This is a genomic window from Beduini sp. (assembly GCF_047239305.1).
Lineage (GTDB): Bacteria > Bacillota_I > Bacilli_A > Erysipelotrichales > Coprobacillaceae > Beduini.
This window is the reverse complement of sequence record NZ_JBKTEM010000007.1, coordinates 1-57671: the sequence shown is the minus strand read 5'-3', so window position 1 is coordinate 57671 and position 57671 is coordinate 1. Positions and strand designations below refer to the sequence as shown.

The 57671-nt window shown below is 36.9% G+C and carries 50 protein-coding genes (1 of these 50 running past the window's edge); 46 read left to right on the top strand and 4 right to left on the bottom strand.

Translation table 11 applies throughout. The annotated features are described in order from the left end of the window. Positions 1-166: the end of a VOC family protein gene (locus ACLRVU_RS10535; protein ID WP_412891834.1), read on the top strand. 194 nt of this gene lie to the left of the window's left edge; only the last 166 of its 360 coding nucleotides appear in the window; the start codon falls outside the window, past its left edge; its stop codon occupies positions 164-166. 12 nt (positions 167-178) lie between these two features. Here ACLRVU_RS10535 and ytaF read toward each other — a convergent pair whose 3' ends face one another. After that, positions 179-814, bottom strand: coding sequence for a sporulation membrane protein YtaF (gene ytaF / locus ACLRVU_RS10530; protein ID WP_412891833.1), 636 nt, complete (start codon positions 812-814; stop codon positions 179-181). Between the two features lie 132 nt (positions 815-946). Here ytaF and ACLRVU_RS10525 point away from each other — a divergent pair, with 132 nt between their 5' ends. From ACLRVU_RS10525 to rbr, 5 genes are all read left to right on the top strand, one after another. Next, positions 947-4030 (top strand): PD-(D/E)XK nuclease family protein, encoded by a 3084-nt coding sequence (locus ACLRVU_RS10525; RefSeq protein ID WP_412891832.1) that lies wholly within the window; start codon positions 947-949, stop codon positions 4028-4030. Further along, the gene (locus ACLRVU_RS10520) at positions 4023-7745 is read left to right on the top strand and encodes a UvrD-helicase domain-containing protein (protein WP_412891831.1); all 3723 of its coding nucleotides are present in this window, start codon (positions 4023-4025) and stop codon (positions 7743-7745) included. The genes ACLRVU_RS10525 and ACLRVU_RS10520 overlap by 8 nt, the downstream gene beginning before the upstream one ends. A gap of 40 nt (positions 7746-7785) precedes the next feature. After that, on the top strand, positions 7786-8712 hold the full coding sequence (locus ACLRVU_RS10515; RefSeq protein WP_412891830.1) for a hypothetical protein: 927 nt from the start codon (positions 7786-7788) through the stop codon (positions 8710-8712). A gap of 207 nt (positions 8713-8919) precedes the next feature. Beyond that, positions 8920-9810 carry a radical SAM protein gene (locus tag ACLRVU_RS10510; protein WP_412891829.1) on the top strand — a complete coding sequence of 297 codons (891 nt, stop codon included), beginning with the start codon at positions 8920-8922 and terminating at the stop codon, positions 9808-9810. A 116-nt stretch (positions 9811-9926) separates the two neighbouring features. After that, on the top strand, positions 9927-11963 hold the full coding sequence (gene rbr, locus ACLRVU_RS10505; RefSeq protein WP_412891828.1) for a rubrerythrin: 2037 nt from the start codon (positions 9927-9929) through the stop codon (positions 11961-11963). Positions 11964-12004: 41 nt separating this feature from the next. On the opposite strand, the gene ACLRVU_RS10500 is transcribed toward rbr, so the two are convergent. Beyond that, positions 12005-13576 carry a chloride channel protein gene (locus ACLRVU_RS10500; RefSeq protein ID WP_412891827.1) on the bottom strand — a complete coding sequence of 524 codons (1572 nt, stop codon included), beginning with the start codon at positions 13574-13576 and terminating at the stop codon, positions 12005-12007. Positions 13577-13737: 161 nt separating this feature from the next. Here ACLRVU_RS10500 and ACLRVU_RS10495 point away from each other — a divergent pair, with 161 nt between their 5' ends. The 37 genes from ACLRVU_RS10495 to ACLRVU_RS10315 all read left to right on the top strand — a co-directional run bounded on the left by ACLRVU_RS10495 (position 13738) and on the right by ACLRVU_RS10315 (position 54359). Next, positions 13738-14862: a DEAD/DEAH box helicase gene (locus tag ACLRVU_RS10495; protein ID WP_412891826.1), complete on the top strand. Its 1125-nt coding sequence runs from the start codon at positions 13738-13740 to the stop codon at positions 14860-14862. A gap of 89 nt (positions 14863-14951) precedes the next feature. Further along, positions 14952-15482 (top strand): ComF family protein, encoded by a 531-nt coding sequence (locus tag ACLRVU_RS10490; protein WP_412891825.1) that lies wholly within the window; start codon positions 14952-14954, stop codon positions 15480-15482. 51 nt (positions 15483-15533) lie between these two features. Then, positions 15534-15731 carry a cold shock domain-containing protein gene (locus ACLRVU_RS10485; RefSeq protein WP_041137822.1) on the top strand — a complete coding sequence of 66 codons (198 nt, stop codon included), beginning with the start codon at positions 15534-15536 and terminating at the stop codon, positions 15729-15731. 149 nt (positions 15732-15880) lie between these two features. Further along, positions 15881-17311: an NlpC/P60 family protein gene (locus tag ACLRVU_RS10480; RefSeq protein ID WP_412891824.1), complete on the top strand. Its 1431-nt coding sequence runs from the start codon at positions 15881-15883 to the stop codon at positions 17309-17311. A 103-nt stretch (positions 17312-17414) separates the two neighbouring features. Continuing rightward, positions 17415-20021, top strand: a complete 2607-nt coding sequence (gene secA / locus ACLRVU_RS10475; RefSeq protein ID WP_412891823.1) for a preprotein translocase subunit SecA — start codon at positions 17415-17417, stop codon at positions 20019-20021. A gap of 2 nt (positions 20022-20023) precedes the next feature. After that, on the top strand, positions 20024-21121 hold the full coding sequence (prfB, locus tag ACLRVU_RS10470) for a peptide chain release factor 2 (protein ID WP_412891822.1): 1098 nt from the start codon (positions 20024-20026) through the stop codon (positions 21119-21121). 208 nt (positions 21122-21329) lie between these two features. Beyond that, on the top strand, positions 21330-22025 hold the full coding sequence (gene ftsE, locus ACLRVU_RS10465; protein WP_412891821.1) for a cell division ATP-binding protein FtsE: 696 nt from the start codon (positions 21330-21332) through the stop codon (positions 22023-22025). Next, a complete protein-coding gene (gene ftsX, locus ACLRVU_RS10460; protein ID WP_412891820.1) occupies positions 22012-22926 on the top strand; it encodes a permease-like cell division protein FtsX in 915 nt (304 codons plus the stop codon). The genes ftsE and ftsX overlap by 14 nt, the downstream gene beginning before the upstream one ends. After that, positions 22926-24347 (top strand): NlpC/P60 family protein, encoded by a 1422-nt coding sequence (locus ACLRVU_RS10455; RefSeq protein ID WP_412891819.1) that lies wholly within the window; start codon positions 22926-22928, stop codon positions 24345-24347. The genes ftsX and ACLRVU_RS10455 overlap by 1 nt, the downstream gene beginning before the upstream one ends. Positions 24348-24374: 27 nt before the next feature. After that, a complete protein-coding gene (locus tag ACLRVU_RS10450) occupies positions 24375-25571 on the top strand; it encodes an NlpC/P60 family protein (protein ID WP_412891818.1) in 1197 nt (398 codons plus the stop codon). 187 nt (positions 25572-25758) lie between these two features. Next, complete coding sequence (locus tag ACLRVU_RS10445; RefSeq protein ID WP_412891817.1) at positions 25759-27186, top strand: S41 family peptidase; 1428 nt, start codon at positions 25759-25761, stop codon at positions 27184-27186. A gap of 11 nt (positions 27187-27197) precedes the next feature. Next, positions 27198-29174 carry an excinuclease ABC subunit UvrB gene (gene uvrB / locus ACLRVU_RS10440; protein ID WP_412891816.1) on the top strand — a complete coding sequence of 659 codons (1977 nt, stop codon included), beginning with the start codon at positions 27198-27200 and terminating at the stop codon, positions 29172-29174. After that, positions 29174-30532 carry a CCA tRNA nucleotidyltransferase gene (locus ACLRVU_RS10435; RefSeq protein ID WP_412891815.1) on the top strand — a complete coding sequence of 453 codons (1359 nt, stop codon included), beginning with the start codon at positions 29174-29176 and terminating at the stop codon, positions 30530-30532. The genes uvrB and ACLRVU_RS10435 overlap by 1 nt, the downstream gene beginning before the upstream one ends. Positions 30533-30536: 4 nt before the next feature. Next, positions 30537-33374, top strand: coding sequence for an excinuclease ABC subunit UvrA (gene uvrA / locus ACLRVU_RS10430; protein ID WP_412891814.1), 2838 nt, complete (start codon positions 30537-30539; stop codon positions 33372-33374). Continuing rightward, positions 33358-33774, top strand: coding sequence for a hypothetical protein (locus ACLRVU_RS10425; protein WP_412891813.1), 417 nt, complete (start codon positions 33358-33360; stop codon positions 33772-33774). The genes uvrA and ACLRVU_RS10425 overlap by 17 nt, the downstream gene beginning before the upstream one ends. Next, a complete protein-coding gene (gene hprK, locus ACLRVU_RS10420) occupies positions 33753-34703 on the top strand; it encodes an HPr(Ser) kinase/phosphatase (RefSeq protein WP_412891812.1) in 951 nt (316 codons plus the stop codon). The genes ACLRVU_RS10425 and hprK overlap by 22 nt, the downstream gene beginning before the upstream one ends. Beyond that, complete coding sequence (gene lgt, locus ACLRVU_RS10415) at positions 34703-35500, top strand: prolipoprotein diacylglyceryl transferase (protein ID WP_412891811.1); 798 nt, start codon at positions 34703-34705, stop codon at positions 35498-35500. Before hprK ends, lgt begins: the two co-directional genes overlap by 1 nt. Positions 35501-35514: 14 nt before the next feature. Continuing rightward, on the top strand, positions 35515-36429 hold the full coding sequence (trxB, locus tag ACLRVU_RS10410) for a thioredoxin-disulfide reductase (RefSeq protein ID WP_147551516.1): 915 nt from the start codon (positions 35515-35517) through the stop codon (positions 36427-36429). An 84-nt stretch (positions 36430-36513) separates the two neighbouring features. Further along, complete coding sequence (locus ACLRVU_RS10405) at positions 36514-37188, top strand: YhfC family glutamic-type intramembrane protease (protein WP_412891810.1); 675 nt, start codon at positions 36514-36516, stop codon at positions 37186-37188. After that, complete coding sequence (locus ACLRVU_RS10400) at positions 37172-37561, top strand: DUF3887 domain-containing protein (RefSeq protein WP_412891809.1); 390 nt, start codon at positions 37172-37174, stop codon at positions 37559-37561. The genes ACLRVU_RS10405 and ACLRVU_RS10400 overlap by 17 nt, the downstream gene beginning before the upstream one ends. A 110-nt stretch (positions 37562-37671) precedes the next feature. Continuing rightward, positions 37672-38520 (top strand): RNase adapter RapZ, encoded by an 849-nt coding sequence (gene rapZ, locus ACLRVU_RS10395; protein ID WP_412891808.1) that lies wholly within the window; start codon positions 37672-37674, stop codon positions 38518-38520. Positions 38521-38532: 12 nt separating this feature from the next. Next, positions 38533-39477: a DNA-binding protein WhiA gene (gene whiA, locus ACLRVU_RS10390; RefSeq protein WP_147551523.1), complete on the top strand. Its 945-nt coding sequence runs from the start codon at positions 38533-38535 to the stop codon at positions 39475-39477. Then, positions 39477-39695, top strand: coding sequence for a helix-turn-helix domain-containing protein (locus ACLRVU_RS10385; protein ID WP_412891807.1), 219 nt, complete (start codon positions 39477-39479; stop codon positions 39693-39695). The genes whiA and ACLRVU_RS10385 overlap by 1 nt, the downstream gene beginning before the upstream one ends. 43 nt (positions 39696-39738) lie before the next feature. Further along, positions 39739-40044, top strand: a complete 306-nt coding sequence (locus ACLRVU_RS10380; RefSeq protein ID WP_412891806.1) for a hypothetical protein — start codon at positions 39739-39741, stop codon at positions 40042-40044. A gap of 29 nt (positions 40045-40073) precedes the next feature. Next, complete coding sequence (locus tag ACLRVU_RS10375) at positions 40074-41273, top strand: C39 family peptidase (protein ID WP_412891805.1); 1200 nt, start codon at positions 40074-40076, stop codon at positions 41271-41273. Positions 41274-41386: 113 nt separating this feature from the next. Next, positions 41387-42187: a MurR/RpiR family transcriptional regulator gene (locus tag ACLRVU_RS10370; protein ID WP_412891804.1), complete on the top strand. Its 801-nt coding sequence runs from the start codon at positions 41387-41389 to the stop codon at positions 42185-42187. Between the two features lie 37 nt (positions 42188-42224). Next, positions 42225-43070, top strand: coding sequence for a fumarate hydratase (locus ACLRVU_RS10365; RefSeq protein ID WP_412891803.1), 846 nt, complete (start codon positions 42225-42227; stop codon positions 43068-43070). Further along, the gene (locus ACLRVU_RS10360; RefSeq protein ID WP_412891802.1) at positions 43067-43621 is read left to right on the top strand and encodes a Fe-S-containing hydro-lyase; all 555 of its coding nucleotides are present in this window, start codon (positions 43067-43069) and stop codon (positions 43619-43621) included. Before ACLRVU_RS10365 ends, ACLRVU_RS10360 begins: the two co-directional genes overlap by 4 nt. Before the next feature lie 72 nt (positions 43622-43693). Beyond that, positions 43694-45529, top strand: a complete 1836-nt coding sequence (locus ACLRVU_RS10355) for an LTA synthase family protein (RefSeq protein ID WP_412891801.1) — start codon at positions 43694-43696, stop codon at positions 45527-45529. A 6-nt stretch (positions 45530-45535) separates the two neighbouring features. Continuing rightward, positions 45536-46759 carry a D-alanyl-D-alanine carboxypeptidase family protein gene (locus tag ACLRVU_RS10350; RefSeq protein WP_412891800.1) on the top strand — a complete coding sequence of 408 codons (1224 nt, stop codon included), beginning with the start codon at positions 45536-45538 and terminating at the stop codon, positions 46757-46759. Positions 46760-46839: 80 nt separating this feature from the next. Further along, positions 46840-48531 (top strand): DUF4080 domain-containing protein, encoded by a 1692-nt coding sequence (locus ACLRVU_RS10345; protein ID WP_412891799.1) that lies wholly within the window; start codon positions 46840-46842, stop codon positions 48529-48531. Between the two features lie 59 nt (positions 48532-48590). Continuing rightward, positions 48591-48869, top strand: coding sequence for a hypothetical protein (locus ACLRVU_RS10340; RefSeq protein ID WP_412891798.1), 279 nt, complete (start codon positions 48591-48593; stop codon positions 48867-48869). A gap of 46 nt (positions 48870-48915) precedes the next feature. Further along, on the top strand, positions 48916-50511 hold the full coding sequence (locus tag ACLRVU_RS10335) for a diguanylate cyclase domain-containing protein (protein ID WP_412891797.1): 1596 nt from the start codon (positions 48916-48918) through the stop codon (positions 50509-50511). Then, complete coding sequence (locus ACLRVU_RS10330) at positions 50496-51038, top strand: EAL domain-containing protein (protein WP_412891861.1); 543 nt, start codon at positions 50496-50498, stop codon at positions 51036-51038. Before ACLRVU_RS10335 ends, ACLRVU_RS10330 begins: the two co-directional genes overlap by 16 nt. A 60-nt stretch (positions 51039-51098) precedes the next feature. After that, positions 51099-53351 (top strand): glycoside hydrolase family 3 N-terminal domain-containing protein, encoded by a 2253-nt coding sequence (locus ACLRVU_RS10325; protein WP_412891796.1) that lies wholly within the window; start codon positions 51099-51101, stop codon positions 53349-53351. A 137-nt stretch (positions 53352-53488) separates the two neighbouring features. Next, positions 53489-53806, top strand: a complete 318-nt coding sequence (locus ACLRVU_RS10320) for a PadR family transcriptional regulator (RefSeq protein WP_412891795.1) — start codon at positions 53489-53491, stop codon at positions 53804-53806. Between the two features lie 4 nt (positions 53807-53810). Next, positions 53811-54359 carry a DUF2812 domain-containing protein gene (locus tag ACLRVU_RS10315; protein ID WP_412891794.1) on the top strand — a complete coding sequence of 183 codons (549 nt, stop codon included), beginning with the start codon at positions 53811-53813 and terminating at the stop codon, positions 54357-54359. Between the two features lie 51 nt (positions 54360-54410). Here ACLRVU_RS10315 and ACLRVU_RS10310 read toward each other — a convergent pair whose 3' ends face one another. Then, positions 54411-54725: a PTS sugar transporter subunit IIB gene (locus ACLRVU_RS10310; protein ID WP_147551557.1), complete on the bottom strand. Its 315-nt coding sequence runs from the start codon at positions 54723-54725 to the stop codon at positions 54411-54413. 169 nt (positions 54726-54894) lie between these two features. Next, positions 54895-55632, bottom strand: a complete 738-nt coding sequence (gene chbG / locus ACLRVU_RS10305; protein WP_412891793.1) for a chitin disaccharide deacetylase — start codon at positions 55630-55632, stop codon at positions 54895-54897. Positions 55633-55775: 143 nt separating this feature from the next. Between chbG and ACLRVU_RS10300 the strand changes: the two genes are divergently transcribed. Genes ACLRVU_RS10300 through ACLRVU_RS10290 form a run of 3 tightly spaced genes read left to right on the top strand, consistent with a single transcriptional unit; the run spans position 55776 to position 57534 of the window. Then, positions 55776-56363 carry an XTP/dITP diphosphatase gene (locus ACLRVU_RS10300; protein WP_412891792.1) on the top strand — a complete coding sequence of 196 codons (588 nt, stop codon included), beginning with the start codon at positions 55776-55778 and terminating at the stop codon, positions 56361-56363. Positions 56364-56372: 9 nt separating this feature from the next. Beyond that, positions 56373-56882 carry a tRNA (cytidine(34)-2'-O)-methyltransferase gene (locus tag ACLRVU_RS10295; protein ID WP_147551564.1) on the top strand — a complete coding sequence of 170 codons (510 nt, stop codon included), beginning with the start codon at positions 56373-56375 and terminating at the stop codon, positions 56880-56882. Continuing rightward, a complete protein-coding gene (locus tag ACLRVU_RS10290; protein WP_412891791.1) occupies positions 56875-57534 on the top strand; it encodes a TIGR01906 family membrane protein in 660 nt (219 codons plus the stop codon). Before ACLRVU_RS10295 ends, ACLRVU_RS10290 begins: the two co-directional genes overlap by 8 nt. Positions 57535-57671: the final 137 nt, after the last annotated feature.

Here is a 57671-nt window from a genome sequence, read left to right as displayed (position 1 = left end):
TAATTTAAAGGATCAAAAAGAAGTAGATGATTATTATGCTAAGCTTAAAGGACTGAATGTAGATGGATTGATTCCGCCCAAAAAGCATGATCAGTTTGATGTCTATTCATTCTTTATGAGAGATCCCAATGGCTATCAGATTGAATTTCAAAAAATTAAAAAATAGTGTAGCTTTAAGTTACACTATTTTTAAAACAGCCAGTATAATCAATAATACTCCGGACAGCCAGGAAAGATCCAAATCCAATCGTTCGGATAGCTTTTTGCCTAAATAACTTCCAAGTGCGATGACGATTAAGTTAACAATTAACGCACATAAAAGAATTTCTACCGGATGGATGATACTTAATCCCACGCCCAGTCCTGCAGCTAGGCTGTCAAGTGATAGGGCAACGGCAAGGGAAAGTGCTTCCTTTGGCGAAAGGATATGAGAACGATCGTAGTCTGCTTTGGTTGGGGTAGCATAGACTTGCAGGATCAATGTTAATTGTTTGGTAGTAATAGATATAGGTTTATCAGAACCTCTTTTAATTAAGGCTTTCATGGAGCTGTCATAAAGTTTGATGACTCCAAGAATAAAGAGTAAAGTAAAGCAGAATAAAGAGGTGACAGGTGGTGGGATGATTGTTTTAATCATTGCCCCTAAGCCAAGGGATATCCCTAAAAATGTACACCCGATAACACTGATGATGGCAGCAGAAGAAACTGGAATCTTGATTTTACTGCTACCATAGGCAAAACTAGCCACAAAAGAATCGAGAGATAAAGCTACGACAAGTAGCAGAATTTCACTGAGATATTGTAGAACTGCCAAGAAAATCCCCTCCTAAATTAAGATATGTTTAAAAAGAAGAAGAGGTTGGGAATTTGTCTTTATTGATGGGCAAAAGTGGTTAATAATACGCAAAAGAAAGCAAATCATGTATAATGATTGATAGGTGATAATATGGAAATCGTAATTGGAAAACAATGGAAAGAAAAAACAGACTATTATATTAAAGAAAGCTTATCAAAACCATCTGTTTGGCTGGTTGATGCTGCGGTTAAGGAAGAATATGAAAAGATGCTGCTGGAAGCCAGTGAAAATAAAGCGATCCTGCTGCAAAGTGTAATGACTTTTGATGAGTTTTATAATGATTTGCTTTTTTCACAGCAGTTTTTTAAACGTCAGGTTATAAGTCCTATTCAGTCGTTATTAGTGATTTATGAGATTTTATCGGATTATGATGGAGAGATTATTCAGTGCATGGATAATGGCATTTTACAGCAGCTGCATCATGTGTTTTCTTGCTTCAAGCGCTATAAAAGCAATTTAGAGTTATTGAAGGAGGTAGAACTGCCGGCTTTCTCGAAGAAAAAATTGGAAGAATGCGGACAATTATATCAAAGATATTTGGCGAAACTGGAAGCATATGGTTGGCGGATGAAGGAAGATTATGAATCGGACCCAGTTGAAATAGATGATACGATTCATTTTTATATTGATCAGATCGAAGAAGTGGATGAGCAGATGATGAGTCTGATTCATAAGATGACACATTGCACGCTTTTATTGACTTGTGATGATCAGGAGGATGCGTATACGCATTTTATAAAAAAAGAATTGAAGAGGTGGAATACAAAAATTACTTTATTTGATGGAACTGTAAGTCCGTTTAAAGAATATCTGATACAGAGTTATCAAAATTTGAAAGCACCGGATTATTCTTTAGATTATCCTTTGATGGGGATAAAGGCGGTTAATCAGCATGCGGAGATTTGGCAGCTAGCCGTTGATATCTATCATTTGATTGCCAGTGGTCAGGCTCAGTATTCTGATTTTGCAGTATACTGTACAAGTCAGGATTATTTTGAAAAAATAGAGGCTGTCTTTAAGCTGCATCGGCTTCCTTGTTTTATTGCAAAGACAATACCGATTTATCAAAGCCGAATTGCCATGCTTGTTAAAAGCTTATGGCTGTATGCGAAAACTGCCGATGAAATGCACTTAATAACTTTATTTAGAAGTCATCTTTTTAAAGGAGTCTTTTTGGATTCTAGAATTGATCTTTTTGAAAAGCAGCTTAAAACAATGCGTTCCTGCACTTTAGAAGATTATCAAGAAGCAAAAGCGAACATCGATTGGCTGACAGCAGAAATGAATTCTAAAGATTATGTCGATCAAAAAGTCGGTTGTTTAATTCTTTGGCTGGAAGAAATGGAGGTGGAAAAAGGGGCAATTGATGAATTAGAACGTGCCTGCTTATCTCAAACGTTGGAATATTTAAAAGAGTTTGAAATGCATATCAAAATGGACCAAAATGATTTTTTCGATATGTTGTTAGCATACTATACATTGCACGCTCCAAAAATAGAGAAAACAATGGATATGATCACAGTTGTCATGAACGATGCAGTAGTGACATCGGCAAAACGCATTTATATCTTAGGCTGCAATGAGAATAGTTTTCCAACCGTTGAGAGTGACAATGAATTGATTTTAAATGATGAGTGTGCTGCTTGTGAAGAAGCAGGAATCCATTTAGGATTAAATTTGTTTGAGCGGATCGAGGTGCAATACCTGCAATGGTTTAAATTATTTTATTTAGAAAAGAAAGTGACTCTTTCTTATATTACTGGCTCATTAGGAGGCGATGACTTTTTACCTTCTAGTCTTTATTTAAATGTAATGAAACAATTTAAAGGTAAAGAAAAAATTATTGGACAGACACGACGCTTGAGTGATGTGACTACCCCAGAGGCATCCTTAGATATCGCTCTTCATTATGGAGATACTACGGAGTCTATTCAATCCGTCCGTACTTTAGTGGATCAATATCAACATAATAAAAATCAGCCGACACCAATCGATGTGGCATTGCTTGAACAGCTGATCGATAAAAATGGACAAAAAGCTATTTCACCAAGTGAATTAGAGACTTACAATGGCTGTCCATTCAAATATTATATCCGTTATGGGTTAGGTATTTATCCTTGGCAGGATCACACATTAAAAGCAAATGATTTTGGTACTATTGTCCATGATGCTTTGGATGTTTTAAGTGATCTTTATGATGGCAAGAAAACAATCGAAGATTATTTGACAGAATACCGGATTGCAGATGTGCATAATACCTACGAAGAAAATATTTATCCTTTTATTTGTGAAAGTGATGTCTTAAACGAACACGATCAAGGATTATTTTTAATAATTCATCATATTGCGAATGAAAAAATCGATCAGAGTCAGCTGACAGCCAGCCAGCAGTATCTGTTTTATAAACTACAGCATGACTTATTCAATACGGTTAAAATTTTGATATATCAAATGTCAATCAGTGATTTTTCTATTACTGATCATGAACAATGGATAGAAAAAAATAATGGAGAATTTCTGCTTCATGGACGTATTGACCGTGTTGAACAGTATCAGCAGTATATAAAGGTAGTAGATTATAAATCTTCTCAGAAAGCTTTGGATCTTTGCTTAGCGACACTAGGGTTTAATATTCAAATGCTGCTTTATTTAGATATGGTATGTCAGGATAAGGCGCTGGAAAAAGGTGGAGTGCTTTATTTTAATACAAAACAGCGGGTAGTAAAGATGGATGAATATCTCTATGAGGATGGACTGGATTTCGAAGAAATTGTAAAGCTGTATAAAATGGAAGGCTATATCAACAGTGAAGAAACATTGATTAAGGCAATGGACCGTCACTATGATCCTAGTGTTATAGCGAATGTTAAATTTGTTAAAAGTAAAGGGACATATACAGGGAATTTATTGGATCGGGAAAGTTTTGATTGCTTATTGGAGAAAGTTAATCTGCATGTAGAAGCATTACTGGATCGCATTTATCATCAAGGAGATATCCGTATTTTCCCTAGCCATCATGATGCACCTAAGATTAACATGCTGGTGAATCCATGTACATACTGTGATTATGATAGTGTATGTCTGAAGGATGTCTTCTATAATGAAAATAATGAAATTGAATATACAGATCCAAAAACCATGCTGAAAATTTTAGGAGGGGAACAACATGATTAGTCCGTTTAATGATGAACAGGCACAGTCCATTGCAGCACGAGGTGTAAGCATTCTTGTATCAGCACCGGCAGGAAGCGGTAAAACAAAGATTTTGGTCAGCCGTATCATGTCTTTGCTGATGGAAGATGGTTATCATGTTGATGAATTTTTAGTGTTAACCTTTACTCAGGCTGCTGCCGCAGAAATGAAACAGCGTTTATTGTTTGCGATAGAAGATGAACTAAAGAAGGATTTGGAGCCTTCAGTATATACTCATTTATTAAAACAAAAGGAAAAGATTCCGTATGCTTATATCACGAATTTTCATGGCTTTTGTTCACAGTTATTAAAAAAATACGGTTATTTAATTCAAATTGAAGCAGGTTTTGATATTTTAAGCGAGTCGGCTTTATTGAAACATCAGGTATTGGATGCGTGCATTGAAGAATGGTGTCAGGAAAAGGAATTCACTGATTTTATTTCATTATATTTTAATGATATGCGTTTTGATGGTTTTAAATCTATTGTTTTAGAGTTGTATGAGATGATGCATTCAATTGATAATATCGATCGTTTTGTACAGTATATTAAAGAGCAAATTTATGAAAATTATATGGATAGTGATCAAGATTTAACAACTTGGCAGATTTTTCCGGAAATAAAGCGTCAGCTTAAAAACGCTGCAATCAGTGGTTATAATAATCTTATTGATCTTGCCAAGTTTGCAGAAGAGAAAGGAATTTCCGATTTCTTTATTCGTCCCGAAGAACAAAGTAAAAATAATGCAGCTTTACCGGTGCCGTTTGAGACGATGCAAGACTATTTCAAAGAACGCTTTCAACTGCTGAATCAGGATTATTTTGCCTATGATCATTTCCGTCAGGTATCTTTAAAGAATTCGGATAAAGCGTATACAATGAAGTGGGATGAGGATATCAAACCTTATCAAAAGGAATTTAATAGTAAAAAAATTGGTGTCACTAAGCCTTACTTGGAAAAGGCTAAGGTTTACTTGCCGGAAAATGAGAGCGCATTTAAGATGATTTTAAAAGAATCTTATTATGTTATCGAAATGCTTCTAGGAAAACAGGGACTTGTTCAGCGGTTTAAAATAGCTTATCAAAAAGAAAAGAAGGCACAGCATATTTTGGACTTTAATGATTTAGAGCAGTTCACGATTCAATTGCTGCAGCCACAGTATCATATTTCCGAACTGCTTTATCATAAATTAAAAGAAATTATGATTGATGAATATCAAGATACGAATCAAATTCAAGAAACAATTATTGGATTGATCAAAGATTACCAGACACCCTCTATTGTTGCATTTAGAGTTGGCGACATGAAACAGTCGATTTACCGTTTTCGCCAGGCTGATCCTCAGCTTTTTAAAGAAAAGTATGATCGATACAGCTTGAGCCTTGAGGAGGCAAATTTGACAGGAGAATTGCGAATAGATCTGCGTTTTAACTATCGTTCTAATAAGATTGTGTTGGACAGCGTTAATTATATCTTTAATCAGATCATGGATAATCAGGTAGGCGGATTAGAATATCTTCATGATGCTTCCAGCCATTTAAACTATGACTATCTGCGTAAAGAACGTTGTCCCTCTCTAGAGCAATTACCGGATGTTATCCGTAAGTGTGATGAGCGTTATCAGGCTGAAACTCGTTTTGACAGTGAGGTGTTATTAGTAGATGATACTCAGACGGGAGAATTGAAAGCGGCAGAATATGAAGCTCACATGGTGGCTCAGCGTATTCAAAAATTAATCAGTGAGGAAACCGTGGACGGCTATGATGGTAAACCAAGAAATATTAATTATCAGGATATTGTTGTTTTAATGCGTTCTACTTCTCTGTTTTTAACGTTTAAAAAGGTGTTCGATCAATATCAGATTCCTAATCATATTGTTTTGTCTCAAGGATATTTAAACGCTGTAGAGATTATTAGTGCAATTACACTTTTAAAAGCACTCATCAATCAGTATGACGATGTGAGTTTGCTGTCAATGCTAAGAGGAAACTACTTATTTAGTCATTTTGATGAAGATCTGATTATGAAAGTGCGTTTGATGAATAAAGAAAAGCCCTTAATGGATAACTTAAAGCAATATATTGAATCGCAAAGGGAAGGCAGTCAGCAACTGATGGATTTTAAAAATCAATATGATCAGCTGCGTGAACGTATGTTAGAATTAAAGCCAAGTGCTTTTTTAAAAGAAACACTGACAGTCAGCGGATATCGATTGTTTGTTAGTCAGTTGATTAACGGAGAACAACGTGTCGCTAATTTAGATTTATTAGTTGAGGAATTTGCTCAGCTTGAAAATAAAGAGGATATTTTTGCCATTGTAAAACGTTATGAACAAATGATGGAAAAACAAACGGCTTCATCTCCGGCACAAATGATTTCCGGTAGTGACAATGTAGTCCAATTTATGACGATTCATAAATCCAAAGGTTTAGAATTTCCGATTGTTTTCGTCAGCAATATAGATAAAGGATTTAATAAACAAGACAGTACAAAGCGTATTTTAATCGACAAACAGTTGGGGATTGCGGTAAAGCCACGAACAAAAAAGAGTGTTGAAATACACAATGGGAAATGGGTGGATCAGATTATTGAATATGAAAATCCTTATCGCCGATTACTCGCTGCAAGACAGACAGAGGAGGCAATCAATGAGGAAATGCGTATCTTCTATGTGGCATTGACGCGTGCTTCTCAAAAGTTGATTATGAGTGGAGTGGGGCGTTTAGAAACACTGGTAGAATGGCAGCAAAAAATTCTATTGAACGAAGACCCTGATATTTATGATGGAAAAGAAAATGAACACTTGCTGCTTTACTATAATGCGCGTAAAGCAAATTCATATTTAGATTGGATTGGACTTTCACTGATGCGTCATCCACAAATTATTAAACAATATAAGCATCTTGATTTAGAGGATTATCCGATCATTAAAACTAACTTTGAAAAGATCGAACAATTATCTTCTACACGTCGCTATTGCTTTGACAATACGAAGGCGTCTAAATTTACGATTCACTTTTTAAGTCCGGCAGAAATAGAAGCAACGATGGAAAAGCAAATGCCGAAACGTATCTTTAAAGAGGAAAATCAGCCGATCCATTATTTACCGCTGCCGGAAGTATCAGAAATAACGGTTACGACCAGTGCTACTAAACTGCAAAAAGAAGCTGATAACCATGATTATGGCTACACGCCGATCATAAATGTCCATAAAGAAATGAGCGCAGCGGATAAAGGGACATTAGTTCATTCCTTTTTTGAATATCTGCCTATGGATGGAACTTCTGTATCGTCAATGATTAGTCAGTTGTATGAAAAAGGACTGTATGATGAAAATGAAAAATCAGTTTTGATTTCTTATCAAGATAAGATCGAAACTTTTATGCAAAGTGATTGTTTCAAAAGAATGAAAGAAGCAAAACAACTGTATAAGGAAAAAGCATTTAGTCTGTTAGATGATCAGACGCATCAGATTGTACATGGAATTTTTGATGTTCTTTGTATTGAGGATGATCGAATCACTGTTATTGATTATAAAACAGATCGTGTTAAACCGGACACTAAGGAACACTATCTGATTGAAAATCATCGTGTTCAAATGGAATATTATAAATTGATTTTAAAAAGAATGTATCCGCACTGCCAGATCGAGGCGATGGTCTATTATTTGGAAATCGGGCGATATGTCATTTTGTAAAAAAGTATGATATAATGCTTTAAAAGATAGGGGATGAAGTATGGATAAACAGTATGACATAAAAGAAGTAAGAGAACGTTTTAACCGCTATAATCGTTTGGAGAAACTAATTCAGGAAAAGGGAAGACAGTTGGCTGTACAAAGAGATCGATTGAGTGATTTATATCGCCAATTGGAAAAAGAAAATCGTGATGTAGAGGAATTGGAACGTGCTTCATTTTCGTCTCTGCTAGCTCGAATTACCGGTCAAATGGAACAAAAGATGGAAAAGGAAGTTCAGGAGGCAAGAATTGTTGAACTGCGTTTTAATGATGCGAAACGTGTAGAAAAAGAATTGCTGGAGGAACTAACTAAACTAAAAGATGAACAATATCGTTTACGCAATGTAAAAGAAGAGTATAAAATTGCTTTATCTATGAAAAGAGATCAGTTAAGTCCATCACAGTTAGAAGAGATGGATCGTTTGCAAGATGAACTTCATGATTGCCAAAGTACAATTAAGGAATCCAAAGAAGCATTGACTGCCGGAGAAGAGGCAAAAGAACTGGTAGAACGAGCACAGCGCTCTTTGAGTTCGGCTCAGAATTGGGGAATTGTAGATATGATCGGGGCATTAGACTTTATTGCAGATATGGCAAAATATCAAAAAATAAACGAAGCAAAACAACTGATGAATGAATTGCAAATGGCATTGCGCCGTTTTAAGACAGAACTTGTTGATGTTAATTTTGATGCCAGGTTTGTGGTAAATATCAGCTCGTTCGATACAATGATGGATTTTTTCTTTGATAATATGTTCTTTGATTTTATGGTACAGTCAAAGATCAACGACGCTAAGAGACAAATGGATGGCATTTATGATCAGATCAATAATATCATGGCTGAATTAGAATCCATAAATGATCGTAATACAAATAAAATCTCCGAATTGAAAGAAAAAATAAGACAATTCATTGAAGAAGCCTAAAAGAGTCGAAAGACTCTTTTTTTACTCTTGACTTGTGCCTTCACATAAGCGAGATTATAATAAAAGTATCATTAGTTTTAGGGATAAAGAAATGAGGATTTATTCAATGCTCTGTCTAATGTTCAAGATAGACTGATAATGATAGTATAGAAATCAAATAGGAGTCATAAATAGATATTTATAGCCCTTTTGTTTAGGAGAACAGATATGAAATATCATGAAATACAATGTCTTAATGCTTGTAATCGCATACGTGAGGGGCGTCTCCCCTATCATTGGGATTTAAATATTTACCGTGGCTGTCAGCATGCCTGTCAATACTGCTATGCTCGTTATTCTCACCAGTATTTAGATGGAGGTGATTTTGATACGGATATTTATGTCAAAATAAATATTGCAGAAAGATTAGAGGAAATGCTGAGAAAGCCAAAATGGGATCACTCCGTTATTAATATCGGCGGTGTCAGCGATGCCTATCAGGCAGCAGAAGCAAAGTATGGGCTGATGCGTGGCGTTTTAAAGGTATTGATTAAGTATAAGACACCTTGTATTATCTGTACCAAATCAGACTTGATTTTAAGAGATTTAGATTTGATTAATGAATTATCTCAGCTTACCTATGTCAATATCGCAAGCACAATTACAGCAGATGATGAAAGGATCAGAGAAAGATTAGAGCCGGAGGCAATTCCTTATCAGCGAAGATGGGCAATGCTGAAAATAATTAAAGAACAGACAAACGCCGCGGTAGGAGTTCATTTAATGCCGATTATTCCTTATTTAACGGATCAGTTGGTAACTTTAGAAGCTATTTATAAAAAAGCACAAATGACCAATGTGGATTATGTATTACCGGGAATGCTGTATTTAAAGAGTGTGACAAGAACTCATTTTTATAATTTTATTTCTCATGAGTATCCTGAGCTTTATGAAAACTTACGGAAGCTTTACCATAATAAGGATGTGAAAAACAATTATAAAAAAGAACTTTATCCAATAATTTCCCTTCTGCAAAAGAGATATGGAATCAGTGTGGACTATAACCGTTTTAAAGAAGAAAAAATGAAAAGATCCGTACAGCTGCAATGGGATATATAAAGAAATTATTTTGGTGTCAGACGCTGTTTTAATATGTCGGAAATGTTATAATGAAAATGTCAGCTAAAGTTGTTTTATTATTTTCATCAAAAATAAAAAAGAAGAGGAGGAAATCTATGAGTAAGCATTTATCAATGGATGTTCGGGCTCCAATCGAACCGGATAATCCGGCGATTCAAAGGGACGAACATTTGTGTATTAAATGTGGGCAATGCAAAAACATCTGTACGGATTATATTGGTGTTCATAATACATATTGTTTAGAAGATACAGATGATGTAGCTGTATGTATTCACTGTGGTCAGTGCGCTAATGTTTGTCCGGTATCAAGCATTACGGAAAAATATGAATATGAAGATGTTAAAAAGGCAATTGCGGATCCTGATAAAATTGTGATTGTCAGTACTTCACCCTCAATCCGTGTTGCTTTAGGTGAAGAATTTGATATGGCAGATGGAAGCTTTGTCGAAGGAAAAATGGTTGCTTTGCTTCGTCAATTAGGGGTAGATTATGTATTGGATACGAATTTCTCAGCGGATTTGACTATTATGGAAGAAGCAAGTGAATTAATTGAAAGAGTAACTACAGGAAATAAACCACTTCCTCAGTTTACAAGCTGCTGTCCGGCTTGGGTGAAGTATGCGGAAATCTATCATCCGGATATGTTGGACCATATTTCCAGTGCTAAGAGCCCAATCGGGATGCAGGGACCGACAATTAAAACTTATTTTGCTAAAAAAATGGGAATTGATCCGACTAAAATTGTCAATGTAGCTTTGACTCCATGTACCGCAAAGAAATATGAGATTCGCCGCGAAGAAATGAATGCAGCAAGTCAGTATTTGGGAATTGAAGGTATGCGAGATATGGATTTCGTCATTACGACACGTGAATTGGCAAAGTGGGCAAAAGAAGAAGCAATCGATTTTGTAGGTTTAAAGAATGATGACTTTGATCGTGTTATGGGTGAAGGAAGCGGAGCCGGGGTTATTTTTGGTAATACTGGCGGGGTAATGGAAGCAGCCCTGAGAACAGCTTATGAATTCATAACAAAAGAAAAAGCACCAGCCACACTTTATGAATTAAAACCGGTTCGAGGTATGAAAGACGTTAAAGAAGCAACATTTGAAATCAATGGATTAACATTGAATGTTGCGGTTGTGTTTGGAACAAAGAATGCCAGTAATATGATTAAGCGTATAAACGAAGGATCTAAAGAGTATCATTTTATTGAGGTTATGACTTGCCCGGGTGGATGCATCGGCGGTGGTGGACAACCTAAGGGCACTTTATTAAAAGGAGATGCGCTAAGACAAAAACGTATTGATGGATTGTATCAGCGTGATCAAGCCATGAACCTCAGAACAAGTTATGAAAATGAAGAAATAAAAACACTTTACAAAGAATTTTATAAAAAACCATTATCAGATTTAGCTGAACAAATGTTACACACGCATTATAATGACAAAAGTAAATTATTAGGAGGAAAAAGAATGAAATATCGTTGCAGTGTATGTGGTTATATCCACGAGGGTGAATTAGAAGAAGGCTTTGTTTGTCCGATTTGCAAACAGCCGGCATCTGCATTTGTGCTGGTAGAAGAAAAGAAGGACAGTGATAATATTTATGCAGGAACAAAAACTGAAAAGAACTTAATGGAAGCTTTTGCTGGAGAATCTCAGGCAAGAAATAAATATACTTATTTTGCGAATATTGCCAGTCAGGAAGGGTATGATCAATTATCCGAAATTTTCTTGAAAACAGCGCGTAATGAACAGGAACATGCCAGAATTTGGTATCAGGAGTTAGGGGGATTAGGTGATACTGCCACTAACTTATTACATGCTGCTGAAGGGGAAAACTATGAATGGACAGATATGTATGCAAAATTTGCTAAAGAGGCAGATGAAGAAGGATTTACAGAACTAGCAGAAAGATTTAGAAAAGTAGCAGCGATTGAAAAATCACATGAAGAACGATATCGTGCTTTATTAAAGAACGTAGAAATGCAAAAAGTATTTGAAAAAGGTGAAGAAATGATGTGGGAATGTCGAGTTTGCGGACACTTAGTAATGGGGAAGAAAGCTCCTGAGGTTTGTCCTGTATGTAAATTCTCTCAAAGCTTCTTTGAAGTACGTAAAGAAAATTATTAATATAAAAACGGCTGAAGGACTTAACCTGACAGCCGATTTTTTTATAGTTCTTGATAACTGCAACACTTTTCTAGTTCATGCTGGATATAAGGCGAATCTTCATCATCTAGTAAAGCGACAAGCATGTCCCCTGTATGAAGAACTGTTGTTCCTCTTGGCAGCAGCTCCTTACCACCACGGATAATACTGATAATCAAGCATTTATTAGGCCATTTGATATCTTTAATCGCTTGTTCACATACCGGTGAACCAAGCTCTACAACAGACTGAATAATTTGCTTTTCACCATGGAAAGCAGACATGTCCATCCCCATTTTAGACAGCAGGTTATGCAGCAAACTTTCATAAATCGGTTCACAATTCATCATGCTGGCAACAAGATAGCTTACCAGCGAAACAACAGCTAAAGGCAGTAAGTTTGTCAGTGACCCGGACATTTCAGCAATTAAAATAATTCCCGTAATCGGCGCTCTTACGATAGCTGCAAATGTTCCCGCCATTGCCATGATGATGAAATTTGCTAAGTACATCTGAGGAAAATTAAACCATTGAATAGCGATGGTACCAAAGATAGCACCAATAAAGCTTCCTAAAACCAATAAAGGAAAGAATATTCCACCAGGAGCGCCAGAGCCGAAGCTGATGAGCGAAAAAGCAAATTTAGCCACTAATAAAATAAGCAAAGTTTGAATAACAAAGTTTTGATTAACACTGAGAAATTCAATCATTCGATGCCCGCCGCCTAAAATCTGAGGCATAGTCAGGATAATGAAGCCTGATAAAATAAACGGAATAATAACACCGTAAGGCCCTAATTTTGTTTTGCTGAATAACTTTTGTGTAGAAACTGTTCCCTTATTGTAAAGGACACCGAACACTCCACAAGCAATTCCTAATAAAATCACCATTCCATAGTAATGAAGCGGCAATGTACCTTCAACAACAAAGTGAAAAGTAGGGGATAAACCAAAAATATTACTTGAAATAAAATCACCGGTCACAGAAGCGCACATGACAGAAATCAGGACATGTACGTTAAAGTTTTTGTGAACTTCTTCCAAAGCAAACATAACCCCTGCTAGCGGTGCATTAAAGGCGGCGGATAATCCTGCAGCAGCACCGCAAGTCAGCAGCAAGCGTTCTTCCATTTTGACTTTATGAAATAATTTAGATAACCCTTTTCCCGCCATTGCTCCTAATTGAATGCTGGGACCTTCCCTTCCTAACGAAAGACCGCCGAACGCACAGAGTACACCGCCTAATATTTTAGTAGGCAGAATCTTATACCATTTTTGATCAACGAAAGAAATAATTTCTCCTTCAACTTGAGGAATCCCGCTGCCGCTGATTAAAGGCTCATACCTCAGTAATTTTGAAACAATCACAGCCAGTAGAATTAAGACTGCAAACCAGCCGATGATGTAAAGCAAGTTACCCTTTATTGCAGTTCCAATAAAGCCGATGAAATCTTCTGCATATCCTAACAGTATTCGATAGATGACAGCGACTAATCCGGCGATTAAGCCAGTCGCAATTCCTTCAATAATTAACATATATTTAAAATTCTTTGCAGTTTCCAAAAGATCAATAGTTGATCCTTTTTTATTTTTCATATAATAACCCCTTTTCCCAATTTCATTACTAGCATATACCTTTTTTTATTATTAGAAAAGGAAAAATTATCATCTTAATAAATAATTTTATAAATAAATGTGAAAAGAACTTGGGACGCACGGTTTAAGGACTGCTGTTATAATAGTAACAGGTGATCACTGTGAGATGTCCAAGATGTAAAACTACCGATCCAAAATACTTTTATAAAGTTAACGGTCGCTGCTACTGCCGGCGCTGCATAGCTTTTGGGAGAATATTTTGTGATGAGGAATTGAAGTCTCAGGAAGTCTCAAAAATAAATAAACATGTTTATTATGAATTAAGTTATACATTATCTTCCGCACAGAAGAAAATTGCACAGCATTTAATGGAGAATTTCATCCATCATAAAGATTCCGTTGTCTGGGCAGTTTGCGGCAGCGGTAAAACGGAACTGATTTATGATAGTATAGCGTACGCATTAAATCAGAATCTGAGGGTATGTGTGGCTATCCCTAGAAGAACGTTGGTAGAAGAAATCGGTGAGCGGATTCGCAAGCAATTTATTGGTATTGCCCCCTCTTTATTTTATGGCGGACATCAAGGCGATTTAACAGCACCTTTGATTGTTTGCACAACGCATCAGCTTTATCGGTTTTATAAATGCTTTGATCTATTGATTTTAGATGAGATCGATGCCTATCCTTATCAGGGTAATTCTCTCTTGAAGGATCTGCTTTTTGGTTCTTTAAAAGGCAATTACATTTTTATGAGTGCTACTTTAGATGCGGAAAGTTATCCTAATGCGGAATTGTTCGTTTTAAATCGTCGTTACCACTTAATCGACTTGCCTATCCCTAAATGGCAGTTTTGCTGGGGAAAAATGTGGAAAAGTCAAGTTCAGCATTATTTAACGAACTGGAAAAAGCCTGTTTTGATTTATGTTCCAAGAATTAAGGATTTAGATCAATTTAAGGGCTGGCAGCGACGATGGCGTTATGCAACTGTAAGTTCACATTCAAATGATGTTTCATCGCTCATTGACAAGTTAAGACATCGGGATCTTGATTTTCTGGTTACGACCACACTGCTGGAAAGAGGCGTTACGATCGAAGATGTTCAAGTCATTGTTGTTGAAGCGGATCATTTGGTATACACAAAAGAGGTTTTGCTTCAGATCGCCGGTCGTGTAGGACGGAGCCCTAAAGCTCCAACTGGGGAGGTGATTTTTCTATCTTCGCAAAAAACAAAAGCGATTGCGGGATGTATTCAGACCATCATCGATTTAAATCACATGACTGTTTAATCTGCTTTAAACCAATCGATCATCAATTTTTCCTTTTATCATTAATTGCTAATCCCTCAATTTGTATTGATTGTTTTAGAAAGTTAAACGTGTTAAATGAGAAGAGTCGATTTGATGGCTGTGATATTCACTTTCTTTATGAATACAATGAATTCTTTCGTTCTCTATTATTCCAATACAAAGGACAATATGACATTGCCTTAGCTCCTGTTTTTTTATCTTACTTTTTAATGGAGTTAAGACACCGATATTCGGACTGTATTGTTGCGTGCTGTCCTTCTAGTAAAGATCAGAATGAACGTCGTGGATTTGCTCCAATGGAAGAGATCGCTAAAACATTAAACCTTCCCCTTTTTACCGATCTCATTAAAATTGGAGATTATAAACAAGCAGATCAGCCGTTTAGAAAACGAAAAGGAATTTATGATCATATTACAGTTGTGGGTGGACAAGACCTTTATCAAAAAGAAATTTTACTGATTGATGATGTAATGACATCAGGACATACACTTAAAGCGTGTCTTGATCAGTTAAGAAAACTTTCGCCAAAGAAAATCGATATCTTAATTTTATCGTGCCGAAAACATAGGAAAACTTTGTCGAGCGAAAATTCTTTCTAATCTTTGCAGCAAAGTTTATACTAAAACGTAGAGATAGAAAGGATGAATTTTATGCAAGGAAAAGTGAAATGGTTTAACAGCGAAAAAGGATTTGGATTTATTGATCGTGGAGAAGGAAAAGATATTTTTGTTCATTATTCACAAATCGTTCAAGACGGCTATAAAAGCCTGACCGAAGGGGAATTGGTTGAATTTGAAATCTTCCAAAGTGACCGTGGTTTACAGGCTAAAAACGTTGTTAAAGTATAGAAAAAACAAGACGAGTGTGAGGCTTTAAAAGGCCTCGCATTTTTTTGTTTTATGAAGGCGTAAAATGCGAATATACGAAAAAAGGTTGATTTTTTGATTGTTTTTGTTATAATGAATTACGTATTTGTTAAGGAATGGAGGTAAAAAGGATGAACTTTGAGAAAGTCAAATCAATCAAAGAAGCCGTTTTACATAAAGGACAAATGTTTATACCATTGGTTTGTGTCTCTTCATTTTTCCTAGTAGGTTATGCCGCTATGGATAAAGAGGCGCCAGTCATTGCAGATGATTATGTGGTATTAAACTATGGTGACAAATTTGATGTTAGTATGGTAAATATTGCGGATAATAGAACATCTTATGATGATCTGTTAATCACATGTGATACATCTACTTTACGTGAAAGCGTAGTAGGAAGTTCTTATGTAACAGTAGAAGCAATCGATGAATACAATAACACTGCTTCGAAAGTCGTAGAAGTTAGAGTGGAGGATCATGTTGCTCCTAATTTTGAATTAGTTGCGGATTCAAAAGATACTCGTTTAGAAGATGGTAAAATGATTATCAATCTTAATTCAAGCAACACAATTACGGATCATATTAAAGCTATTGATAATGCAGATGGGGATGTAACAGCTTTCGTTGAAGTAGACGGAACTTTAGATACAGCGAACCTTGATCCGCAAACGATCACGTTGTCAGTAAGCGATTCATCAGGAAATGTAAACAAGAAAACATTTGATATCCAAGTAAAGGATATTGAAGCACCTGTTATTAATTTATTGCAGGGAGACGCTGTAACGACAGATTTTGGAAATGGATTCCATATTTCTGATTTTGCAACTGTCTCAGATAATTCTGGAGAAGAAATTGAAATATCATTAAGCAATGATATTGATACTTCTAAGGAAGAAACTCAAAGCGTTACATTAACTGCAGTGGATAGTGCAGGGAATAAAACAGAAAAGGAATTGAAAGTTGGCGTTGGAGATATTTCCGCACCGATCATCAATGCTTCTGATATTGAAATCGAAAAAGGAGATGCGCTGGATATTCGCAGCCAAATCTCGGTTATTGATAACAAAGATGGAGACTTAACTGCTGAAGCAACAATTGAGGGCAGTGTCGATACCGAAAATGCAGGGGACTATGCAATTACGATTAGTGCAAAAGATGCTGCCGGAAATGAAGCAACAAAAACGATTAATGTTAAAGTAAGTGCTTTTAGCGGCGGAGCTACCACTTCAATCGGAATGTCTTTAGTCGGATCACCATATGTCTTTGGTGCTACCGGACCTAGTGCATTTGACTGTTCAGGATTTACAAGCTATGTCTTTGCACAGGCAGGTATTTCTATTGGACGTACAACATTCTCACAATATGCAGGTGGAACACCTGTCAGTGATTTACAGCCGGGTGATTTAGTATTCTTTAATACATATACATCATTAGGTCACGTAGGGATTTATCTTGGCGGCGGAATGATGGTGCATAGTGGAAATGAATCAACTGGTGTAGAGGTAACAAGCATGGGGAACTCTTATTGGTCATCAACCTATGCCGGAGCAGTTAGATACTAAAAAGGTGAGTCATCACCTTTTTTCTTTTCTTTAAGGAATGATGATGGTATAATATGGTAGATAATACGGTCTGTTATGACTGAATGATGAAAGGAGATTTTTCATGGCTCTTAAAGTAAGCAAAGATGGCGATAATTCGACAGACAATAAAACCTATGAAGTTGTCGATTTGAATGATCAGCCAGCAGAAGAGATACAGATTGAGACATTCGAAGATGTAGAAACAAGTCATCAGGGGAATGTTGAATTTAATACAAAAGCACAAAAAACGAAAGTGGGGTTCTTTGATCGCATTCGTAAAATATTTGATCAAGAGAATAAAACACTTAAGGTTTTAGAAGCTCAAGCGGATAAAATTATGGCACTGGAACCACAGATGAAAGCTCTGTCTGATGAACAGTTAGCCGCTAAAACAGATGAATTCAGAGAGAAAATCGAAAGCGGAAGTACACTCGATGATATATTGATAGAAGCATTTGCAGTCGTACGTGAAGCTTCACGCCGTGTATTAGGACTTCATGCCTTTAAGGTACAGTTAATGGGGGCTATTGCTTTGCATAATGGTGATATTGCCGAAATGAAGACAGGTGAAGGTAAAACTTTAACCTCAATTTTTCCTGTATATTTAAATGCTTTAAGCGGTAAAGGGACACATGTGGTTACGGTCAATGATTATTTGGCGGGACGTGATGCACAAGATAATGGAAAAGTATTTAACTTTTTAGGATTGACTGTAGGATTAAATAAACGTGAGCTTTCCGCTCAGCAGAAGCGAGCAGTACATGCCTGTGATATTACGTATACAACAAATGCAGAATTAGGATTTGATTATCTTCGTGACAACATGGTGAAATCAATGGATCAGAAAGTATTGCGTCCGCTTAATTATGCGTTAGTCGATGAAGTCGACTCTATTTTAATTGATGAAGCTCGTACACCGTTGATCATTTCCGGTGGACAGGTGAATACTGCTAAGCTTTATAATCAGGCGGATGCCTTTGCGAAATCATTGGTGAAAACAGATGATTATGAAGTCGATGAAACATCAAAAGCGGTAACGTTAACTGAACATGGGGTAACACGTGCGGAAAAATACTTTAAAGTAGGAAACTTATACGATATTGAAAATACAGCGATCGTGCATCGTATCAATCAGGCTTTAAAAGCAAATTATGCGATGACACGTGATGTAGAATATATGGTCGCTACTGAAGATGGAAGTCATTCTTTAGCAAACGCCAGTGTTTTAATTATTGATCAGTTCACGGGTCGTGTGATGCCAGGTCGTGCTTATTCAGATGGTCTGCATCAAGCGATTGAAGCCAAAGAAGGCGTGCCTATCAAAGAAGAAACGATTACATTAGCGAATATTACGTATCAAAATTTCTTCCGTTTATTTAATAAATTAGCCGGAATGACCGGAACAGCTAAAACAGAAGAAGAAGAATTCCGTTTAATCTACAACATGCGTGTAGTAGAAATTCCAACGAATGTGGCTGTTATTAGGGAAGATGCTAATGATTTAGTTTTTGCGAAGGGTTCTGCAAAATTCAACGCTTTATGTGATGAAGTAGAACGCCGTCACAGTTATGGTCAGCCGATACTGATCGGGACAGTAGCTGTTGAAACCAGTGAAAGGATCAGCAAGATGCTGAAATCACGCGGTATTCGTCATAACGTATTAAATGCCAAAAATCACTCTAAAGAAGCAGAAATCATCAGCCGTGCCGGAGTAAAAGGGGCAGTAACCATTGCGACCAACATGGCTGGACGTGGAACCGATATTAAATTAGGTGAAGGGGTTAAAGAATTAGGTGGATTAGCCGTATTAGGATCAGAACGTCATGAATCAAGACGTATAGACAATCAGTTGAGAGGACGTTCAGGACGTCAGGGAGATCCTGGGTTCTCACGTTTCTACGTTTCATTTGATGATGAATTGTTAGCTCGTTTTGCCAGTGATAAAGTTAAATCAATGGTTGCTTTGCTTGGAGATGAAGCAATTGATAATAAAACCGTTTCAAAATCAATTGAAGGGGCACAGAAGCGTGTTGAAGGAAATAACTTCGATGCCCGTAAGCAAGTCCTACAATATGATGACGTTATGAGACAGCAGCGTGAAATCATGTATAGTGAACGTGATCGCATTATGGCGGAATCGGATTTAGGTGAAATAGTTAAGGGAATGTTTAAACAAGCCATTGAAGAAGAAATTAAAGCTCATACAACCAATGATGGAAAACATGATACAGTTGATGTAGAAAGTGTACTGAAGTCAGTGGGATCAAAATATATGTTGTTTAGTGTATTAAAAACACCAAATGCTGAAGCGGTAAAACAGGATCCGGAGAAATTGGCGGCAGTTTTAAGTGAAGTTGCCTTTAAAGGATATCGTTCACGCTTTAGAGAGGGATTAACTCCTGAACAGATTTGTGAATATGAAAGAAATGTTTTATTAAGCGTCATTGATTATTCATGGGTAAATCATATTGATGCCATGAGTAAATTGAGAAATGGAATTTATTTAAGAGCGTATGCTCAAAAAGATCCATTGCGTGAATATACAGAAGAAGCTTTCTATATGTTTGAACAGATGACAACTAGCATAGCGACAAGTATTTGTACTTCTATCAGAAGAATGGGCTTAAAAGTTCTTGATGAAGATGTAGAAAAGAAATTAGGACGCCGTGATATCACGGTAGAATTCTAAGCTTGGAATTATACGAAATTAAAAATGGGCTTGAAAAAGCCCATTTATTACTCGAACAATTAAGTCAGTCGCTAGATGTGAGTACAAAGGAAATGGAAATTGAGTCATTAACTGCACAAACATTAGAAGAAGGATTTTGGGATGATCCGGATCATGCCAAACGTATTTATGATCGTTTAACCGGATTGAAGAAAGCAGTCGATCAATATAATGAATTAAGTGATAAATTAAACGAATTAAATGAAACCTACGAATTAGCTAAAGAAGGCGATGAAGACTTCATGCTGATTTTAGATGAGGATTATCAGCAGTTTGACAATCAGTTGGATGCGTTTGAAAAAGACATGCTGCTGTCTCATGAGTATGATCATTTAAATGCGATTGTGGAAATTCATCCCGGTGCCGGCGGAACAGAAAGTCAGGACTGGGCAGAAATGCTGTTTAGGATGTATACTCGCTTTTCAAATAAAGCAGATTTCAAAGTGGAAGTGCTGGATTATTTAGATGGTGAAGAAGCAGGGATCAAATCAGTAACATTCTTAGTCAAAGGCTATAATGCTTACGGATATTTAAAATCAGAAAAAGGAGTACATCGCTTAGTGCGTATCTCTCCGTTTGATTCCAATGCCAGACGTCATACTTCATTTGCTTCAGTTGATGTAATGCCGGAATTCAATAATGATATTGAAATTGAAGTGCGTACAGAAGACTTGCGAATTGATACCTATCGTTCATCAGGAGCAGGCGGTCAGCATATTAATACGACAGATTCAGCTGTGCGTATTACCCATATACCGACCGGAATTGTTACTTCTTGTCAGACGCAGCGTTCTCAGATCAAAAACAGAGAACAAGCGATGGTGATGCTGAAATCAAAACTTTATCAAAAAATGATAGAAGAACAGCAGGCAAAACTAAGAGAAATCAAAGGAGAACAGAAAGAAATAGGCTGGGGATCACAGATTCGCTCTTATGTAATGCATCCTTATTCACTGGTAAAAGATGCGCGTACAGGCTGCGAAACCAGTCAGGTTGATCGTGTCATGGATGGAGATTTATTTGATTTTATCTATGCTTATTTACGTTGGGAGATTCAATAGACTATACTTTAGGTTATAGTCTTTTTTTCTTTTTAAGGCTTATCACAATAATAAAAAAATACGAAAATAATGTTAAAAATATGTGATTTACAGAAGATAATTTCTAATAGAGTTCGTGATATAATAAATAAAAATTTTTTTACATATTTTTATAAAATCATACAGGTTTTGACATTTAGTATGCTATAATTGTAAGCGGGTGATGAAAATGATTAAACTCCAAGGAGTAACTAAAAAGTATAAAACAGGCGTACATGCTTTAAATAAGATGGATCTTTCTATTGATCCCGGTGAATTCGTGTATATTATCGGACCGACCGGTGCTGGGAAATCAACATTTATTAAATTACTATATCGCGAAGAGAAAGCAACATCAGGAAATGTCATTGTAGATGGAGTAGATGTTTCATCAATAAAGAATCGGCATGTCCCATATTTTCGAAGAAAGATCGGAGTTGTATTCCAGAACTACCGTCTTTTGCCAAGAAGAACGGTGTTTGAAAATGTAGCGTTTGCCTTAGAGGTAATCGATACACCAAAGACACAAATACGAACAAGAGTTAAAGAAACCCTGCGTTTAGTTGGTTTAGAAGATAAAGCAAATGCTTATCCTCATCAGCTTTCAGGAGGACAGCAGCAGCGTGTGGCGATTGCCAGAGCGATTGTGAATTCTCCAAAAGTGTTGATTGCGGATGAACCGACAGGGAACTTAGACCCTTCAACGTCACGTGAGATCATTGAAATTTTAATGAAGATCAACAAAGAACATAAAACAACCGTGATCGTAGTCACTCATGATATTACGATCGTAGAGGAATATAAACAAAGAACAATTATGATTGCCGATGGATGTGTATCATCGGATACAATGGCAGGGGGGTATGATTATAGTGAAAGAAATTAGTAGTTGTATACGAAACTTGCCCAAGCATTTGATTACAGCGATACAGAGTATATGGCGCAACGGTGTGATGAGTGCCTCTTCTATTTTCGCAGTCACAATTACCTTGCTGTTGATTGGCTTAATTGGTGTTGTGGCAATAAATGTACAGGATATGACCACCTCAGTTGAAGAAAGCTTAACGATTTATGTTCAGCTGGAAAGTGATGCTTCTACTGAAGAAGTACAGCAGGTAGGCGAAGAAATAAATAAAATCGGTCAAATTAAATCAGTGGTATACTCTTCAAAAGAGTCAGAATTAGATAAGCTCATTGAAGCGTATGGTGATGATGGACAAAGTTTATTTGGTACATATAAAGGAGAAGAAAATCCTTTGGGTGATGCCTATGTGGTAGAAGTGGAGGATGCTCAGAATTTATCACAGATCGCAAAGCAAATCATGAATATTGACCATGTCAATAAAACAAACTACGGTGGGGATTCCACTGCCGAATTAGTCAAAACATTAGAGAATGTACGTAATGGCGGAGCGATCTTCATTGTTGCTTTAGGAATTATCGCATTAATGCTGATCTCAAATACAATTAAAGTTGCGATTACGGCAAGACAGACGGAAATCTCAATCATGCGTATGGTGGGGGCTTCTAACTGGTATATTCGTATTCCATTTATGATTGAAGGAATATTGATCGGTCTTTTCGGTGCTGTCGTTCCATGTCTTATCTTAATATTTGGATATACAGCGATGTATAATCAGATGAATGGGGTTTTCTTTTCTTCATTGCTGACATTAAGACCGGCATCTCCGTTTGTTTATCAATTCTCATTGATACTTGCGGGCTTAGGATCAGGAGTAGGGCTTGTAGGAAGTTACTTCTCTATCCGTAAATTCTTGAAATTCTAATGAATAAAATTATAAAAATAGTAGTGTGCATATGTTTCACTTTCATCGTTTGCGGTGCAGACTTATCCTACAAAGTAAAAGCGGAGGATGATTTTGAAATCAATGAACGCGATTATATCGAACGTTGCAAATCCTCTGAAATGTCAAAGAAGGATATTGAGATTTGCAGCCAATTCAATGAATATTTGAAAGCTAAAAATGAAAACTTAAAAAATAGTATGTCTGACTTACAGTCATCTATTGATGATACGGAAGGACAAATTGATACATTAAGAGATGAAATTGATGCAATCGATTTACAAATTCAAAATAAACAAGAAGAAATAAATTATGCTTCTGAGAATATTAATACATTGACGAATAATATTCAGGAACTGGAAGAAAGTTTAAAAACACGCTTATATGCGATGCAGATGTATGTCAATTCCAACCAATTCTTTGCTTTTATCATTGGTGCAACAAGCTTTTCGGATTTATTTTCCAGAATTGACGGAGTCAATCAGCTGACTTCTTATGATAAGGATTTAATGAATCGTCTGGCTAATGATAAAATAGCCAACGAAGAACAAAAGAATTTGATGGAAGAATCAAAAAATAACTTAGCTTTACTGCAGGAACAAAAAGGTCTCTATGAAGATCAACTGAATGCTCAGTTAGCGGATTTAACAGCTAAATTGGGATATATTGAACAAGAACAAAAATTAACCGAACCGGTTATTAATCAATTAGCAAGCGCAGTAGCAAGCAGTCAGGCGAGTATTGCCGAAGAAGAAGCTTATCAAAAATGGCTGCAGGAACAGCAAAACAAACCAAATACGCCTGATAATGGCGGAACAGATAATCCGGGAGATAATTCAGAATCAGATAATGGAAATGGTGATATTGACAGCGGTAATAACGGTGGCGGAGACAATGGCAATAACAATCAAGATACTTCAGCTTTAGGTTTGCAGATCGTTCAAAAGGCAATTAGTCAAAAAGGCAGCCCTTATGTTTGGGGTGGAAAAGGACAGCCGATTACCTCTGAATTAATCGGGTGGCTAAAAAGTGCTTATAAAGATGCAACGGCGGCTGGCTGGTATAATGGATTGGAAAATTACTATGATTCTGGTACCTTGGCTTTTGACTGTTCTGGCTTAACCTATTGGGCTTATGGCGAATATGGTATATTTGTTGGCTACTCGACACTTGACCAGCAGGTCAGGGGTTACGAAGTGTCTTGGGATAACATGCAGCCAGGAGATCTCATCTTATTTGATTGGGATTACAACGGTCAAACGGATCATGTTGGAATGTATGCCGGTAATGGAATGATGGTCCATACATCGACACCAAATGATGGGTTAGGGGTACATATGATTAACTTGAATGCAAGTTCTACATGGTATAACCATTGCTATACAATTAGAAGATTTATATAGCTTCTAAAAGGAGGAAAGGAATAAGGAATGAGAAAAAAATCAAACTTTATCAAATGGCTATTAGTGGGAAGCTGCACAATGGTGGTAGCTCTTAGCGGATTTCATACAGTAAATGCAGAGAATGACTTTGCCGAAAATGAACGTGCTTATATGGATAAGTGTTCATCGAATACACTGTCACGAAGTGAGATTGCTGTATGTGAAGAATTTAATAGCTATTTGAAAGATAAAAGTGCCAATATTCAAAATAATATTGATACATTGGAATCAGATTTAACTTCAGTGAAAGAAAAAATTAATGCAGTGCATGAAGCAATTCAATCATTTAATGATCAGATTGCTTCACAGCAGGCAGAGATTGACTATATTTTAGCGAATATAAAAAACAAAGAAGATGATATTGCTTACCGTGAAGGATTGTTGAGAGAACGTCTTTATGCAATGCAGACCTATTCAAATTCAAATCAGTTTTTAAGCTTTATTTTAGGAGCAAGTGATTTTTCAGATTTATTCTCTCGTATTGAGGGAGTTAATGAATTAACTGCCAATGACAAGCAATTGATTGAACAGTTAAATCAAGATAAAAAAGATTTAGAAGAACAAAGAGTTTGGGCAGAAGATGCCAAAGCAACCTTAGAAGGATTAAAGGCTGAACAGGTTGCAAAAGAAAATGAATATACCGATTTAGTTAATCAATATGCTGCTAAGTTAGATAGCCAACAGCAGGATAAAGCAGAAATGGATGAATATAATGCCGCTTTAGATGCTGCGTTAAATGAAAGCCGTATCTCTTTGGAACAGCAGGAATGGCTGGATAATGGCGGAGCAAGTGCCGGAGGTGGAGCTGAGGCAACAGGAGATGCTGCCGCAGTTGTTGCTTGGGCAACCAGCAAGATTGGCTTGCCTTATATTTGGGGCGGAAGCGGACCTAATGGTTATGATTGTTCCGGTCTGACCTCTCAAGCCTATTTACAGGCTGCCGGAATTTGGATTGGACGTACAACTTGGGATCAAATTAAACAAGGAACTGATGTCGGATGGGGAAATTTCCAACCGGGAGATTTGATTTTCTTTAGTACAGATGGATACTGCAGTCATGTAGGAATGTATGTAGGAAACGGTGTTATGGTGCATGCCCCTCAGCCGGGAAGTACAGTGATGTATTCTAATGTGAATATTGCGTATTGGCAAAACACATTCTGTGGCGCTAGAAGATATTTATAAGGTAGAACCGATGTTCTGCCTTTTTTTGTTGCAACAGCTAAATTTTACCAAATTATAGGAATAAAGGAGACCCTTCGACAGGGTTAGAAATACTCTAATAAAAGAAGAAACAAAATATAAACAAAAAGAACATTTTAATAATATATTCAGCATTTTTGTGGTAGAATATCCTTATTGAGGTGATTGGATGAACTTGAACGAAGAACCAAAAAAGAAGGCGAAAATAAGAATTAATCCTGGAGCAATGGTCATTGCAATGATCCTATGCTTGGGCGGTGGTTATTGGTTAGGCAAAGAGACCGGCAAAGCAAACGGAACAATGTCAGCACAAAACCCTTTAGGTAAAATAGAGGAAGTTTACAATATCTTAAAAAATGACTGGATGAATGTATCTGACGAGATCAATTTAGATGATGTTTTAGCCAAAGCGATGGTAGAGGCGGTAAACGACCCTTATAATAGCTGTTTTACTCCTGAGGAATTAACTCAGTTTGAAAACACAATCAATAAAAACTATGAAGGCATCGGGGTGGCTTTTAATACTTTAGTTGGAGTTCCGATTATTACTCAGGTGTATGTGGGTTCAACCGCTGAAGCTGCCGGGTTAAAAATGGGCGATATTCTTCTTGAAGCAGATCATCAGGATTTAACGGATCTGACAAGCACGGAGATTGCCGATCTTGTTAAGGGAAATAGCGGAACGACAGTATTGCTGAAAGTGAAGCGCAATCAAGAAGAATTTGAAGTATCTGTAAAAAGGGCACCAATTGATTACTCGGCAATTTATGAGATTAGAGAAGCAAACAGCAAGAAATACGGTCTGATTCATTTAAGTTCATTTGGAACAACGACGGATAAAGAAGTAGAAAAAGCTTTAACTTATTTTAAAGCAGAAAATATCGAGACAATCGCTATTGATTTACGTGATAATACTGGTGGATACCTGCAGTCAGCCAAAGGCATTCTGGATTTATTTTTAGGCAAGGGACAAACTGAATTCAGTACCGAAGATAAACATGGTAAGCAAGTCATCTACCAATCTGAAAATAATAATCCTTATCAATTTGTAAATGGATATATTTTAGTTAACGAAAATACGGCTTCGGCTTCGGAAGTGGTTGCTGGTGCTTTACAGGAACTTTTGGGATATCAGCTGATTGGTACAAAAACTTATGGCAAAGGAGTTGTTCAAACACAAGTAACATTAAGTGATTTAAGTGTGGTTAAATATACTTCTTCAAAATGGATGCTGCCAAGTGGGAAAAATATTAATGAAGTAGGTTTGAGTGCGGATATTGAAGTGAACAATATAGATGCCAGTCATTTATATGATTTTGAGGTGACAGAACCATTAAAAACAGATATGGTTGATCTGCGTGTCCAGCAAATGCAGAAGATGCTGAAACTGCTCGGTTATAATGTTGACCGTGAAGATGGCTACTTCAATGAACTAACAAAGGAAGCTTTAGTTGAGTTTGAAAAGAACCATGGTTTAGAAGTTAATGGTGAATTATCTGATGATGACCGAGTAATTTTAATCAAAGAAGTGGTTTTATATTTAAATGATGAAAATAATGATCAGCAGTACCAAAAACTAATAATGTTGATCAAGTAAGGAGGGAATCTATGCCTAAATTTGAATTAGTGTCTTCCTATAAACCAACCGGAGATCAGCCTAAAGCGATCGATGAATTGGTAGAAGGAATCGAGAACGGTAAAAAAGTTCAGGTCCTTTTAGGAGGAACGGGGACAGGAAAAACATTTACTGTTTCCAATGTTATTGCAAAAGTGAATAAGCCAACTCTGATATTAGCTCATAATAAAACGTTGGCAGGACAGCTATATTCTGAATTTAAAGAATTTTTCCCTAATAATCGTGTTGAATATTTTGTATCAAACTTTGACTTTTATCAGCCTGAAGCTTATATTCCTAAAAGTGATACGTATATAGATAAAACATCAGTAACCAATTATGAAATCGAAATGCTGCGTTCGTCAGCAATGAATTCATTACTAGAACGTGAAGATACTATTGTCGTGGCGTCTGTTGCTTCTATTTATGGGCTGGGAAATCCGAATCAATATCGAGAAATGATTTTCAGTGTGCGTGTCGGACAAATGATTGACCGTAAAGAACTGTTAACTTATCTAGTAGATCGTCAGTATGTTAGAAATGATATCGAACAGACACGTGGAACATTCAGGGTACGCGGTGATGTAGTGGAAATAATGCCGGGACATACCGAAAACTGGATTGTGCGTATCGAACTTTTCGGTGATGAAGTAGAGCGAATTTGTGAAGTTGAGCCATTAACCGGAAATGTTTTAAACGTCTTTAATCATTACACAATTTATCCGGCTTATGATTATGTTACCACTAAAGAACAAATGAATCGTGCAGTCAATGGCATCAGCGAAGAACTGGAAGTGCGCTTAAAAGAATTACAGGAGGATAATAAACTTTTAGAACATCAACGCTTGGAGCAGCGTACACGTCATGATATCGAGATGTTAAGGGAAGTCGGTATCTGTTCAGGAATCGAAAACTATTCACGTCATATCGATGGACGTTCAGCAGGACAGCGACCTTATACATTGATCGATTATTTCCCTAAGGATTTCTTATTAATAGTAGATGAATCCCATGTTATGCTGCCGCAGATACGCGGAATGTATAATGGAGACCGTTCACGTAAAAACGTATTAGTTGATTATGGCTTCCGTCTGCCAAGTGCTTTGGATAACCGTCCTTTGCGTTTTGAAGAATTTGAAACCTTGATTAATCAGGCGATATATGTTTCAGCAACACCGGGAGACTATGAGCTGGAAAAAGTAAATAATCATTATGTGGAACAGATTATTCGTCCTACTGGTTTATTAGATCCAATCATTGAAGTCAGACCAATCGCTAATCAAATTGATGATATTATCGGTGAGATTAACGAACGTATCAAGCGTAATGAACGTGTATTGATCACAACACTTACAAAACGTATGGCAGAAGATCTGACAGATTATTTAAAAGAAGTGGGATTGAAAGTCTCATATCTTCATTCGGAAACGAAAACTTTGGAAAGAACGGAAATTTTACGTGATTTGCGTTTAGGGAAGTATGATGTGTTAATTGGAATCAACCTTTTAAGAGAGGGGCTGGACTTACCGGAGGTTTCATTAGTTTGTATTTTAGATGCGGATAAAGAAGGATTCCTAAGAAGTCACCGCTCACTGATTCAGACGATTGGTCGTGCTGCCCGTAATGCTTCGGGACGTGTTATCATGTATGCCGATCGTATCACTGATTCAATGAATTCAGCCATCAAAGAAACAAACCGTCGCCGCGAGATCCAAGAGGCTTATAATAAAGAACATAACATTACACCTAAAACCATTATTAAGGATATCCGTGACGCTATTCATGGCTTGGAAAATACGGTGGATTCTGCTGCTGACTTGCTAAAGAAAGGCAAGAAGGCACCTAAGAAAGCAAAAGAAGAATTGATCAAAGATATTGAAGCACAGATGAAAGCAGCGGCTAAAGTCTTAGACTTTGAAAAAGCAATGGAACTGCGAGATATCTTAATTGAATTAAAAGGTGAGAAATAATGGAATTTTTCAGTCACTTTTCGCCTATAGTAAAAGCAGTGTTCGATGCCATTAAACATTCTGGTGGAGATGCCTATATCGTTGGTGGTTATGTACGTGATGAATGGCTGAAGTTAAAAGGAAATAAAGATATTGATGTTGAGGTTTATGGATTAGAGCCTCAACATCTTCATATTACATTAAAAAAATTTGGCGACACTCAGCAGATTGGCAGAAGCTTTAGTGTTTTTAAATTAGCCTGTCTTCCTAATTTTGATTTTGCCTTAGCTAGAAAAGAAAAAAAGACCGGCGACGGTCATCGTGATTTTGTAATGGAATATCTGACGGATAAGAATTTTAAAGAAGCCTGTAAACGTCGAGATTTAACGATCAACAGTATTTTATTGGATCCTTACAGTGGAGAACTGATTGACCCTAATGGGGGAATACAGGACTTAGAAAATAAAATAATTCGTCTAATCGATGAAAATACGTTCAAAGAAGATCCTCTTAGAGTTTTAAGAGTAGCTAGAATGCAGGCGAAATTACCGGAATTTCATATTGATCCACAAACAAAACAAGTGTGTAAAGAGATGACCGGGCAACTGATTCACCTCAGTAAGGAACGTATTTTTCAGGAATACTCTAAGCTGCTGTTAAGTACCCAGCCATCGCTTGGTCTTTCTTTTTTGTATGAAATCAATGCACTGCCCAAACCTCTTTATTTATTGGCTAAAACAATGCAGAGAGCTGATTTTCATCCGGAAGGCAATGTGTTTAATCATACGCTGCTCGTTGTTGATTTAGCGGCATTATGCAAAGATAAAGCTGTTGATCCATTAGGTTTTATGTGGTCAGCCCTCCTACATGATATTGGCAAACCAGCGGTCACAACCGATCAAGGAAAAGCACCTAACCATGATTTAATAGGAGAACCGCTTGCCTATAAATTCATGTATGACTTATCTGGCAATAAGCGTTTATCAACGTATGTTTCACTGATGGTGCGATGTCATATGGTCTTGATGAATGCTTCAAGACAAGGCATGAAACCTTATCCTTATCTTAAAGTATTAAAGCGATTAGAAGGCAGGGTTAGTATAGATGATTTGGCACTCTTATGCAAATGTGATAAAATGGGAAGGGCAAGAATTGATTGCCAGTCGATTGAAAATTTTAATGCTTATATCGATAAAATGAAGAAAAATTATGGTATGATAGCTTTGCCTCCACTTGTAAGTGGACAAGATTTAAAGGATTTAGGTTATCTGCCTAACCCGGCATTTTCAAAGATATTGGAGGATGCCTATGATAAACAGCTGTCAGGAAAAGATAAACAGCAGCTAATCAACTATATTTTAAGCAAATATGAGAGGTGAAAATATGGAACACGATAAAATTATTATAAAAGGAGCCCGCGAGAATAACTTAAAAAATATTGATATTGAGATCCCACGTAATGAACTTGTCATTATGACTGGACTTTCCGGATCGGGAAAGACATCTTTGGCATTTGATACAATTTATGCTGAAGGGCAGCGTCGTTATGTTGAATCATTGAGTGCCTATGCTCGTCAGTTCTTGGGAAATGCGGATAAACCGGATGTTGACAGTATTGAAGGTTTGTCACCGGCTATTGCCATCGATCAGAAAACAACCAGTCACAATCCCCGTTCTACAGTTGGAACTGTAACCGAGATTTATGACTATTTGAGATTGCTTTATGCAAGAATTGGGGTAGCCTATTGTCCGGAGCATAATGTTCCCATTCAGTCTCAGACAGTAAAGCAGATGATAGATACAGTCGATCGCTTTGAAGATGGTTCAAGATTGCAAGTATTGTCGCCGATCATGAAAAATAAGAAGGGAACCCATAAAGATCTCTTTGAAAAACTTCGTAAAGAGGGCTATGTGCGTATCCGTGTCGATGGTGAAACCCGTTTATTAGAAGAAGAAATCGAATTAGATAAAAATAAACGTCACAACATTGAAGTCATTATTGACCGTATTGTGAAACGTGAAGATTATCGTTCACGATTAGCTGATTCATTGGAGACTGCTTTGAGATTAAGTGAAGGAGAAGCCATCGTTCAAAATCTTACAACAGAAACGGAGCATCTTTTTTCAGAAAACCATGCCTGTCCGATCTGTGGTTTTTCAGTACCCAAATTAGAGCCTCGTTTATTTTCTTTCAACTCTCCTTTGGGAGCGTGTCCGGATTGTAAAGGACTGGGGTTTAAAAATGAAGTCGATGTCGATTTGATTATTCCGGATCGTGAATTATCTATCAACCAAGGTGGAATCCGTTATTTCAAGACTGCTATCGGTACAGATCGTATTGAATGGCAGCGTTTCTTGATCTTGTGTGATAAATATCATATTGACTTAGATAAACCATTAAAGAAATTCACTAAAAAAGAAATGGATATTATCATGATCGGATCAACTGAACCGATTACTTATACAATTACTTCCAGTTCAGGAAATGTGAGCAAGACAACAAAATACATAGAAGGAGTTAAAACGCTGATCCAGCGTCGTTTTGAAGAAACAACTTCTTCATGGTCAAAAGAATACTATGAATCTTTCACCGCTGAACACACCTGTCCGACTTGTCATGGAAAACGTTTGACAGATGAAGTGCTAAGTGTCCGTGTCGGTGGATTAAACATCGCACAGCTGACAGATTTATCGATTAAAGAAGCTTTACGTTTCTTTAATGAACTTGAGCTGACGACGACAGAGGCCGTAATAGCGGAACTGATTCTAAAAGAAATTAAAGACCGTTTAGGCTTCTTATTTGATGTAGGCTTAGGGTATCTTTGCCTGTCACGTATGGCAGCCGGATTATCTGGTGGAGAAGCACAGCGTATTCGCTTGGCGACTCAGATCGGATCACGTTTGACCGGGGTTCTTTATGTATTGGATGAACCTTCAATCGGACTTCATCAGCGTGATAACGATAAATTGATTAATACCTTGCATCAGATTCGCGATTTGGGAAACAGTGTGATCGTTGTTGAACATGATGAAGATACGATGCGTGCCTCAGACTATATTATTGATATCGGTCCTGGAGCCGGGATTCATGGCGGAGAAGTCATTGCAGCCGGGACACCGGAAGAGATCATGAAAGATGAAAATTCTATTACCGGAAAATATTTGTCACATCGTTTAAGTATTCCTGTTCCTAAAAAACGCCGTAAGGGTAATGGTAAGTTTATTGAGATTAAAGGGGCAGAAGAAAATAACCTTAAAAAGATCAATGTGAAATTCCCATTAGGAACATATACGGTAGTAACCGGAGTATCGGGATCTGGGAAATCTTCCTTAGTCAATGAGATTTTATGCAAAGGCATTCAAGCTTCAGTGAATCGTACAAAGATCAAACCGGGGAAACATAAATCTATTCTCGGTTTAGAGCATGTTGATAAAGTTATTGATGTGTCACAAGATCCGATCGGACGTACACCACGTTCAAATCCAGCCACTTATACGGGAGTATTTGACGATATTCGTGATCTGTTTGCGAAAACCACCGATGCGAAACTAAAAGGCTATGATAAAGGACGTTTTTCATTCAATGTCAAAGGCGGTCGCTGTGAAGCCTGTCAGGGAGATGGTGTACGCCGTATTTCCATGCACTTCCTGCCGGATGTTTACGTGCCATGTGAAGAATGTGAAGGAAAACGCTATAATCGTGAAACTTTAGAAGTCATGTATCGCGGTAAAAATATATATGATGTCTTAGAGATGACGGTTGAAGATGCCTGTGAATTCTTTGCTAATCTGCCTAAGATCGCTAATAAGATGATTACATTAAGAGATGTGGGCTTAGGTTATATCAAATTAGGACAAAGTGCGACAACCTTATCAGGCGGAGAAGCACAGCGTGTGAAGCTTGCGAGTGAATTGCAGAAAAGAGCGACAGGAAAAACGGTGTATATCCTTGATGAACCATCAACTGGACTGCATAGTCATGACGTTGCTCGCTTAATTGAAGTACTGCAAAGCATTGTCGATAATGGGGATACGGTTGTCATCATTGAACATAATTTAGATATGATCAAAGTAGCCGATCATATTATAGACTTAGGACCAGAGGGCGGAGATGAAGGGGGAACCATCGTCGTAACGGGAACTCCTGAAAAAGTAGCTAAATGCAAAGACAGCTACACCGGTCACTTCCTACAGCATGTATTAAATGAAAATAGATCTTGATGCATTAAATCCTAAAAAGATGTTGAAACGACTCGTTTCCGTCTTTTTAGGTTTATTGATATTAGGCTTCTTTGAGTTTGCCGCTTCTATCAAGATGCAGGAGATGCTGCTTGTAAGCCTGCTTTATATGATTGGCTACACTGTGTTTGAAATACTCTATTTATTTTTGATTCTTCATCATTTTAAGGATAAAAAAATGACGATGAATTGGATGATTTTATTAAAAACGATACATTATTTTATAAGTTGGTTTCTTTTATTGTTAAATTCCTTTATACTAAAGGGAGAAAGTTATATGACTTTACTTGGTACATTACTATTATTTGTAATAGTGGAAATACTGTATATGATCACAACGTATCGTAAGGAGGACCCATCATGTCAAAAAAATCAGTATTAGTTAAAGTATTAACCGAACATTATCCAAGTCTTATACAAGCAACCGGAGATGAGACATCATTAGACCGTGAGATCTTGGTTCCGGAGATTAACCGTCCCGGTTTTGAATTAGCCGGTTTTTTCCAGCATAGTGATTTTCGCCGTGTTGTCGTATTCGGTGAAAAGGAAATGGCATTCATTGACCAAATGACAAAAGAAGAACAAGTGACACGTTTTGAGCGTTTAACCGATGATTTAACACCGGTAATCGTGATCGCTAAAAACTATCAGTGTCCTCCTATATTAAAAGAGATCGCTGATAAGAAGAACTTTCCAATTATGCTGACTGCACAGACAACTGGGCGTTTTTCAGTTGAACTATCAGCATTTCTTGATGAAAAGCTGGCACCGGAAACCCTGATGCATGGCGTATTTTTAAATATTTATGGAAAAGGCGTAATCATCAAAGGTGACAGCGGGATTGGTAAAAGTGAAATTGCTTTGGAATTAGTTAAGAGAGGACATCTTTTAGTAGCGGATGATGCAGTGGAGCTTTACCAAATCGGTCAGCAGATCATTGGGAAATCGCCTACTGTGCTTCAGAATCTGTTAGAGATTCGTGGAATCGGAGTTATAGATGTTGTTAAGATGTTTGGGGTTGGTGCAGTATTGGAAAAGGATCAGGTCGATATGATCATTCAATTAGAACGTTGGGTACCAAGCAAAGAATATACTAGAATCGGAATAGAAGATAAACAAGTGGTTGAAGATATTTTAGGTGTAGAAGTCGATAAATTGGTGGTCCCTGTAACAGGTGGACGTAACATGTCCGTTGTTATTGAAGCTGCAGTAATGAATAAACGTTTGAAAGAATTGGGCTATGACAGTTCAAAAGAATTTGTCGATCGTATCTTGGCTAATATTGAGAACGGGAAAGGAAACCAAAACTAATGGCTCTTTTTCCTAGCAGGACAATTTTCCTGCAATTAGGACCACTGAATATTACCTGGTATGCTGTCTGCATTATGTCAGGTGCTTTAATTGCGTATTTATTTTCTAAAAAAAGAATGAGTGATCGTGGATACAGCGATTTTCCTTTTTCTGACTTTCTGATCAATGTATTGATTATTGGAATTATTGGGGCAAGAATATGGTATGTTATCTTTACTTTCAATGAAAGATACATCAGCAACCCGATTGATATCTTTAAGATTTATGAGGGCGGTCTGGCGATTCAAGGTGGTGTCATTGCGGTATTACCTTATGCTGTCTACTTCATGAAAAAACATCATGTGGATATACTAAAGGCAGGAGATGCCATTATGCCAACCGTGTTAATAGCTCAGGCACTGGGACGCTGGGGAAATTTTGTTAATCAAGAGGCTTTTGGACAGATCATCACGGAAGCACATATAAATGCACTTCATTTGCCTGAATTTATAAAAAGTGGTATGTATATAAATGGATACTACAGACAGCCAACATTCCTTTATGAATCGGTATTAAATATTTTAGGATTTATCTTGATTGCTTATGTTATCAGTCGTTTCCTCAAGAAAGACGGATGCCAATTCGCTCTATATTTCGTGTGGTATGGCATTACTCGTTTTATCGTAGAAGCTTTCAGAAGTGATTCTTTGATGTTGGGATCGATTAAAATGGCACAATTGACTTCGGTTGTCTTTGTAATCGTTGGCGTTATTGCAATTATCTATTTATATATGCGAAAGAATAAAGAATCCGTTTAGAAAAGGAGAACACTATGTACGACTTAATTATTATCGGTGCTGGTCCGGCAGGGATGAGTGCCGCAGTATATGCATCACGTTCGGGGTTAAACACATTGATTTTAGATGGCGGGGCCCCTGGCGGAAAATTAAACTTGACGGCAGAAATCGAAAACTACCCGGGAAAACAAATCGTAGCGGGACCGGAGCTTGCTTATGAGATGTTTGAGCATGCGACCCATTTTGGAGCTGTTTATGAATATGGAATGGTCAAAGAAATCAAAGATTTAGGTGAGCATAAAGAAGTGATCACCGAAGAAAACACGTATGAAACAAAAGCGGTGCTGATTGCTACAGGAACTAAAGAAAGAAAAATCGGTATACCTAATGAGGAAGAAATGACAGGGCGTGGAGTTTCTTACTGTGCAGTATGTGATGGTGCATTCTTTGGCGGAGAAGAAGTCGCTGTGATTGGCGGTGGAAATTCAGCCTTGGAAGAAGCGATGTATTTAACTAAATTTGCAAGCAAAGTGCATTTGATCGTTCGTCGTGATGTATTTAGAGCGGATAAAATCGTTCAGGATAAACTTAAAGAGAATGATAAAATTGAAATTCATTATTTAAAGAAACCTGTTGAAATTGAAGTAGATCAGGAAAATAATAAAGTCAGCGGCTTAGTATTAGAGGATAGTCAGACAAAAGAGCGCAGCACTTTGAAAGTTACCGGAATCTTCCCATTTGTTGGTGCAGATCCAGTGACTGAATTTGCAAAAGGGTTAGATATTTTAGATGAACGTGGATATGTTATTACAAACGAAGATATGGCTACACATTGTCCTGGCATCTATGCTGCCGGTGATGTGCGCAAGAAATTCCTTCGTCAAGTTGTTACTGCAACGAATGACGGTGCAATTGCAGCACAGGCGATTAATCGTGACATGTTTGAATAAGAGGAGAAATCCTCTTTTTTTGTTGTGAGGATTTACTTGTCTTTAAGTAAGATTTATAATGGGATTAGGGAAGGGAGAACAATTATGGGAACAATTTGGATTTTCTTAACATGCTTTGTCGTGCCATTTGGTTTGTTAAGCATGTTTGTCAAGAAGAATAAGCGTTGTTTACTGACTTTTGGAATTGGGGCATTAACGTTTTTTGTCAGTCAGGTACTATTGCGTATACCATTACTTGAATGGTGGCAGAGCCATGCATCTACGCAAGTGTGGATAATAGCCAATTCGTTTTTGTATGTTTTGCTTTTATCTTTTTCTGCCGGATTATTTGAAGAGACCGGAAGATTAATTAGCTTTAAGCTTTTAAAAAAGACAGATACCCTTTATGAAGCGATTACTTTTGGTTTAGGACATGGAGGGATCGAAGCGATTTTGCTTGTAGGGATTCCGGCATTATCACAGACACTCCCATTGGAAAATGCTTTGCTTGCCGGAAGCGAACGCATTGCTGCGATATTAGTGCATATCACTTTATCTATCGTCATTTTTATTGGGGTAAAGAAAGGGCAGAACCTCCTATACTGGGCTTTAGCGGTTATGCTGCATGGGCTGTTTAATTTGATTCCGATAATGATCACTTATTTGAGCGGACCATTATTTTTAAGTGAGTGTGTTCTTTTTATTCTGGCGATAGGGTTGTTTGCAGGCGTTTACTTTTTAATGATAAAGGAGTATATAAAAGATGAAAAAATATTTTAAATGGTTAGTGATTGGATGTTGTTTTGTGGGACTGTTGGGATGTCAGAAAAGCAATGTATCAAAAGAAAGACAAGAAAGCATCAAAGTACTGGCGAATAAGGTGATTGATTCCCTCAATGCCGAAGATTACGCTGCAATTTCGGATATGTCAGATGCGAAGCTGAAAGAAATTAATATTGAGCAGGCAACGAAAGCTGCTTGGGGACCGGCAATAGGGGAACTGGGAGCATTTGAAGACTATGGAACATACAGCTATGCTTCAAAAGATGAAAATGTGACGGTTGTGGTGATCTCTAAATATGAAAATAAAAAGGTTCAGTTTACGATTACTTTCAATAATAAGGATGAATTGACAGGACTTTATTTTAAATAACAAAATCAAGGGAAAATCTCCCTTGGTTTTTTCTAAATAAATAACTTTTAAAGCGTGAGCTATGGGCGTATTAAGCAAAATAGTATATAATACACATATGAGGTGATACTATGGATAGAATACAGTTAGTAATGGTAACCGGATTATCTGGGGCAGGTAAGACAAGCTGCATGGCAGTGTTTGAAAATTTAGAGTTTCAATGTATCGATAATGCGCCCATTGAACTTTTGGAGCAATTTGCGAATTTATTAAAAATATCGAAAGAATATACGAAAGTGGCTTATGCCGTTAAATTAAAGGATGCATTGCAGGCAGCCCGCATCTTATCCAACTTAGATTGGATTGATTTATCCATTCTATTCCTTGATGCCAATGATGATGTCTTACTGAAGCGTTATAAACAATCCCGACGAACGCATCCATTGTTGATCAGTGAAAGAGCCGCTTCTTTACAAGAAGCGATTGAATTTGAACGTGAATTGGCAAAACCGGTTCTGCGTATTTCCAATAAAGTCATTGATACCAGCATGATGAAAACCAATAAGCTTCAGCAGTTAATTGAAGATTACTATCTGCATAGTGAAACCGATCCATTTAGAATCAGCTTCATTTCTTTTGGTTATAAGCATGGGATTCCCAAAGATTTAGATCTTATGTTTGATGTTCGTTTTCTTCCTAATCCGTTTTATGAAGACGCATTAAGAGAGCAGACCGGAAATGATAAGGCAGTCTATGACTATGTAATGGAAAAGCCGGAAACAAAGGAATTTATTGAGGTTTTAACCCCTACCTTGGATTACCTGTTTAAAAACTTTGAACAAGAAGGAAGAATGCATTTGGTTGTCGGTATCGGCTGTACAGGCGGTCAGCACCGTTCCGTAACTTTAACGAATTATTTTGCTGAGTATTATGCAAAGATTTATCAGGTTCATCGTTTGCATCGTGATGCAGATCATTAAAGGAGGGATTAAATGATATCTTTTTCAAGAACAGTAAAAGAAGAAATAGTATTCAATGAATTTGAACCTTGTTGTGGGAAAGCGATTCTAGCGGCATTGATTAAAATTAATGGCACCCTGTCGCTATCCAATTTAGGATTAACGATAGATATCAGGACAGAAAATGCAAAGATTGCTTCTAAAATTCATAAGCTATTAAAAGAAATATATAATCCTCAGATCGAATTTAAGGTGCTGAGAAAGATGAAATTAAAAAAGAATAATATTTATGTCGTAAAAGTAAGCAAAGCCAGAGAGATTCTTGATGACTTAGGTCTCTATGCCGGATTTGGATTAACGGATGTTCCGCAGGGATCAATCACTTCCAAGCAATGCTGTAAGCGAGCTTTTTTAGCCGGAGCTTTTCTGGCTACCGGCAGTGTCAATCATCCATCAACAGCTAACTATCATTTAGAGATTTCGGTGACGAATGAAGAACTCGCAATATTTATCCAATACCTGATGAATCAGTTTGAATTAAACGCAAAGGTGATTACGCGCCGCAGCCGTCATATTATCTATTTAAAATCGGCAGAAAAAATCGGTGACTTTCTGGGATTAGTGGGAGCCTCTTCTTCCTATATGTCTTATGAGAGTATCCGTATTGACCGTGATTTCATCAACAACATCAACCGCTTGGAAAACTGTGAAATTGCCAATGAAGTAAAAACGATGAATGCTGCTAATCAGCAGATTCAGGATATTCAAACGATCGAAGAAATGATGGGCTTAGCTCTTCTTGATGAAAAAACCAGACAGATTGCAGAGGTGCGTTTAGAAAATCCGGATGTCAGCTTAAATGAACTGGCAAGCTTGTATGAAGAAAAGACCGGGTCTAAGATTTCTAAGTCCGGGCTGCACCATCGATTCAAAAAGATCAGCGAAGAGGCCGCAAAGCTGCGTGCAATTCATACATAATGGAAACGATTGAGATATTGTTTGGCAAACGCTTAAGAGAATTGCGAAACATGCGAAATTGGTCACAGGAAGAACTGGCATTTCGCTGCAGTGTATCCAAGAATTATATTTCTGATGTTGAAAGAGGGAAACGGAATGTTTCTTTGAAAGCAATAGAAAAGATTGCGAGAGGACTGGAAGTTGAGATTTATGAACTATTTTATCGTAGTTCACAATAAGTTCAATTAGTCATGTTAGACTTGCCCAAAAGGATGTGAAAGTATGCATAATTATCTATATATCGCTGTCATCGTCATCGTACTCATTATGATTTTTAGTTTTTTAATTCAGTTTGCATGGATCCCGATCTTACTTTATTTACTGTACTGGATCTATAAAAATATAAAATATAGACTTCATGGATCGGATGAAAAAGAGTCTTATTCAAATCGTACTCAATATTATGATTCATACGATCAGGAAGATTACAGCAGCAGTTATACGAATCAATCTTCATCACGTTCCAATGGAGCGATTGATGCAGATTATAAAGTGGTAGATGAAGAGGAAACAACTCAGCGTCGATAGACAACTGGAAAGAACAATGAGGAATAGATATGAAAAAACGAAAGATATTCATGTCATGTTTTGTTTGTTTACTTTTAGGCGGGTGTGCAAATAAAGAAGAACAGCCCTTGTTAAAAGTAAAGCAAGATGAATTTATCGTGGAATATGGTGAAACGATCGATTTGGAAGCCGAGCATTATTTAGACTTAACCAAGTTGGATGACAAACAAAAAAATGAAGTATTATCGAATAGTACCTTATCCGTCGGTATGACTCAACAAGATATGATAACAAAAGAAGATCGGACTTATACAAAAGTCGGGACTTACAGTGCCTTGATTACTTTTCAAGAGGAGTCCTTGAATTTTAAGATTGAAGTTAAAGATACCGCAGCTCCTAAAATAGAAGGTCCCGATGAAGTTACCTTAAATACAGGAGAAACGGCTGATTTTAGCAATATATTCAGTGCAGTAGATTTAAGTGAGTGTCTGCCGTTGGAGTTTGATCTTGATCAGATCGATACAAAACAGGCCGGAGACTACATCATGAATGTGACGGCTAAAGATATCTATGAGAATAAGCAAAGCAAGCAGGTAACGGTTCATGTCGTTAAAAAGGAAGAAGAAACTCCTCCGCCACCAAGCAATGAACCATCGAGTCCGACAGAAACACTTCCACCGGTGGAAACGCCGACAGAAAATAAAGTAGTGAAATTGAATGTTCCCTATTATAATCAAATGGATGTTGGAGCAGTCATGGGCTGCGAAGCGACCTCATTATACATGGGCTTACAGTATAAAGGGTATACCTCTGTTGATCTAAAAAGCTTTATATCCGATCTGCCTAGATCAGCTGATCCATTAAGTGGATTTAGTGGAGATCCCTTTGTATTAGATGAGAGTGTGGATGCCTATCAGGGGATCTTTCCAACACCACTAGCTGCTTATGGAAATCAGTATGGTCCTTGCAAGAATATCAGTGGAGCTTCAGTTGATGCCATCATAGAGGAAATTAAAAACGGTAATCCAGTGGTTGCTTATGTTTCCTTGGACTTTGCAAAACCGATCGTTAAAGAATATTCATTTGGCAGTGCGGTTGATAACGGACATGTTGTATTGGTAGTAGGATATGACTTGGATCAAAATGTCTTGTTTATTCAAGATCCTTATCGCCGTGATTTAAAAGAAGTCTCAATAGACACCTTTAAGAATGCCTATTCCCCATTAAAATATGCTGTTTCAATACAATAATACAGACAGGGCAACCTGTCTTTTTTTATTTCTTGTTATTATGGAAATATAAGTTGGAAACCTTTTCATTTTTTGTAAATTCATGTATAATGTCACTGAAAGAGGTGGGATAGGTGAAAGGATTATATTATCGGCTCATTATCTATTTAGATACAGCGGACGAAAGTGATACAAACTATAATATCGCATGGTATATGGTGCATAACTTAGAGAAATTATCGACGATCGGTATCAGTGATTTAGCCAAAGAATGTTATGTTTCACCTGCGACTATCTCTCGTTTTTGCAGAACGTTGGGATATGATAACTTTGCACATTTAAAACAGGATTGTTCATATATTAGGCAATTAAAGCAGCGTTCACAGGAGATTACTAAGATAGCGGTAGATTCTATGAAAAGAACACCGGTCAAAGCTTCTGGTGACTATATCGAACAGATCATTCTTTCTTTGCAGGATATGCAGAAAGAATTAGACTGGAAAGCGATTGACAATGTTTTGCGCTATATTAAAGAAGGAAAGAAAGTGGTCTTTTTCGGTTCACAGTTTTCACATAGTGCGGCGCTGCATCTTCAGGCAGACTTATTAATGCTGGGAAAATTCACAATCGCTTATATTGATTATGAAAAACAGATTGAAAGTGCGAAGCATTTAGACAGCGATTCTGTAGCGATCATTATTACGGTAAATGGAAACTTTGTGAAAACAGGATCAAAGGCATTCCACTATATTAAAAAATCAAAATGCAAGGTAGCGATTATTACTCAGCAATCCGATCTGGAAATTGCTGAATTTGCCGATGAAGTCATTCAATTAGGAAATCCTCAGTATGGTCATGTAGGGAAGCATACTTTACTGACCTTGATGGAGCTGATGTCTTCACGCTATCATGCCTTATTTGTACACAATAAATAGAAGATGAACCATCTTCTTTTTTTAAGGAGGTTAATCCATGAGAGAAATAAAAACAGAGATAATCATTAAAGCGGTAAGAGATTTATGCATAGAAGCAAACTGTCAGTTACCTGAGGATGTCAGTCAGGTATTTGATAAGATGCTTTTAGAGGAACCTTTTCCAATTGCTAAAGATACACTTAAAATACTCGCTGAAAATGCAAGATTAGCGAAAGAAAATCATTCTCCGATCTGTCAGGATACGGGAATGGCTTGTGTCTTTATTACTATCGGACAGGATGTGCATATCGTGGATGGAAGTCTTCAGGAGGCGATTCATGAAGGAGTACGTCAGGGCTATGAAGATGGTTATTTAAGAAAAAGCGTAGTCAGTGAACCGATGTTTGATCGTGTGAATACAAAAGATAATACCCCGGCACTTATTTACTATGATATTGTTGAAGGGGATCAATTTGATATAGTCGTGGCACCAAAAGGATTTGGCTCAGAAAATATGTGTCAGATCAAAATGCTGAAGCCAAGTGATGGTGTAGAAGGCGTTAAAGAATTTGTCTTAAAGGTGATACGTGATGCCGGACCGAATGCTTGTCCGCCGATGGTAATCGGGGTAGGAATTGGCGGATCATTTGATAAGGTAGCCCTGCTTTCTAAAAAAGCGATGCTTCGACCAGCCGGCTCTCATCATAGCGATACACGCTATCAATCGTTGGAAGAAGAATTGCTGGAAATGGTTAATGCCACAGGAATCGGACCTGCCGGATATGGCGGCAAAACAACCGCTTTATCATTAAATATTGAAACCTATCCAACGCATATTGCGGGAATGCCGGTAGCTGTCAGCATTTGCTGTCACGTTGCCAGACACAAGGGGGTATCATTATGATTCGTTTAACTACACCTTTAACAATAGATAAAGTCAAAGCCTTAAAAGCTGGGGATCAAGTGCTGTTATCAGGTACGATCTATACCGGTCGCGATGCAGCTCATAAACGTTTGGTTGAATTGGTGAAACAGGGAAAAGATTTACCCTTTGATCCTAAAGATCAAATCATCTATTATGTCGGACCAACACCCGCTAAACCGGGACAGATTTTTGGCAGCGGCGGACCGACAACATCAGGAAGAATGGATGCCTATGCACCGACAATGCTGTCACTGGGACTCAGAGGAATGATCGGAAAAGGGTATCGCAATGACAGTGTAAAAGAAGCGATGCGCACTTATACCGGTGTATATTTTGGCGCTATTGGCGGAGCAGGGGCTTATATCAGTCAATGTGTCAAACAGGCAAAGGTCATAGCCTTTGAAGATTTGGGAGCGGAAGCGATTCGCGAACTCTATGTAGAGGAATTTCCATTAACGGTTGTGATTGACTGTGAGGGGAATGATTTATATGAAATCGGCAAGAAAGAATATTTGGGAGAGAAAGTATAGCTTTCTTTTCTTTTTACAATCTTTCTTGTATTCAAGCCAAATTATGATAAACTATTTATTTGAGGTGTGTCTATGAAAATATTAAAGCAAGTAGCAGATAAAATATTATATTTTATCAAAGCTTATAAGAGTGTTTTCATCATTAGCCTGATTGCCTTGTTATGTGTGGAGCTGCTTAATCATCCAACCTTCAATCTGTTTGATCTGGCAAACTGGATGTTTCATCATAAACGGGTACTGCTGATGAATTATATCATTTACTGCAATATTTGTATTTTGATATATCTTGTCATGAACCGGCTTAACTGGTCGAATATCATTTTTATTACGACCCTTGTAGTCATTGGCATCTGCAACTACTATAAACTTCTTATGAAGGGTGAAAATGTCGTCCTTTGGGATGTTCTGAATTTGCAGGCTGCGGCAGGCATCATGACTGAGTTAAATATAAAAATCAGTTGGCAGGTTATTTTATGTCTGGTGGTTTTATGTGCTGTTTTGTATCAGCAATTCAGAGGTGCAAGAAAACAGCAGCGAATCAGTATTCGTTTTAAGTATTTAGCATTGGCGTTTATTGTATTATCCTCTTTAACGGTCGGCGTTATTTTTAATAATGAAGTGCTGAATGGTTTAAAGATTACCAACATGGACTGGAATCAAGACAAGAATTATCGGGAGAATGGATTTATTTTATCCTTCTTTATGAATCTGAAAAACATTTCAGTCGTGACACCGGAGGATTACAGTGAAGAAAAGATAGAGGAAGTCACAAAAAGAATTGATGCCATTGAGGATCCGACCCCGGTAGACGTATCAGAAAAACCAAACATTATCGTGATTATGAATGAATCTTTTTCTGATATAACGATTGCTAACGAAGGATTAAGCTTTGATGAGCCTCTGACACCGTTTATTGATTCGTTAAATGATAATGTGGTACGAGGAAATTTATTGGTTTCCATCTTTGGCGGCGGAACAGCCAATACTGAATTTGAATATCTGACCGGGCATTCAATGAAGCATTTACCGGTTGGCAGTGTTGCCTATGACCGCTATTTAGATGATGACGAAGACAGTATGGTGAAAGTGTTAAAAGAAGATGGCTATACGGCAACGGCAATACATCCTTACTTGGGAACATTCTGGAACCGTAATCATGTCTATCCTGCTTTTGGCTTCGATCAATTCTATACTATTGATGACTTCAGCGAAGACGCTAAAAAAGTAAAAGGGTATATCAGTGATGAAGAAGTCTATAATAAAATTGTCTCTTGCTATGAAAAAAAAGATGCAGACTCTCCATTATTTACATTTTGTGTCACAATGGAAAATCATACCCCTTATACCGATACAAGCAATGGTATTGTAGGTGTAGAAGGAGATGAGAGCCTTTTTAAAGAAGAAGGCAAATTAGAAGCCGGAGTGCATGCCCGCGGGGTTCAAGATGCGGACGCAATGTATAAAAAATTAGTAGAATACTTCTCTGCTGAGGAGGAACCGACAATCGTTGTGATGTTTGGCGATCATCATCCATTTGTCAGTTCAACGATCAACAAAGATTCGGATCATTTAGATGATGTGAATAAATACAAAACACCATTTGTAATGTGGGCAAATTATGATATTCCCACTCAGATCGGGGTGACCATGGATTCTTCAGTATTGGGAGCTTATACGTTATTAAATGCCGGAGTGACTTTACCAAATTATTTAAAATACAATTACTATGCAGCAAGTTTAGTAGATGGGTATAATAATTATTTTGTCTTAGGGAAAAACGGTCAGTTTTATAAATATTCGGAGGATATGCCTGATAATATCCAACAGTTTTTAGAGGATCATGAACTGCTTCAGTACGATCAGCTGTTTGGACAGGAATATTCACGTCAGTACTTATGGAAGGAATAAAGAAGGATGAGAAAAAAACATTCATATTACAGTTCTTATGGAAGAAAGAGAAGGGTTAATTGGCGAAAAATCTTAGTTTTTGTCGGTATCCCTGTAGTTATCATCGCAATCGTTATTGCATTGAATTTTAATCGTATTAAATTAATGACAAAAGGGTACAGCTTTTCAGAAGCAAATATCGTTTTGAAACAAAGTAAAGATGTGAAAGCAGAGTTATTATCAAAAGCCAAAGTCAAATATTTAACAGACTGGCTGGCTATTGATTTAAATGCAGGTTATTATGACGAGTATGATCGATACTTTGATCTGCATCCGGAAATGAGCAAAGAAGATGTTGTATCAGCGATGCAGAATTTTATGGATAAAAAATATCCGGAGTTAGTGAACTTGGGTTATACAGATGCAGATATTTGGACTATCTTAGGAAATGCTTCGATGGATGATATCCAATCATTGATTACAAACAAGTATACAATGGAAACAGTTAATCGTTTTAATAAATACAAATACTTTGATTATCAGAAAATCGGAGAATATATCACTGCTTCTTCGCAGTACAACAGTGATGAATATGCAGTGAATATTGTGAACTTCCCATTCGTTATATCTACGAATCCAACAAGTGAGCATTATGAAATAAAGAATCCGGAAGAGATCACAGCATTAGTTAAAAAAGGGTTCTATTTGCCTAATACATATGTTCCTAGTGATTTAGTGGTGCCGGAAATGCCGATCGCACCGGACAATACGGATAATACAGTAAGACAAGTAGTTGCAGATGCCTTAGTCAAAATGACAGCAGACGCTAAAAAGGCAGGAATGGAATTAGTATTAAACAGCGGGTATCGTTCTTACAGCGAACAAACTAAAGTCTATGATGAAACAGAATCGATTTATGGCGGTATCTATGCTTCTGAATATGTGGCATTGCCAGGAGCAAGTGAGCATCAGACCGGATTAGGTGTGGATATCACTTCTCAAAGTGTCGTGGACGGTACACGTATTACATTTGGGGATACTGAAGAATATCAATGGGTGATTAAAAACTGTTATAAATATGGCTTTATCGTTCGTTTTGAAACAGAAAGCGCAGATATTACCGGAATTGCTCACGAACCATGGCATTTACGTTATGTCGGAGAGGATATTGCTAAAGTGATTCATGATAAAGGATGGACATTTGAGGAATATTGTTTAAATACAAGTACATTGCCGGAAATTGACTATTAAAAAGGGATTTTATCCCTTTTTTATTTATTCCTCATTTATAACTGTGTTAAAATATAAACGTATGAGAAAGTAGGGGACCTATGAAAACATTGATTACGACATTAAATTCAAAATTTATTCATACTGCTTTAGCGCTGCGTTTATTATACGTAGCTTGCAAAGATAAATTTGATATAGATTTTAAAGAATATACGATTAAAGATGATCTGAATGAGGTGTGTGAAGATATCCTTTCCATGAATTTAGATATATTGGCATTATCTACATATATATGGAATGTTGAAAAAATAAAAGAGCTGGCAAAGATGGTCAAGCAGTGTCAGCCAGATATCGTCATTCTTTTAGGCGGACCGGAAGTCACTTATGAGCCACGCTATTTTTTAGAAGAATTTTCTGTGGATTATGTATTATGTGGGGAAGGCGAGAAAACGCTGCCGGCATTATTAAAAGCAATAGAAGAAAAAAGTGAACCGCAGCTAGAAGGAATCTGTTATTTGAAAGATGGAAAATTAATGAATGAGGGCATAGCTAAAAACTGTGATTTATCTGAGATCGAAAAACTACCGTCACCTTATCTTTTAGAACGTGATCTTCCGCATATTAAAGATCGCATCGTTTATTTTGAATCGAGCCGAGGATGTCCTTATCAATGTCAGTACTGCTTGTCCTCTTTAGAAAAAGGTGTCCGTTTTTACAGTGATACCTATATTCATGAACAGCTTTCAGCGATCATTCAAGCCGGAGCAAAAACGATTAAATTTTTAGACCGCAGCTTTAATGTTAATCCCACAAAAGCACTGAATATCTTAGATTTTATTGTCACGCATCATCTTCCCGGACAGCAGTTTCAATTTGAAATCAATGCAGATGTCTTAGATCAGCGTATTATTGATTTTGTAAATGAAAAAGCACCGAAAGGATTGCTTCGTTTTGAAGTCGGGATTCAATCGACCTATGAACCGACGAACGAGGTAGTAAAAAGAAAACAAGATTTCCAGCGACTTTCAGAGGTGATCATGCAGTTGGTCAAAGGAGACAAGATTGATCTTCATTTAGATCTTATTGCCGGACTTCCTTTTGAAAGCTATGAACGTTTTAAACAATCCTTTGATGATGTCTTTGCTTTTCGGGCAAAAGAACTGCAGTTGGGTTTCCTAAAATTACTCCGAGGTACCAGTCTGCGCGAGGATGCCGAACTTTATGATTATACTTATCAAAAAGAAGCCCCTTATGAAATTTTTGCCAATCATGTATTAAGCAATGAAGAGCGACAGGAAATCCATGTAGCTGAAGAAATGTTGGAAAAATATTGGAACAGCGGTCGTTTCCACCGAACCATGAATACTTTATTTGATCATGAAGTGCGTTCACCTTTTGAGTTCTTTCATGACTTTGGCCGCTATTACATCGATCATGGATTCAAAATGATCGGATACCAAGTAGATGAACTTTTTGTTTATTTGGAATCCTATTTAAAAACAAAAGATATTGATGTTTTAGAAGAAATGGTTTTGGACTATTTGGAGCTGTTTAAGATAAAACCAAAGAAGTGGTGGAAGAGTAAGTGGACTCGTGAAGAACGCCAGATATTTACCCATGCTTTGCTCGAAGAGTACAATCTCTTAGCCTCGCTGCATCTGAATCAGGAGTTGTTATTTCGTTACTGCCTGATCGAAAAAATTAATAATCATTACATTATTGCACTTTATAAAGACTTTCAGCACCAGATTGCTGTAGTGGAAATGGTAAATAATGAATATAAATTGATTTAAACAGACAAATATATTAATTCGCTGTCGAAAACTGGCATATTCTGTAGAGGGGTGATAGAATGTGTACAGTATGTATTACAGCAGTGGTTGTATTATTTTTAGTCGCTATTATTTTACTCAACATCAAAAAGCTGGGACTTCGCAAGTTCTTAGTGCGAATGATTGTTGTTGCGGAAGAAGCATTTGAACATGGACAGAACGATGATAAGTTTAATTATGTTTTCAATCAGTTTTATCAGCGTCTGCCAACCATGATTCGAATGTTTGCATCACAGCAGATGATTAAGAAATTTATTCAGGAAACATTTGATGAAATTAAGCTAGCACTCGATCATTAGTAGGACACCTTTAGGTATCCTACTAATCTAGGGGGAGAGGACGATTATGAAAAAGTATTCGACATCCAAACGATTTGTGATAATTGTGATTGCCTTGGTAATAGGCTCGCTCCTATATACCAATATCTTTTATAACACTATGCGTGAAAGAGTTTTATCAATGCTTTCGGAAATTGCCTACCAATCGACACAGGTCCTGAAAAAGGAAGTAGAAAAGGGGGAAGCGGTTCTAAGCAACGTAGCGGATTATATCGCTCAGGAAGAATTAGATACGGACAATATCCTCGCTAAACTAGATACACTCAATGAAGATAATTTCTTTAAAAGAATGGGGATTGTTGATCTTGAAGGAGTTGGAAAAACAACGGATGGATTGCTCATGGATCTGTCTGACCGGAATTATTTTTTAAAAGGATTGGATGGATATTCGAGTGTATCGGGAACCATTATCGATAAATCGGATGGAAAAGAAATCAATGTATTTAGTGCACCGATCATCAAAGAGGGAGAGGTCGTTGCATTGTTGTTCGCTACATATGCAACAGATTATTACCGCAATCTATTGACCACAACTATATTTAATGGACAGGGGTATACCTATGTCATTGATAATAAAGGGAATCGTGTCATTGCTTCTAATAATAAAAACAGCAAGATTGATTTTACGAACTTCTATGATGCTTTAAATGAAGATAAAGGAAATGAGGCTACAGCGAAAAAACTGCGTACAGCGATTGAACATAATGAAACCGGAAACCTGACTTATACGTATGGTGTGGGTAAATATATGGACTATCGCCCATTAGATATCAACAACTGGTATGTCCTCACGATCATTCCCGATGAGGTAATCGCTACCTATACCAATTCATTAGTGCTGTTATCGGCATCGTTTGCTTTAATCTGCGTAGGGGCAATTAGTTATTTAGTAGTATATATCTTTAAACAGAAAGAAAAGAATCAAAGAGAGCAGGAAGAAATGATTTTTACTGATACTTTAACGGGCGGAATGAGTCAGGCGAAATTCAAGCTAGAAGCACGTTCTTTGATAAAACATCCGGGAGTTTCTTATGCGATTGTGGTGATGGATATTGAAAAATTCAAATATATCAATGACTTATATGGATTCTCGGAAGGAGACATTGTATTAAAGAAAATCTATAATATTTTGAATGCTCAGCTAACTAGACATGAACTTTGTGCTCGTCAAAGTGGAGATCATTTTATTTTGCTGCTTCACATTGAAGAACGAAACAAGTTCACTTTGCGCTTAGAAGATCTTCAGAAGAAGCTTCTGCATTGTCACGAATTCGATCATCAGGAATATGAAATAAAAGCAAAGTTTGGAATCTGCTTAGCTATTGATAAGTCTGATAGTTTAGAAACAATGATCGATCATGCGGATTTAGCACTGAATCTTATAAAAAAAGAAGTCATGCATTCCGTGAGTTACTACGATGATCAGTTAAAAGAAAAGCTTCTGCAAATCAAAATGATTGAAAATAAGTTTGAACTGGCCATCAATAATCGTGAATTTATTCTCTATTATCAGCCTAAATACAATCTGCATACGAATCGCTTTGACGGTGGAGAAGCCCTTATGTTTTTGAAGAAGTATGTCACTCAATTTCCGAATGGCTGAAAGCCGGACTGCCAGTAGGAGCAATGTCAATCAATGTATCCCGATTAGATCTGTATTCTCCGGTTTTTGTAGATAATTATCTGCATATAATAGAAAAATATCAGATTCCTTCTGAATTGATTCAATTGGAAATAACGGAAACCGCATTATTTGATAATAATGAAGAGATGCTGTCGATCATCAACCGTTTACATGATTATGGCATTGCGGTATTAATGGATGATTTTGGAACCGGCTATTCTTCTGTTTCTATGATTAAAGACATTCCGATTGATGTCTTAAAGATTGATAAGAGTCTGATCGATGATTCATTAACGAATGACCGCGGACAGACGATTGTGAAAATGATTATTGATTTGTGTCATCAATTTGATATCAAAGTGACCGCTGAAGGGGTTGAAACCAAAGAACAGTTTGACTTGCTTCGCTCACTTGGCTGTGATTTTATCCAAGGTTATTATTGTGCTAAACCAATGGATTTAGAAGCTTATATCCACATCTTAATGGAACTGTCTAATGAAGGATAGTTCCTTTTTATGCTTATGAAAGCGATTGAAATGTGATAAAATAGGAGCAGGAGGGATAAAATGAAAGTTATAGAAAAAGAAAATTATAAATTAATTTATAACGAAGATGGTCCGACACTAGGAGTCGCTAAAGACAGTGATGTCCCAATTTTAGAAGTAGACGGTCTTTATTTTAAAAACTTATCAAGAAGCCATCAATTAGAAAAATATGAAGACTGGCGATTGGATGTGAAAGAACGTGCTGAGGATTTAGCAAAGAGACTCTCGATCAAGCAGATCGCCGGGTTAATGCTTTACAGCAGTCATCAGTTGATACCAGCTCAAGGAATGGCGCGATTTGGCGGAACTTATAACGGTCTTTCTTTTGATGAAGCAAAGGTTGAGCCATGGAGTTTATCCGATCAGCAAAAAGAATTTATCGAAAAAGATGATGTACGCCATATTTTAGTTATGCGTTATCAGAATAAAGAAGTGATGTCAAAATGGAATAATATTGTTCAGGCATTTGCTGAAAGTCAGCCTTTAGGCATACCGGTCAATAACAGCAGCGATCCACGTCATGGAACGATCAGCGATGCTGAATTTAACGGTGGGGCAAACAGCGATATTTCAAAATGGCCGGATGGAATTGGTATGGCGGCTACTTTTGATCCTGAGTTAGTCAAAAAATACGGCGATGTTGTTTCTAAAGAATATCGTTCTTTAGGATTGACAACAGCTCTGTTTCCCCAAATCGATTTAGCGACAGAACCGCGTTGGATGCGTTTTAACGGAACTTTTTCAGAGTCACCTAAATTAGCGACTGACATGGCAAGAGCATACTGTGATGGTTTGCAGACATCTTTTGGCGAAGCGGAAATCAAAGACGGATGGGGTTACGACAGTATCAATGCAATGGTAAAACATTTCCCTGGCGGTGCAACCGGTGAAGCCGGGCGAGATGCTCACTACTCTTATGGAAAATATGCAGTTCATCCGGGAAAAAATCTGGAGATGCATCTGAAACCGTTTGTTGAAGGGGCTTTTAAGTTAGAGGGGAAGACTAAAATGGCATCTGCCGTTATGCCGTATTATACAATTTCTGCTGATTTAAAAGGTAAGGATCATGAGATGGTAGGAAATTCTTATAGTAAATACATTATTCAGGGATTGCTTCGTGATCAGTTAAATTATGACGGGGTTGTTTGTACGGACTGGGGAATCACTAAAAACCAAGGAGAAACTGTTTATTCTTTTGGCGGAACTTGCTGGGGAGTTGAAGGACTAACCGAAGCAGAAAGACATTTGAAAATTATTTTAGCCGGAGCAGACCAGTTTGGCGGCAACAATGATGCCCAGCCGATTTTAGATGCCTATGAAATGGGATGCAAGGAGTTTGGTGAAGATTATATGCGCAAGCGTTTTGAATTATCCGCAAGGCGTTTATTAATGAATATCTTCCGATTAGGCTTATTTGAAAATCCTTATGTTGATATACAAGAGGCAAAAGAGACTGTAGGGAAAGAAGAATTTATGGCAGCCGGTTATGAAGCACAGTTAAGATCCATCACTCTTCTTAAAAATAAAAATCATGTATTGCCGTTAAAGACAAAAACAAAAGTGTATATTCCTAATCGTCATATTGAGTCTTATCGCACTTTCTTTAGCACGATGTCAGAACCGGAAGATATTGTGCCGGTAAAACAGGATTTAGTGAATAAATATTTTGAATGGGTCGATACACCAGAGGAAGCAGATGCGGCAATTATTTTTATGGAAACACCGATTTGTGATTCTTACGATCCAAGAGATGTTGAAAATGGCGGAAACGGTTATTTACCAATTAGCCTGCAATATCGTCCTTATACAGCAGTAAATGCAAGAAAAGAAAGTCTAGCAGGCGGTGATCCTTTAGAATCCTTTACCAACCGCAGCTACTATAATAAGACGAATACGACAGCAAATGAAACAGATTTAGATAATGTACTGAATATGAAGAAAATAATGAAGGATAAACCTGTTATTGTATGTATGAAATTAAAAAGACCAACCGTAATGTCAGAATTTGAACCTTATGCTGATGCGATTATCACAGAATATGGTGTTCAGAACCAAGCTGTCTTTGATATCTTATCAGGTAAAAGAATGCCAAGCGGATTATTGCCGCTTCAGATTCCAATGGACATGGATACCGTAGAAACACAGTTGGAAGATGTACCATTCGATATGATACCTTATGTAGATAGTGAGGGTCATTGCTATGACTTCGCATTTGGTATGGATTTTGATGGTGTGATCCAAGATGAAAGAGTAAAAAAATATCGTTATAAATAATAGAGTAAAGTACCGTTTGAATAAAATGCGGTACTTTTTTGTATTGGGGTTGACTTTTAAACAAATAATGCTAATATATAGGTATACGATATATCGTATAACGATATAAAGGAATACGATATAATAGGAGGGGCAAAATGAAGGTAAACACATTTACAGAACAAACCTATTTTATTCTCTTGGCATTAGCTGCAGAGTCATTGCATGGGTATGGGATTATAAAAAAAGTAGAAGTATTAAGTGACGGACAGATTGTTTTAGCAGCTGGGACACTTTATGGCGTATTGGAGAATTTAAAAAAGACCAGTCTGATCGAACAAATGCAAAATCAAGAGGATACAAGACGGAAGATGTATCGCATTACAGAATTAGGAAAACAGACGTTACTAAAAGAATATACGAAATTACAGCAACGCTGTTTCATTTCCAAACAAATACTAGAAAAGGGAGAATGATATTATGTTAACGATTAATTTATTACACAGTGCGGATTCAATAGAAAGATATTTAAATCGAAAATCGAAAAAAGGTTATCACCTTAAAACGATCGTTCCTTTTACCTTATTTCCACCGCTTTATTTTACTGTTTTCAATTTTAATAAAACATCAAATAAAGATCGTGTCTATCGTGTGGATTCCAGAAAACTAGAAAAAGATCAGGAAAAAGAATATTATCAAATCTTTGCCGATGATGGCTGGACATGTTTAGGTAATGGCAGTGTATCCGGTATTTCTGATGTGCATCATATCTTTTATTCTGATGATCCTAAAAAGAACAAGATTTATTCAGACGAGGAATCATTAAGACAAAGAGACAAAGATAATGCAGGGCGCGAATTACTAGGCGGGTTATTCCTCTTTGTTGTCTTTATCTGTTTAAATATTTTCTTTCCTATCTTAGCTGAGCATCCAAATACGCCGATCGGATTCCTGTCTCATAATTTTTATTTCATTGTCGCTATTGGAGTTATTATTATTTCATTGTTTCGCTATTTCAAGAACCGATAATTTTACCAATGTATGAAAAAAGGTTACACACACGTGTAACCTTTATAAGTATTATTTGTAAAAGTCATTATAAAGATTTACTGCTAGGTCTAACACTTTCTCCCCATCCATGCGACCATAATCTCTCATGTCGATCATTGAGATCGGACATTTTCCTTCACATTTTTTTTCTAATTCTTTTAATTTGTAACGAATTTGCGGACCAACTAATAATACATCGTAATTCCCCTCTTCAGCGTCAACTGATTTTTCGCTGACTGCCCAGATTTTTGCTTCAATACCACGGTCCGCAGCACTTTTTTCCATTTTAGTCACAAGTAAGCTAGTAGACATCCCAGCAGCACAGCATAATAATACTCTCATCATAATATAACACCTCCTTCATAAATTCATTGTATACTATGGAAGCGCTTGTATCAATTTTTTTCGATTTTGGAAAAAGAATTAAAAAATTTTATTAGATATTGTGCAAAAGTAGGTGTACAAAATAAATAAAAAAAAACAGTGGGAAAAACCCAACTGTTAATAAAAGCAATTATCTTTTTTTAATATCTCTGAAGTTGATGAGTTCAATGTCATGATCATGCAGCCATTGCTTAAATTCAGGGCTGCGAATGAACTTCATTTCAAAGATTCGAGGAATGGCATAAGAGCTGTTGTTGTAGAGATGATCGTCAATAAAACCAGGGTGACACATCATTTCCTGAATGCCTTCTTTATTTAAATATTCTTCGCAAAACTGAATGAAGTCTTTAAGTTCTCCATTGAAACCTCTGATTAATGGTGCAAATTCATAATGATGCTGAATATCATCAGTTAAGCGCATTGGCAGATCGTATTCTTTAGCTAAACGAGTTGCTACCTCAATGTTTCCTGGTTCTAAGTGAGTATGGTGATGTGAATCGATATGTGTTGGTTTCTTACCGGCTAATTGGATAAATAATTCAATTTGGGCATGCCATTCTTCATATAACTCATTAGGATCAACGATGGCTTTTTTATCCGGATACGTATTCAATTTCTTAAAATCTCCATTTTCATCCGTAAAGCTTTTCTTTCCTAATGTTAACGGTCTGCCGCACGTTAAAACAAGGTGAATACCCACTCCTAAGTTAGGGTATTGCTCAGCCATCTCTAAAGCTTTTGCGGCATAAGGCATATTGGTCATTAAAGTAGTTGAAGTTAACACACCTTCGCGATGACATTGAATGATTCCGCGTGTAACGCCTTCACACATCCCAAAATCATCTGCATTGATAATTAATTTTTTCATGATAGTATTGTCCTCCCAGATATCATATACAGATCTATTATAAAGGGAATTGGTAAAAATAGCGGCAATGTTTTAATTTGCGTAAAAGATTGTTTTTTTCTATTTAATTATGATAGAATATTTTAATACAAGAAGGTGACATAATGAAAGAATTAATTATCGCAACAACCAATAATGGAAAAATGAAAGAAATGAGAACATTGTTAGCACCATTAAATATAGAAGTTAAATCCATATTAGATGAATTTAATGAAAATATTGAGATTGAAGAAAATGGGAAAACATTTAAAGAAAATGCTTTAATTAAGGCACAAGCCATCGCAGATAGAACTGGAAAGGTAACATTGGCAGATGATTCCGGATTGGTGATCGATGCTTTGGAAGGACGACCGGGAGTGGAATCTGCCCGTTTCTTAGGACATGATACAAGCTATACTATTAAAAATAATCATATTTTAGAGCTAATGAAAAATAAACAAGACCGCAGTGCCCGCTTTGTCTGCGCTATTGCCATCGTTATTCCTAATCAGAAACCGATTTTATTTGAAGAAACATTTGAAGGCGAAATCGCAAAAGAGATTTTAGGTGAAAATGGTTTTGGTTATGATCCAATTTTTTATTTCCCACCGTTGGATAAAACAAGTGCGGAAATGAGCATGGAAGAAAAAAATCAGTATTCACATCGAGCAAAAGCAGTAAAAAAAGCAATTGAAATTATAAAAAAGCTATAGGAGGCTATTATGGCAAATCATATCGTACTTTATAATCCGGCAATTCCGCAGAATGCAGGCAATATTATGAGAACTTGTGTGGCAACCAATACAACATTGCATATGATCAAACCATTAGGATTTGATTTGGATGACAAAAAGATGAAGCGTGCCGGGTTGGATTATGTTAAAGATTTAAATATGCAGGTATATGAAAACTGGGAAGAATTTATACAAAAGAATAAAGGCTATTATTATTTTACGACGCGTTACAGTAAAAAAACATACAGTGACTTTGATATGGCTAAAACAGATCAGGATCATTATTTTATCTTTGGACATGAACATGATGGAATTCCTAAAGATGTATTAAAAGAACATTTAGAAGAATGTATGCGTATTCCAATGAGTACTAAAACTCGCAGTCTTAATGTTTCCAACTGTGTTGCTTTAGTTATTTATGAAGCTTTGCGTCAGCAGGACTTCCCCGGATTGTCATTAGTAGAAACCCAAAAAGGGGAAAACTTCTTATATGAATAAGCTGAAACGTAATAATTGGATCTTTGCCGTCATTGCGATGATTACGATTATTACACTCGCTATTGTGATTACTGTATTCTTTAAAGGGTTGTACTACTTCGATATTAGTTATTTAAAAATTAAAGAAGCTACTTTATTATCAGTCGAACAGATTAAGCAGAATTATGATGCTTTGATTCAATATCAGTCTATTTTTTACCAAGGACCATTGATCTTGCCTGACTTTACTATGTCAGAAAGTGGGATTAAGCATTTTGAAGAGGTAAAAAGAATCTTTGAAGTAATTCAAGTTATATGCGCTGTTGGTTTAGTAACCACCCTGCCGATCTGTATCAAACGATTTAAAGAACGAGATTTTCTCTTTTTTAAATGGACTTCCATTTTAACTGTCGTTGTTCCAGCAGTCATCGGATTCTTAGCGAGCATAGATTTTTCAAAAGCGTTTATTATCTTTCATCAAATCGTTTTTAGAAATAATGATTGGATATTTGATGAACGTTATGATCCGGTTATTACGATTCTACCAGAAAGCTTCTTTATGCATGCTTTTATAATGATTGTGGTTATCGTATTAGGATTAAGTGCAGTGAGCTTTATTTTATATCGTTACTTATTAAAAACATATGATAAAGGAAATGCTTCTATTAATTAGGAGCGTTTTTATTTGCTAAAAAATAGGAAGAATAGACAAGGATAAACAATGATGGATTAGATTCGATAAGGTGGATTGAAATAATTATTAAAAAAAATAAAAAAAGTAATAAAAAAGACTTGTCAAAGGAGAAAGGA

Coding starts and splice junctions, on each gene's coding strand:
- lgt (WP_412891811.1), top strand. CDS start 34,703: ATGGCTCTTTTTCCTAGCAGGACAATTTTCCTGCAATTAGGACCACTG.
- ACLRVU_RS10340 (WP_412891798.1), top strand. CDS start 48,591: ATGTGTACAGTATGTATTACAGCAGTGGTTGTATTATTTTTAGTCGCT.
- ACLRVU_RS10355 (WP_412891801.1), top strand. CDS start 43,694: ATGAAAATATTAAAGCAAGTAGCAGATAAAATATTATATTTTATCAAA.
- ACLRVU_RS10520 (WP_412891831.1), top strand. CDS start 4,023: ATGATTAGTCCGTTTAATGATGAACAGGCACAGTCCATTGCAGCACGA.
- ACLRVU_RS10485 (WP_041137822.1), top strand. CDS start 15,534: ATGCAAGGAAAAGTGAAATGGTTTAACAGCGAAAAAGGATTTGGATTT.
- ACLRVU_RS10375 (WP_412891805.1), top strand. CDS start 40,074: ATGAAAAAACGAAAGATATTCATGTCATGTTTTGTTTGTTTACTTTTA.
- ACLRVU_RS10450 (WP_412891818.1), top strand. CDS start 24,375: ATGAGAAAAAAATCAAACTTTATCAAATGGCTATTAGTGGGAAGCTGC.
- trxB (WP_147551516.1), top strand. CDS start 35,515: ATGTACGACTTAATTATTATCGGTGCTGGTCCGGCAGGGATGAGTGCC.
- ACLRVU_RS10515 (WP_412891830.1), top strand. CDS start 7,786: ATGGATAAACAGTATGACATAAAAGAAGTAAGAGAACGTTTTAACCGC.
- hprK (WP_412891812.1), top strand. CDS start 33,753: ATGTCAAAAAAATCAGTATTAGTTAAAGTATTAACCGAACATTATCCA.
- secA (WP_412891823.1), top strand. CDS start 17,415: ATGGCTCTTAAAGTAAGCAAAGATGGCGATAATTCGACAGACAATAAA.
- ACLRVU_RS10325 (WP_412891796.1), top strand. CDS start 51,099: ATGAAAGTTATAGAAAAAGAAAATTATAAATTAATTTATAACGAAGAT.
- whiA (WP_147551523.1), top strand. CDS start 38,533: ATGATATCTTTTTCAAGAACAGTAAAAGAAGAAATAGTATTCAATGAA.
- ACLRVU_RS10365 (WP_412891803.1), top strand. CDS start 42,225: ATGAGAGAAATAAAAACAGAGATAATCATTAAAGCGGTAAGAGATTTA.
- ACLRVU_RS10400 (WP_412891809.1), top strand. CDS start 37,172: ATGAAAAAATATTTTAAATGGTTAGTGATTGGATGTTGTTTTGTGGGA.
- ACLRVU_RS10385 (WP_412891807.1), top strand. CDS start 39,477: ATGGAAACGATTGAGATATTGTTTGGCAAACGCTTAAGAGAATTGCGA.
- ACLRVU_RS10380 (WP_412891806.1), top strand. CDS start 39,739: ATGCATAATTATCTATATATCGCTGTCATCGTCATCGTACTCATTATG.
- ACLRVU_RS10435 (WP_412891815.1), top strand. CDS start 29,174: ATGGAATTTTTCAGTCACTTTTCGCCTATAGTAAAAGCAGTGTTCGAT.
- ACLRVU_RS10345 (WP_412891799.1), top strand. CDS start 46,840: ATGAAAACATTGATTACGACATTAAATTCAAAATTTATTCATACTGCT.
- ACLRVU_RS10525 (WP_412891832.1), top strand. CDS start 947: ATGGAAATCGTAATTGGAAAACAATGGAAAGAAAAAACAGACTATTAT.
- ACLRVU_RS10290 (WP_412891791.1), top strand. CDS start 56,875: ATGAATAAGCTGAAACGTAATAATTGGATCTTTGCCGTCATTGCGATG.
- chbG (WP_412891793.1), bottom strand. CDS start 55,632: ATGAAAAAATTAATTATCAATGCAGATGATTTTGGGATGTGTGAAGGC.
- ACLRVU_RS10405 (WP_412891810.1), top strand. CDS start 36,514: ATGGGAACAATTTGGATTTTCTTAACATGCTTTGTCGTGCCATTTGGT.
- ACLRVU_RS10360 (WP_412891802.1), top strand. CDS start 43,067: ATGATTCGTTTAACTACACCTTTAACAATAGATAAAGTCAAAGCCTTA.
- ACLRVU_RS10445 (WP_412891817.1), top strand. CDS start 25,759: ATGAACTTGAACGAAGAACCAAAAAAGAAGGCGAAAATAAGAATTAAT.
- ftsE (WP_412891821.1), top strand. CDS start 21,330: ATGATTAAACTCCAAGGAGTAACTAAAAAGTATAAAACAGGCGTACAT.
- ACLRVU_RS10310 (WP_147551557.1), bottom strand. CDS start 54,725: ATGATGAGAGTATTATTATGCTGTGCTGCTGGGATGTCTACTAGCTTA.
- ACLRVU_RS10295 (WP_147551564.1), top strand. CDS start 56,373: ATGGCAAATCATATCGTACTTTATAATCCGGCAATTCCGCAGAATGCA.
- ACLRVU_RS10480 (WP_412891824.1), top strand. CDS start 15,881: ATGAACTTTGAGAAAGTCAAATCAATCAAAGAAGCCGTTTTACATAAA.
- ACLRVU_RS10350 (WP_412891800.1), top strand. CDS start 45,536: ATGAGAAAAAAACATTCATATTACAGTTCTTATGGAAGAAAGAGAAGG.
- uvrA (WP_412891814.1), top strand. CDS start 30,537: ATGGAACACGATAAAATTATTATAAAAGGAGCCCGCGAGAATAACTTA.
- ACLRVU_RS10510 (WP_412891829.1), top strand. CDS start 8,920: ATGAAATATCATGAAATACAATGTCTTAATGCTTGTAATCGCATACGT.
- ACLRVU_RS10425 (WP_412891813.1), top strand. CDS start 33,358: ATGAAAATAGATCTTGATGCATTAAATCCTAAAAAGATGTTGAAACGA.
- ACLRVU_RS10315 (WP_412891794.1), top strand. CDS start 53,811: ATGTTAACGATTAATTTATTACACAGTGCGGATTCAATAGAAAGATAT.
- rapZ (WP_412891808.1), top strand. CDS start 37,672: ATGGATAGAATACAGTTAGTAATGGTAACCGGATTATCTGGGGCAGGT.
- ACLRVU_RS10300 (WP_412891792.1), top strand. CDS start 55,776: ATGAAAGAATTAATTATCGCAACAACCAATAATGGAAAAATGAAAGAA.
- ACLRVU_RS10320 (WP_412891795.1), top strand. CDS start 53,489: ATGAAGGTAAACACATTTACAGAACAAACCTATTTTATTCTCTTGGCA.
- ACLRVU_RS10500 (WP_412891827.1), bottom strand. CDS start 13,576: ATGAAAAATAAAAAAGGATCAACTATTGATCTTTTGGAAACTGCAAAG.
- ACLRVU_RS10455 (WP_412891819.1), top strand. CDS start 22,926: ATGAATAAAATTATAAAAATAGTAGTGTGCATATGTTTCACTTTCATC.
- ACLRVU_RS10335 (WP_412891797.1), top strand. CDS start 48,916: ATGAAAAAGTATTCGACATCCAAACGATTTGTGATAATTGTGATTGCC.
- uvrB (WP_412891816.1), top strand. CDS start 27,198: ATGCCTAAATTTGAATTAGTGTCTTCCTATAAACCAACCGGAGATCAG.
- rbr (WP_412891828.1), top strand. CDS start 9,927: ATGAGTAAGCATTTATCAATGGATGTTCGGGCTCCAATCGAACCGGAT.